This window comes from Clostridium sp. CM74B_53, assembly GCF_036318045.1.
Taxonomy (GTDB): domain Bacteria; phylum Bacillota; class Clostridia; order Lachnospirales; family Lachnospiraceae; genus Pilosibacter.
Window position 1 is genome coordinate 1 of sequence record NZ_JAWQDE010000014.1, and the last position, 57,671, is coordinate 57,671.

The 57,671-nt window shown below is 44.5% G+C and carries 50 protein-coding genes (1 of these 50 running past the window's edge); 4 read left to right on the forward strand and 46 right to left on the reverse strand.

Going from position 1 to position 57,671, the window contains the following annotated elements:
* The first annotated feature begins 454 nt into the window (after positions 1–454).
* Positions 455–838: a metal-dependent transcriptional regulator gene (locus V2546_RS11760; protein WP_118298823.1), complete on the forward strand. Its 384-nt coding sequence runs from the start codon at positions 455–457 to the stop codon at positions 836–838.
* Positions 839–1,008: 170 nt separating this feature from the next.
* Here the strand turns inward: V2546_RS11760 and V2546_RS11765 are convergent, their stop codons facing one another.
* From V2546_RS11765 to V2546_RS11860, 21 genes are all read right to left on the reverse strand, one after another.
* Positions 1,009–1,260 (reverse strand): hypothetical protein, encoded by a 252-nt coding sequence (locus V2546_RS11765; protein ID WP_329752403.1) that lies wholly within the window; start codon positions 1,258–1,260, stop codon positions 1,009–1,011.
* A 305-nt stretch (positions 1,261–1,565) separates the two neighbouring features.
* Entirely contained in the window at positions 1,566–2,255 is a 690-nt protein-coding gene (locus V2546_RS11770) for a hypothetical protein (RefSeq protein WP_329752405.1), read from the reverse strand.
* A gap of 221 nt (positions 2,256–2,476) precedes the next feature.
* A complete protein-coding gene (locus V2546_RS11775; protein ID WP_329752406.1) occupies positions 2,477–3,247 on the reverse strand; it encodes a hypothetical protein in 771 nt (256 codons plus the stop codon).
* A 32-nt stretch (positions 3,248–3,279) separates the two neighbouring features.
* Complete coding sequence (locus tag V2546_RS11780; protein ID WP_329752407.1) at positions 3,280–4,236, reverse strand: M50 family metallopeptidase; 957 nt, start codon at positions 4,234–4,236, stop codon at positions 3,280–3,282.
* Positions 4,237–4,291: 55 nt separating this feature from the next.
* The gene (locus tag V2546_RS11785; RefSeq protein ID WP_329752409.1) at positions 4,292–4,990 is read right to left on the reverse strand and encodes a hypothetical protein; all 699 of its coding nucleotides are present in this window, start codon (positions 4,988–4,990) and stop codon (positions 4,292–4,294) included.
* Between the two features lie 74 nt (positions 4,991–5,064).
* Entirely contained in the window at positions 5,065–6,135 is a 1,071-nt protein-coding gene (locus V2546_RS11790; protein ID WP_329752410.1) for a transglutaminase domain-containing protein, read from the reverse strand.
* Between the two features lie 22 nt (positions 6,136–6,157).
* Positions 6,158–7,252: a hypothetical protein gene (locus V2546_RS11795; RefSeq protein ID WP_329752411.1), complete on the reverse strand. Its 1,095-nt coding sequence runs from the start codon at positions 7,250–7,252 to the stop codon at positions 6,158–6,160.
* A 495-nt stretch (positions 7,253–7,747) separates the two neighbouring features.
* The gene (locus V2546_RS11800) at positions 7,748–8,266 is read right to left on the reverse strand and encodes a hypothetical protein (protein ID WP_142410917.1); all 519 of its coding nucleotides are present in this window, start codon (positions 8,264–8,266) and stop codon (positions 7,748–7,750) included.
* A gap of 8 nt (positions 8,267–8,274) precedes the next feature.
* Positions 8,275–9,486: a C39 family peptidase gene (locus tag V2546_RS11805; RefSeq protein WP_142410916.1), complete on the reverse strand. Its 1,212-nt coding sequence runs from the start codon at positions 9,484–9,486 to the stop codon at positions 8,275–8,277.
* Between the two features lie 14 nt (positions 9,487–9,500).
* Positions 9,501–9,779 carry a hypothetical protein gene (locus V2546_RS11810; protein WP_142410915.1) on the reverse strand — a complete coding sequence of 93 codons (279 nt, stop codon included), beginning with the start codon at positions 9,777–9,779 and terminating at the stop codon, positions 9,501–9,503.
* 10 nt (positions 9,780–9,789) lie between these two features.
* Complete coding sequence (locus V2546_RS11815) at positions 9,790–10,068, reverse strand: hypothetical protein (protein ID WP_142410914.1); 279 nt, start codon at positions 10,066–10,068, stop codon at positions 9,790–9,792.
* A 13-nt stretch (positions 10,069–10,081) separates the two neighbouring features.
* Positions 10,082–13,420 (reverse strand): FtsK/SpoIIIE domain-containing protein, encoded by a 3,339-nt coding sequence (locus tag V2546_RS11820; protein ID WP_329752412.1) that lies wholly within the window; start codon positions 13,418–13,420, stop codon positions 10,082–10,084.
* 40 nt (positions 13,421–13,460) lie between these two features.
* Positions 13,461–16,073, reverse strand: coding sequence for an NPCBM/NEW2 domain-containing protein (locus V2546_RS11825; protein ID WP_329752413.1), 2,613 nt, complete (start codon positions 16,071–16,073; stop codon positions 13,461–13,463).
* A gap of 242 nt (positions 16,074–16,315) precedes the next feature.
* Complete coding sequence (locus tag V2546_RS11830) at positions 16,316–17,410, reverse strand: PP2C family serine/threonine-protein phosphatase (protein WP_142410911.1); 1,095 nt, start codon at positions 17,408–17,410, stop codon at positions 16,316–16,318.
* A 10-nt stretch (positions 17,411–17,420) separates the two neighbouring features.
* Positions 17,421–18,200 (reverse strand): VWA domain-containing protein, encoded by a 780-nt coding sequence (locus V2546_RS11835; protein ID WP_142410910.1) that lies wholly within the window; start codon positions 18,198–18,200, stop codon positions 17,421–17,423.
* Between the two features lie 409 nt (positions 18,201–18,609).
* Positions 18,610–19,443: a helix-turn-helix domain-containing protein gene (locus tag V2546_RS11840; RefSeq protein ID WP_329752414.1), complete on the reverse strand. Its 834-nt coding sequence runs from the start codon at positions 19,441–19,443 to the stop codon at positions 18,610–18,612.
* Between the two features lie 197 nt (positions 19,444–19,640).
* The gene (locus V2546_RS15750; protein ID WP_142410908.1) at positions 19,641–19,952 is read right to left on the reverse strand and encodes a LytTR family DNA-binding domain-containing protein; all 312 of its coding nucleotides are present in this window, start codon (positions 19,950–19,952) and stop codon (positions 19,641–19,643) included.
* Positions 19,953–20,014: 62 nt separating this feature from the next.
* On the reverse strand, positions 20,015–20,386 hold the full coding sequence (locus tag V2546_RS11845) for a hypothetical protein (RefSeq protein WP_329752415.1): 372 nt from the start codon (positions 20,384–20,386) through the stop codon (positions 20,015–20,017).
* A gap of 311 nt (positions 20,387–20,697) precedes the next feature.
* On the reverse strand, positions 20,698–21,567 hold the full coding sequence (locus V2546_RS11850; protein ID WP_329752416.1) for a hypothetical protein: 870 nt from the start codon (positions 21,565–21,567) through the stop codon (positions 20,698–20,700).
* On the reverse strand, positions 21,564–22,400 hold the full coding sequence (locus tag V2546_RS11855; RefSeq protein WP_329752417.1) for a GHKL domain-containing protein: 837 nt from the start codon (positions 22,398–22,400) through the stop codon (positions 21,564–21,566). Before V2546_RS11855 ends, V2546_RS11850 begins: the two co-directional genes overlap by 4 nt.
* The gene (locus V2546_RS11860; RefSeq protein WP_329752418.1) at positions 22,397–23,152 is read right to left on the reverse strand and encodes a LytTR family DNA-binding domain-containing protein; all 756 of its coding nucleotides are present in this window, start codon (positions 23,150–23,152) and stop codon (positions 22,397–22,399) included. Before V2546_RS11860 ends, V2546_RS11855 begins: the two co-directional genes overlap by 4 nt.
* A 340-nt stretch (positions 23,153–23,492) precedes the next feature.
* Here V2546_RS11860 and ilvB (V2546_RS11865) point away from each other — a divergent pair, with 340 nt between their 5' ends.
* A complete protein-coding gene (gene ilvB, locus V2546_RS11865; RefSeq protein ID WP_118529342.1) occupies positions 23,493–25,115 on the forward strand; it encodes a biosynthetic-type acetolactate synthase large subunit in 1,623 nt (540 codons plus the stop codon).
* A 12-nt stretch (positions 25,116–25,127) separates the two neighbouring features.
* Positions 25,128–25,601: an acetolactate synthase small subunit gene (gene ilvN / locus V2546_RS11870; RefSeq protein ID WP_118727895.1), complete on the forward strand. Its 474-nt coding sequence runs from the start codon at positions 25,128–25,130 to the stop codon at positions 25,599–25,601.
* A gap of 247 nt (positions 25,602–25,848) precedes the next feature.
* Here the strand turns inward: ilvN (V2546_RS11870) and V2546_RS11875 are convergent, their stop codons facing one another.
* From V2546_RS11875 to V2546_RS11930, 12 genes are all read right to left on the reverse strand, one after another.
* Positions 25,849–26,748, reverse strand: coding sequence for a ribokinase (locus V2546_RS11875; protein WP_329752419.1), 900 nt, complete (start codon positions 26,746–26,748; stop codon positions 25,849–25,851).
* 119 nt (positions 26,749–26,867) lie between these two features.
* The gene (ppdK, locus tag V2546_RS11880) at positions 26,868–29,507 is read right to left on the reverse strand and encodes a pyruvate, phosphate dikinase (RefSeq protein WP_142410901.1); all 2,640 of its coding nucleotides are present in this window, start codon (positions 29,505–29,507) and stop codon (positions 26,868–26,870) included.
* Between the two features lie 295 nt (positions 29,508–29,802).
* Complete coding sequence (locus V2546_RS11885) at positions 29,803–30,252, reverse strand: divergent PAP2 family protein (protein WP_118529338.1); 450 nt, start codon at positions 30,250–30,252, stop codon at positions 29,803–29,805.
* A gap of 190 nt (positions 30,253–30,442) precedes the next feature.
* Positions 30,443–31,888: a glycogen synthase GlgA gene (gene glgA / locus V2546_RS11890; protein ID WP_118529592.1), complete on the reverse strand. Its 1,446-nt coding sequence runs from the start codon at positions 31,886–31,888 to the stop codon at positions 30,443–30,445.
* Between the two features lie 237 nt (positions 31,889–32,125).
* Positions 32,126–32,935: a sporulation transcription factor Spo0A gene (gene spo0A / locus V2546_RS11895; protein WP_118298830.1), complete on the reverse strand. Its 810-nt coding sequence runs from the start codon at positions 32,933–32,935 to the stop codon at positions 32,126–32,128.
* A gap of 460 nt (positions 32,936–33,395) precedes the next feature.
* Positions 33,396–34,709: an ATP-binding protein gene (locus V2546_RS11900; RefSeq protein ID WP_118298850.1), complete on the reverse strand. Its 1,314-nt coding sequence runs from the start codon at positions 34,707–34,709 to the stop codon at positions 33,396–33,398.
* 144 nt (positions 34,710–34,853) lie between these two features.
* Complete coding sequence (gene ilvD, locus V2546_RS11905; RefSeq protein WP_118322369.1) at positions 34,854–36,500, reverse strand: dihydroxy-acid dehydratase; 1,647 nt, start codon at positions 36,498–36,500, stop codon at positions 34,854–34,856.
* Positions 36,501–36,754: 254 nt separating this feature from the next.
* Positions 36,755–37,768 (reverse strand): ketol-acid reductoisomerase, encoded by a 1,014-nt coding sequence (ilvC, locus tag V2546_RS11910; protein WP_215703114.1) that lies wholly within the window; start codon positions 37,766–37,768, stop codon positions 36,755–36,757.
* 13 nt (positions 37,769–37,781) lie between these two features.
* Complete coding sequence (ilvN, locus tag V2546_RS11915) at positions 37,782–38,318, reverse strand: acetolactate synthase small subunit (RefSeq protein WP_015555108.1); 537 nt, start codon at positions 38,316–38,318, stop codon at positions 37,782–37,784.
* A 7-nt stretch (positions 38,319–38,325) separates the two neighbouring features.
* Positions 38,326–39,990 (reverse strand): biosynthetic-type acetolactate synthase large subunit, encoded by a 1,665-nt coding sequence (ilvB, locus tag V2546_RS11920; protein ID WP_329752420.1) that lies wholly within the window; start codon positions 39,988–39,990, stop codon positions 38,326–38,328.
* 525 nt (positions 39,991–40,515) lie between these two features.
* Entirely contained in the window at positions 40,516–41,154 is a 639-nt protein-coding gene (locus V2546_RS11925; RefSeq protein ID WP_015555111.1) for a type I phosphoribosyltransferase, read from the reverse strand.
* A 156-nt stretch (positions 41,155–41,310) separates the two neighbouring features.
* Positions 41,311–42,186 carry a methionyl aminopeptidase gene (locus V2546_RS11930; RefSeq protein ID WP_329752421.1) on the reverse strand — a complete coding sequence of 292 codons (876 nt, stop codon included), beginning with the start codon at positions 42,184–42,186 and terminating at the stop codon, positions 41,311–41,313.
* A 336-nt stretch (positions 42,187–42,522) separates the two neighbouring features.
* Here V2546_RS11930 and pcp point away from each other — a divergent pair, with 336 nt between their 5' ends.
* On the forward strand, positions 42,523–43,164 hold the full coding sequence (gene pcp, locus V2546_RS11935; protein ID WP_329752422.1) for a pyroglutamyl-peptidase I: 642 nt from the start codon (positions 42,523–42,525) through the stop codon (positions 43,162–43,164).
* 288 nt (positions 43,165–43,452) lie between these two features.
* Here pcp and clpB read toward each other — a convergent pair whose 3' ends face one another.
* From clpB to V2546_RS12000, 13 genes are all read right to left on the reverse strand, one after another.
* The gene (gene clpB, locus V2546_RS11940; protein ID WP_329752423.1) at positions 43,453–46,053 is read right to left on the reverse strand and encodes an ATP-dependent chaperone ClpB; all 2,601 of its coding nucleotides are present in this window, start codon (positions 46,051–46,053) and stop codon (positions 43,453–43,455) included.
* Between the two features lie 153 nt (positions 46,054–46,206).
* Complete coding sequence (locus tag V2546_RS11945) at positions 46,207–46,653, reverse strand: Hsp20/alpha crystallin family protein (RefSeq protein ID WP_015555115.1); 447 nt, start codon at positions 46,651–46,653, stop codon at positions 46,207–46,209.
* A 242-nt stretch (positions 46,654–46,895) separates the two neighbouring features.
* Positions 46,896–48,026, reverse strand: a complete 1,131-nt coding sequence (locus tag V2546_RS11950; protein WP_177968699.1) for a type II toxin-antitoxin system HipA family toxin — start codon at positions 48,024–48,026, stop codon at positions 46,896–46,898.
* Positions 48,013–48,291: a helix-turn-helix domain-containing protein gene (locus tag V2546_RS11955; RefSeq protein WP_117515492.1), complete on the reverse strand. Its 279-nt coding sequence runs from the start codon at positions 48,289–48,291 to the stop codon at positions 48,013–48,015. Before V2546_RS11955 ends, V2546_RS11950 begins: the two co-directional genes overlap by 14 nt.
* A gap of 309 nt (positions 48,292–48,600) precedes the next feature.
* The gene (locus V2546_RS11960) at positions 48,601–49,332 is read right to left on the reverse strand and encodes a GntR family transcriptional regulator (RefSeq protein ID WP_118606986.1); all 732 of its coding nucleotides are present in this window, start codon (positions 49,330–49,332) and stop codon (positions 48,601–48,603) included.
* A 112-nt stretch (positions 49,333–49,444) separates the two neighbouring features.
* The gene (locus V2546_RS11965; RefSeq protein ID WP_329752424.1) at positions 49,445–50,290 is read right to left on the reverse strand and encodes a fructoselysine 6-kinase; all 846 of its coding nucleotides are present in this window, start codon (positions 50,288–50,290) and stop codon (positions 49,445–49,447) included.
* The gene (locus tag V2546_RS11970) at positions 50,290–51,261 is read right to left on the reverse strand and encodes a phosphoheptose isomerase family protein (protein WP_117515486.1); all 972 of its coding nucleotides are present in this window, start codon (positions 51,259–51,261) and stop codon (positions 50,290–50,292) included. The genes V2546_RS11965 and V2546_RS11970 overlap by 1 nt, the downstream gene beginning before the upstream one ends.
* 50 nt (positions 51,262–51,311) lie before the next feature.
* Positions 51,312–52,286 carry an ABC transporter ATP-binding protein gene (locus V2546_RS11975; RefSeq protein WP_177968701.1) on the reverse strand — a complete coding sequence of 325 codons (975 nt, stop codon included), beginning with the start codon at positions 52,284–52,286 and terminating at the stop codon, positions 51,312–51,314.
* Positions 52,286–53,293 (reverse strand): ABC transporter ATP-binding protein, encoded by a 1,008-nt coding sequence (locus V2546_RS11980; RefSeq protein ID WP_117515484.1) that lies wholly within the window; start codon positions 53,291–53,293, stop codon positions 52,286–52,288. Before V2546_RS11980 ends, V2546_RS11975 begins: the two co-directional genes overlap by 1 nt.
* 59 nt (positions 53,294–53,352) lie before the next feature.
* Positions 53,353–55,005: an ABC transporter substrate-binding protein gene (locus tag V2546_RS11985; protein ID WP_329752425.1), complete on the reverse strand. Its 1,653-nt coding sequence runs from the start codon at positions 55,003–55,005 to the stop codon at positions 53,353–53,355.
* Positions 55,006–55,041: 36 nt separating this feature from the next.
* Complete coding sequence (locus tag V2546_RS11990; RefSeq protein WP_015555137.1) at positions 55,042–55,893, reverse strand: ABC transporter permease; 852 nt, start codon at positions 55,891–55,893, stop codon at positions 55,042–55,044.
* A gap of 14 nt (positions 55,894–55,907) precedes the next feature.
* The gene (locus V2546_RS11995) at positions 55,908–56,861 is read right to left on the reverse strand and encodes an ABC transporter permease (protein WP_117515481.1); all 954 of its coding nucleotides are present in this window, start codon (positions 56,859–56,861) and stop codon (positions 55,908–55,910) included.
* A 20-nt stretch (positions 56,862–56,881) separates the two neighbouring features.
* Positions 56,882–57,671 carry the 3' portion of a M20 family metallopeptidase gene (locus V2546_RS12000; RefSeq protein ID WP_329752426.1) on the reverse strand. It continues 341 nt past the right edge of the window, so the window shows 790 of its 1,131 coding nt (coding positions 342–1,131); its start codon lies off the right edge, out of view; the stop codon is at positions 56,882–56,884.

Below are 57,671 nucleotides of genomic sequence, written 5' to 3' on the forward strand. Positions count from 1 at the left end.
CCAGGAGATAAATGGCTATATGGGTTGGTATTGCAAAGATAGAATTAAATCAACACTCGGAGGACTTAGTCCTCTAGATTATAGAAGGAGTATAGGCATAGCGGTCTAAAAAAATGTCCGCATGCCCTTTGGAGAAGTGGAATTTAAATTTTCATTTTAGGATTTTCAAAAACAAGTGGAATTAACTTTGACTCAGTCCATATCTTGTGTTATAGTAGAAGGACGAATTATAACTGTTCAACAGGTCTGCACTCGTTACAGTACACGGGCACTCCATGCCCGTGAAAAGGCAACCTTGCACACACGTTATGCTGACTGTGATAAGACATGAACAGGAAGATAAAGAATCCTGTAAACTTCGTTTAACTGACTGACACCTGCAGACGCAGCTCTGTTTAATCCGGAGATTTCCGGCACAAAGCTGCATGATGTTCCAATATATGGGGGTAATTATTTGAAAATCCAGGAATCCGCTGAAAACTATCTTGAGACAATTTTAATGTTAAGTGAAAAACAGCCGTATGTGCGTTCTATCGATATCGCGACCGAGCTCGGCTTCTCGAAACCAAGCGTCAGTGTCGCAATGAAAAATCTCCGGGTCAACAATCTGATCCTGGTAAATGACGAGGGACACATTACACTGACCGACGAAGGCCGCCGGATCGCCGAGACGATCTATGAGCGCCACACGGCCCTCTCCAAATGGCTGATGGACCTCGGAGTCAGCGAAAAGACAGCTCTCGAGGACGCGTGCCGTATCGAGCACGATATCAGTGCTGAGAGCTTTGCGGCGATCAAGGAACATATTAAGAAATATTCTTCTGAAGCGAAGAATTGAGTAATGTAAAACTTCTCTCGAAAGTTCCATTTTCATTATGAACGTCCTTAAAAATGTCTGAAATGCAATTCAACAAAAAAGCGCAGCGATCACAGACTCCAATAAGTCCATGATCCTGCGCTTTTTATTGCCGCGCGCGATTTCCCGCACACTTTTCTTTTTATTGCTCCTCAGTCCTTATAAGCGAATCCCACAAAGGACAGCTCGCATCCGCCTGCCACGCGGCGGAAAATATTTACAACCGTACTCATCACATCGATAAACACATTGTCCTTCGTCTCAACTCTGACCCGGCTGCAGTCATCAATGATCTCGGCATCCCGGATATCCGGAAGTTCCAGGACTTCCCGCATGATCTCCGATGCCTCCTGCTCCGAAATCTTCTTTGAAAGCTGATAAAATCTTCCCATGATCTGCTCCATTTCCCTCCCGCAGGAGTTGCGTTAAAAGCGGCCGTTCCCATCGGAAGTTTTTCATGTGATCCGGGTGGATCGCGAGCCGTTTGTTAGGTGCTGCTAACTATTTTTATCATACACCTTTTTGCAGAAAATGGAAGATTCTTATTGAGAACTTTTCTCATTTAAGTAAATTATCATTTATGACATGCAATTTTTTTACACGCACACTATGGCGACATTTTACCGATATTTCGCATTTCAGATCCGTAGAATATCTGAACACAGGGCTTTTCCTGCCATGACTTTTCCAGAATCTTTATAGTGCAGTACTATTTCACCCACACACCACTTGCATTGACCTTATATCCATCCGGAGTTGTCGTATTCGTCAGCATATATCCGTCAGAGCCCATATAGTACCAGAGTCCGCTCACCGGCGACTGGAACCAGGCATTTGTGAGGTAGCCGCCGGACTTTTTGTCCACCCACCAGCCTTTGGAATTGCTCTTCCACTGGTAGAGAGTACCTTTGCTGTAGAGGTACATATTGGAGAGCACACCTGACGCGCAGACATTATTGATCACAAATCTCTGTCTCCATGTCTTTCCGTCGGAATCCTTCGCCTGGATTTCAAAGACACCGGCCTGTCCTGTATAGGAGGACTTTCCTTCCGACTTTCTCGCGTTCCAGTCCAGTGTATACTGGAGAGTACCGCCTTTCTTTACCGTTCCGAGAGACGCGCTGAAATCCCGGATCGGATTTCCCATCCCATCATATGCCCTTACCGTATAAGTCGCACTCGCTGCCGCCTCCGTAAACGTCACGACGGTTCCTCTCTTCACGATCGGCGCGTCCTCCGTCTCTTTCTTTCCCGATGTATTTGTCACAGTCACATTCGTCGTCCCCACATAGGAACTGTCCGCACTCTCAACTCTCCAGGTAAATCCGGCAAACGCCGTGATCTGGAATGCTGCCGCGAAGATGCATGCGAAGATAGCTGTTTTGATCGATTTTTGCATAGCAATCCACCTCACTTAAATTTAGCACTCATCTCATTATAGCTTATCTCCGAACGAAATGCAACTTGACGAGCCTTACGCTTCTCTTATAAAAAAGTGGCAAAATGGGGGCGGAAAGAAATGACATGAGAAAATATTCTTTGAATCTTGAAACCACTTTCGTCTTATGCTATAAGGCCATTAGGCTAAAAGATAGAAGCTATCCATGTCGATTACCCTCATCATTTTTCCCGTCTACGCGGTCTCGTCCTGACAGCCCCTATAGCCATCCCTAGCGGCCACCAACAAAAAACCAACCCAAAGAAGTCGCCAGAGTGATATTCTAACCAGGCAATTCTACGCCACACTTTCAGTCTCCACCAGTCTTCAGGAACTTCCTCCGTTCTCAGGGCCTTGCCGCCCACATCGGGTACAATTTCCCCTACAAATCGTTCAAAGGTCGCCTGTGTTTTTAATGCTTTTTGAAACCAGGTTTCATTCGGGTAGGTGAGTATCTCCACCGATATATTCGGATAAGCAAACTCATAATCTATGTAGTCCGATGTATGTGCTTCACCATAGTGCTTATATATATAATTCTCACATGTTCTAATTACCTTGCCAGACACAAACACTACCGTCATCAACAGGAATATCAGCAGCCCTAAACGTGTCCTTTTATCCAAGCCGGCACTTCTCAACTGTTTTTTCGTTCTCTTAATAAAAATCACACCAGCAACAACACTCACCACATACGCCGGACGGCGCAAAGTAATCAACATTGAGTATGTTTTCTTCCCAAATATGCCTACCAGTCTGTATGGATCGAACGCCAGCTCCAACGAAAAAACAAATGAAAGCATGACCAATAATAATGTCGGAATGCTAATCAAAATTAGAACGTTCAAATAGAATCGCTTTACCTTTTTAATGCCAATTTTGTCATACAATAACCAAAACAATGCATCTACCAACAAATTGTAGAGATCACCTATTTTATACAAAATATTCATGATTTTTATAATTCCCCTTTGTATTTTTCTATTTAAGAAGGTATGGAACATAATATTTTCCACTCAAGCAGTAGAAACAGTAAAGGAATGACTCTCAAAAACATAACCAGACAGAAAATAAAAAAGCAGACATATCCTGACCAGCCTGTACGCAAAAGACGCTGCCGCCTTTTCTTATCGAACAGACTCTTTTGAGCAACTTTACCAATACTGCTTATTCCACAAAGTACACTTAATGCCTTCTCACCATCAAGCCCTGGAATTGGCACTATATTACCAATTATAAGAATAATGTTGAAAAACGCAATGTTAACCAGCTCATAAGCCCAATCATAATGTCTGCCGATCAGAATCAGACAAATCCCTGTAATCAAAAGATTTACTTCAATCCCAGCCAGTCCGAACTGCATCTGCTCACTTTTTCGTGAATTTATCTTATCATCGACAGATATATACGCCCCCGTCGGAATTATGCTCCAAAACGTGATTCCTATATGGTCGATTTTCTGGCCAGCTGAAATAGCTGCCAGTAAGTGTCCCGCTTCATGTAAAATGACCGAACACATACTAAGGAAAATGAGAAGCGGCATGCTGCACTCATCTCCAACATGCACATTTTTTATTCCCGGCTGACATACCCCTAATACAAAGATACTGACAGATACAATTGGAAGAAACATGTTTAATACCTTAAAAATGCTTCTATGTTTAAATTTTTTATTAAGGTTTAGCAGAATGAAGAGCGTCTCTCGCCCGACTCGCATAAATCTGGGTGTTTCAATTAAGCCGTACTTTTTCAAATCAGCAAGTATCTGTGGGTCATTGTACGGCGGTTTAAATGGCTCCGTTCCATCTGCATCTAAGAGTTCATAGAGCAGCCCTCTTTCAAGTTCAAATTTTCCATAAGCATTTTCCATATAGGGGCGTATACGTTGGTTCTTGTCTATGAAGCCCCGCAAACGTGTCCCTTTTTTTAGGACCGGATACATTGTCTATCTTCCCTCCGCATGTTCGCTTTCATTCTCTCATGACATTTTCTTGTCATCAGTCTTTAAACTCCAACGCCCCTTTCAGCCCGTTTGATCCATAATTAATATACTGCTCATCTTCTTCGTGACCATCAATAACTGCCAGCGACTTTTCGAGAAGTGCTCTATAATAATCTTTCGAATCCTTGGAGACTTTTCCCACTGCTAATCGATGCAGGCATTGGTAAGCATCGAACATCGGACTAATCAAGGCATCTATATAGAACCATAAACGCTTTTTATCATATTCTATCGACGTCTTAAGAAAATACGAATATTCCATGACGACTTCGCCTTTTTCCATGTCCATTTTTATACTTGGAAGCTCTCTTTTCGCATTGAATTCAGTTATGTACAGCGCAACTAATGCCAACGAATTGCACTGAATTCGAAATGGGAAAGTCGACCTGCAGACCAGCCTTGAATCTCTCAGGTTAATTTGCATCCGAAATGGCATGTTATCTTCCCCGAGCATAACTTCGATCACTCTCTGAGTGTCTGCGTCATAGATATATTTCAATCCGTGTTCTAATAAAGTTTCCTGAACACACATAAAGAGTTTTTCTTCTTCTGGATCAAGTTCTTTTTCTCTTCTCTCAAGTTCAGCGAGTGCGGCTTCCATCTGTGCAATTATATCGAGAGAACCGGATATATCAAGTTCGTCTTCATCACCAGATTTAATACCGTCAAAATCCGTCCTATTGTTTTTGTCCATTTCACGATCATCTCCATATCTATCGTTATTCTTAATGCATTGACGCCCTGTATAAGTACTATGAAGCAGCAACTCTAATTTCCGAAATAAATATCAATTTCGATGTTTATTCCGTCATGGAAGCAGCTGCAGAAATCATCTAAGATTTTTATGTCGAAAAAACGGTTCTTATATTGTTCCATTCTGGTTTTTAAAGGCTTTTTACAGTTGTTTAAATAGATATTTGTGAAGCCTGAGTCTGAATCCACCAACAAAAATCCGCCTAATATCCGTATCAAGCTCAACAGATCTATCCATAGCCGGTTGTTTCTATAGATCATTAAAGGCTCTTCCAATAATATGCTCACTCCATTGAGCACAATGGTTTTCTCATCCGCCCGGATAGATGCTTTATATCGTGGATATGTTTTCTGCCATGCCAACTCCATTGATGTGTCATTATACGCTTCGTGGTTCCACAAATGTGTCGCAACGAAAGACTTTTCCTCCAAAAGAGACATGCTATTAGGGAGAAACATGGAACTTATGGAATATCCGAAATCGACATGAACCCACGCCCCATGAATTTTTACAGCATTCCACACATGGGGTTTCCAACTATGTATCTCATGTGCTTTACCATATATCAAAAGAGTTTTGATACCCATCTGAGAGAGTGTCAGGGTTGCGATTGCGCTAACTGTCTGATACAGCTTAGCGCTATTTTTTGACAATATATTGGCCAGATATCTGCCAATCTTATTTGGGCTTTTAAGCTGAAAACTTTCTTTTATAAACTCATCGAATTTCTTTATCTTTTCATATGGATCTTCGCTATTCAGGATTTCCTGATTCAAAATCTCAGCAATCTCTGAGCCCAGATAAATCAAGTCTTCAACGTCAGCATTAAAGATAGATGTAATACCTACATTATACCCCTTTCCCAATTCTGTAGATATATCAGTTGAATATTCTTCAAGCTGCGTGCCAGCAAAACAATAACTAAAATCGCTATCGATTTCTCGAATCTCACGTCTAATTTTTTCAACTCCATAATTATATTGTATGGAAATGACGCTTTTTCTCCAAAAACAGTATTTGGATAAACTCATCGCTTTTTTTAATTCTTCTGGAGTCGACACGCAGATTTCCACTATATGATTCATCTTTGATCACTCCCCGCCGCGTTTATGCCTTCCAAAAAGGTATAATTTCAGTCATGTCGCATCTATAGATCCACTCATTAAAACATTTTTTATATTTGTTTGCGATATCAGGATATTTCTTTCCTATCTGTGCCCATAAAATTTCTTCCGGTGTTTCAGGATGCAGCTGTGTCATGATCTGCATATACTGATTCCGATTCTCTTCAAGATAATACGCTGAGCCATTCTGCACATTCAAAGCTTTTATAAAATGTACATTCGCCATCTTTTCCAACATCTGTTCCGTGTTGGTATCATATCCCGTTTTGGCAATAGCACGCAGAAAATCCCAGGATAAATTTTCGAATGTAAATTCATATTTCATAAAGTAGGTACATAAGAGCTGACGTCCATTTTCAGTCTCACTCAAATCGCGTACCACCCGTTGGAATAAAGGACTCGACATATAATTTAGCTCTCTGGCAGCCGCTTCTACTGGAAGTTCCAAGAGCCATTCGCTGCTTTTTTCGCTTTCAGGGTACTGTTCAAGTGCGTTTTTTTTATTCTTCAAAAAGTCCACTTTAAACAGACCGTTATCAAGATTCAGAAGGCAGTAAAAGGCGTCTCCCTGGCACATGACAGCAGCATTATTGCCGAGATAACGCATCGCATAAACCATCAAACGGCAACAACCTTCATTATTTCCTATATGAAAGAGTGCCGGATTGATGATAGTTGAATCGTGAAGCAACGGCGACTCATACCTTGGACGCTCTGAGATATGTGTTACGATATAATCGTATACCGCTGCCGCTTGAAAAAAACGGCTTGAACCTCTTCTTGCCTCAAAAGTGATTCTGTCCATTACTTTATCCAGGTCAGCGGTTGTGGTTAACATCTTGTAGGTGAGCTGAATTTCATCCCCCTCTACTGAAAATCCATTTAAGAAATAGAACTCTGGGTGATCATTGCGCAATGCCTCTATCGATGCGGTGATATTTTCATCAAGCTCAGGGTCGGTAAAATTTATTTTGAATTTATCTTCACGTTCAATAGCAAGTTTGTTGATAGTTTCATAGTAAAATTGGGCTGTGTCTGAAAGACTATCGCGGTAAAATGTCGATAAGCTTTTTCTCATTGTAGTTTCTCCTTATCCCATTGGTAATCCCTTATTCTTCGCAAGTCTCTTTTTCCAACGTATCATCAATTTCCATTAAAAATAATTCTGCATGATCATTTTTCGTTGTATAGCAATGATATTTTCTTTTAATACCCCAATATGTTTGCTGATAATACCTATGCTGATGCGTGCCTTACACGAATCACAGATAAGCACCATACATATCGTCTTGAGATGAACGGTATAAATATGCGTGAAACAGAATGAGGTCATTTAACGGTACTTCGTACCGTTAAAAATGGAATAGCCGTTCCGCAGTAGCGGAACTGGCATTCCATTTGAGCGTAATTTGCAAACCCAGATTCTGCGGAATATGCCCTCTATACCCAATGACTCAACTTGCGAACAAAATTAGCCATAATTCCAGAGCATTATCAGATATTCATAAATCTCTTAAAATGTTGTAATGAAACGCCTTCAGAAAAGAGCAACTACACTATCATCAAAAACATATCACTTTTTGATTACATTTTTTGCCCATTTGAAAAATGACTGCCCTAATTCGAATAGAAACGGTTGTATATTCTTTAGTTCAACTTTTTTTAACATTTTAATATATTGGACAACGGTTTTTCTATCATTTGTTGATAGTTTCTCTTTAAAGGCAAGCTCTCTAATCTTCATATACAAAGTCTGATATTCTCGTTCTATATTCTGCGTTTTCTCTGCATCACTATTCGTGATATCGATTGTAAAATAATCAGTCCCATCATAAACAGAAAAAGGCATTTCTTCAGCCGTTTTGTATTCCACTACTTCTTTCTTTGCAGAATCAATGAGAATCCTAGCAGTTGGAACAGTATATTTCAATCCATCACAGGAAATTGAAAAAAGCAGAAAACAATCAACTATTGTGCCATCTCTAAAATCCACCACAGGATGAGAAATGGAGATGCCATCAGGAACATACTCCTCAATTCCTTCTGACAGCAGAACCTTATATATTTGATCGTATGACATTTCTTCGCCCATAAATCCTCCTATCGGATAATTGATGTAACATTCATTGGCCTGCCCGACAGTGCGTTTCCGACCTGGAAAGTAGTGTAGAATTTTGAATTATCCACGCCCCCCGTACCGGAATCACACACATAAAATCCCAACACATTTCCATAGCGATCTTTTTTTACGCTCGTGACTGTTATGGCATGGAGATCTCTGTGATTTGACCATCCATTATAGAGCATTCCTGCATATACTGAGATTATTACACCTCGTCCATTGGATATAGCATCAGCAATGTTATCTACTGAAGCTTCACTAAGTTCACTATTTATCCCAAAGTGTTGAAGAATTTGCTGCCGCGTTTTGGCGGATGTTCCCCCATTATCTTCGGGGAAAGAATTTGTAGTGCACAACGTACCTCTGCCAGACCCAGCAGAAGTCATCGATGCATATTCAACCACTTCGCTTTCTGTAGCTGGATATCCTGCAAGGCGAAGAACATTGACACATGAAACCAACCCACATGTTCCCCAAAAACCATTTACTTTCCCTTGTTTTGAGTCGAGCTTCCCACCTGTTTCAACAGGAGTATTAAATACCATGCTTCCATCAGATTCAATTGCCCAAGTCTGTTTTGTAGAACTTAGTCCAAATGTGTGATTAAAACTTCCCTCACCATGTTCAGAAGATGATTGTCCTGTCGACGTTGTATTGTCACTTCCAGATTGACCAGCAATGAAACCAGTTCCTACAACTGAAGTGCCACCAGATGTTATCGAGGAGGATTTTCTAACCAATTCAGCATATTGAGTAAGCACATGTGAACTTTTTTGAAGAGCACTGATGTATTCATGCCGTGATGCCTCCATTTCCCTCTTATATGATGAAGAAGCAGCTAGAAAGTCATCATTTATCCTTTCAATTGCTACACAAACATCCGATATTCCATCATACTCAGCCTGACAGGTAGCTACAGCTTGATAGTAATAATAAGGAACATCCCCATCTTCGCTATCTCTATCGCCTTCTTCAGCCCTGGCTAATCTCTCTTGAGCAAACATCAACTTTTCATATGCTTGGGTCTGACGTTCCTTCCAAATATCAAGAACATCTAATATATATTGATTCGTATTCCGAATTAAATCTTCGTTATCAGCGATAACGGAATCAATCTGTGATGTAGTATTTTTTAGATCATCATCCAGTGCAAATAACTTAGATGCATTTGCAATTATTTGTCCAATCATATTCTTTCACACCATCAAGTAATGCTCTTCTCGGATTCTTGCAGCAAATGTGCATACTCAATCAGCTTTTCCATAACAACTTTCAAATCTGGAACCGCTTCATTTACTTTGGCTTGAGAACTTGAAACATAGCCTTGAATTACTGCATAACCCTCATCTTGGAAAGTGTTTCCCAACGTCTTAAGCTGATCGGATAACTCTTTGTTCAGAAAAGAAATCTTTTTAATACACTCATTGATGCCTTTCGTTAATTCTATTATTGATCTTGACGAAGCTTCAATCTGTTCACTCATTCTAATCACCTCACATCAAAGTACGAGCCTGTTTCAATGGTTTAGCTGCTTTCTTGAGCATCTCTGCTGTTCCCTCAACAGCAGGCAGACCGACCAGTAAATCTTCTGCCAGCTGTTCTATACGCTGCAAAGCTTTTCGGGATACTCTGTCTTTCATTCCAGATTCTGCACTTGAAAGCCTACTCTTCAGGTTGTTGCAAGCAGTCTTCATCTCAGCACAGTAGGCCTCAACTTCCAAGGCAAACTTCTCTATCTCATCGGGATCTCTGATTATCATACCCTCACTCATGTTAATTTCTCCTTCATCCAAACAAATATGGTCTAAAAATGTGAGTTGTAGAGCCGCCATCATAATACACGGCCGAAATATTATCCAAATCGGCGATGTAATGAATCCGCTCCATGTAATTACTCCAATCGTCACGACTCATTGCAAAAGCAATCTTATGTTCAAAGCATTCAAGCTTTACAAAGCGAGACTGCCTAAGCATCTTTACCGAAGAGTAGGTGACAAGGCTGTGGATACCAAATCTCGGCCCCTTTGAAATCAACTCACAGATATCGTCTCTAGCATCATAAACAATACTATCAGAAGATTCTTCTCTGTCAATTTCTGAATCAGTTTTGCTGATTCCCGGCTCATCAAAATCGGCAAGCAGAGAGTCAATCTCGTTCATCAAATCATTGACCGCATTGTGATTTATGGTTGTATTTTCAGTCCGAATATTCAGCTTATTAGGGAACATGCTCAAATCGGCACCGATAGATTCAATGCCCAACCACACCATGAGCGTTTTAGGATGATTGCCATTTCTGCCGCTTTCAAGAAGTCCATTAGTATACGCACATACTTCTTCTAAGTCCGTTATAATGTGAACGTGTTCATCAGAGAGTAATTCCAACTCGGTTTTAAATTGTGTGTAAAGCTCATCTTTTTTATCAGCAATAATAACAATTTCAGATTCCAAAATCCGAGAAAAGCAGCTGATTGTATAAATAATAACGCTTGCCCTCATTTCGGTATCGGCTCCGATAACCATAACATTTGAGTCTAGACGCTCCTGTAATGAAAAGCAAAAACAGGGGTTCAGATTTGTTGGAGTACCAATATATATCGGAATATTTGATGGTGTTGGCCCTCCATTAACTTTCTCATACTTTTCAATAACCAATTCATCACAGTACTTGCGTCCCTTTCCGTCAATAACCAATACATCTGGTTTTAAATATGCACTACCAAGAATCCTCTTGGCTAATTCTATGCTTTTGACTCTCTCATTCCTTGTAACATAAACAGTACGGTATCTATCAATGACAATCTGTGTTTCACCCACAGCATCTTTGATTCCTCGTTTAAAAATTACATCCCCCTTATCCATGCGATTGATTTTATTCTTCAATGCATCATCATAGAAGCTGTTGTCAATCGAAAGGGTTTCCCGAATCTCAGACATATCATTGGCCATTGCAATTCTAGTCCGAATCTGTTTCTTTCCTTTTTCTGTCAATCCCCTAAGACCATCGCCTATTGCCTGATCGCTAAATACACAGGAAAGACCAAACTTACGGTATTCAGAAAGCATATTTTCCAGTATAAGAACGTACTCCTGTTCATTTTGAATCGCCTGTGTCATTTGATGGAACTCATCTATAATCAGAATGATTCGTGGAAGTGACCGAACACCAAATTTGCGCTTGTATTCGGTAATATTGCTCACACCGACCTGCTTAAATAATTCCATCCTACGCTGGCATTCTTCGTTGACCTTTGACAACAAACTAAATGTAAATTCTGTACCGCGTTCCAATCCTATAAGCTTAACATGAGGTGGCATATTGGAGAGGTATTCTGCAAATTCAACCTTATTGTAATCCACGAGCCACAGTTCAACGTCATCCGGATGATAATTCAGAATAATGGATGTAATGAGCATATGCAAAGTAGTAGATTTTCCTGATCCAGTTGATCCTGATATCAGGGCATGGGCCGTTAATGCGCCACCCAATTCAAGTTCAACAATCCTCTTTCTTGAGTCGACCGCAAATGGAATGGCTAACGCCTGTGTGGATTCTCTGTAGCCATTGAACGAGGTAGTTGAGAAGAAATTAGCAAAACTGTTATCTACTTTAAATCCCTCATTATACGTTGCTTTCACTTCATCAATAAATTTTTCGCAAAACGAACATACGCCATCAAAATGGAAATCATATATTTTACCCTCAAGAGGAATAGTATGACCATTTACTGACGCATTGATTCTGATGAATGTATTTTGAACGGCATTTGGCAGTTCGGACAAATTTCCTTTTTTCGTAAAGATCATACTAATGCCACATTTCGTAGCGTTGTTGATTAGAACATCCAAAGCCTCTTCAGCGGCACGATCCATCTTTTCAGGGAAATCGTTTATAACGACAAGATGCTGAACAATCACAGGTTCGTTGCTTAAATTGTAATCGTAAGCTGAACCTACGCCTGCAAGACGAGAGCAGGTCACATCAACAAACTTTTCAAGTTCTTTGAGTCGTCTGGTAATATCTTCTCTAGATGCATATACCTTTTTGCAAATATCCCATGTAATTATTTCTTCAAGTTTTTGTAGTTGCCCCAAATTTGAACCTCGATCATCAGGATCAATGTATGTAAGGGTAAATGAGTAGGGGGGCATAAACCTAATCCATTTCAAAATGATACTCTGAATTCCCTCCATAACTTCAGTCTTACAACGATCATCATAGTTAATAAGCAGCTGCAATGGTTTTGCCATATCCACAGTCATGGGCACACAAAATCCTCTGCCAGAGCTGAATGCAACAGGCATTTTTTCCTGAATCATCTGATCTACCGGAGAAGGAATGCTAAAAGGAACAGAAATGGCTCCTATCATAATCTGGCCAGGGTACAATAAGCTCGGTTCATAACAGTCCCAGGTTTCATCGAATGCACCTAATTGTTCTAATGTATCGGCAAGATCGGTATCATAATGCACCAAGGTAGGATCACTAATAGCTGTCAATAGTTTATTTTGCAAAGCATTTCCAGCTTGGTTATACGCCTGATCATTTTGAGATATCAAGATGCTCTTTTTCTGATCTGCTACTGCTTTTTCGCGGGCATACTCTGTGTTCGCTGCTGTTTTTTCTTGAGCAAGATATCTGGAACTTTTCTGCAGCTCTCCACAAAGGTACATTCTTCCTGCTTCAATATAATCAAAATAGTCATTTACCATATCCATCATTGATAAATAGCCGTCAATGCCGGTCAGCCGCTTAATCACACTACTAAATGAACCATCATTAATCTTGACTGCAAGCTCATCTATCTCCTGGAAATCAGGCAATTTAGGTGTGAGGCTTGTTGGACGATATTTCTTCTTATACTTTTTCGAGATTTTTGCCTCCGCTTCAGCCAAAGCTTTCAATGCATCTTGGACATTTCTTTGAGCGGATTGATCTTTTGCTAAAGCAAAAGAGATTCTTTGGGTTTTCCTTGAATCCAATTCGGTAAGTTTAGCTTTATATTTTTTTTCTATTTCAGCTTTGTTACTATTATAGATAGAATCTACATCTTTATCTTCTTGTAATATTGAATCAAAATATTTTGAAATCTTAACCGCCCGAATAAATAATGACTCGTTCATGAAAACACACTCCGTTATACCATTTTATCGGCAATCAAAACTACTTTAGAGAAATATTACCAAGTTCACCCGCTCCGTTGCCAGCAGTAAAAACAATTTTAAGCTTTTGACACCCATTGATACCAACGTCAAAAGTTATGGGTAAATCTCCCCCCGTAAGAGCTGGTGATGAATAGACAAGAACTTCATCTGCATATAGTTCAAAACTGTTATTTTTATTTGTATCTCTATTTGTCTGACAAATAGTCCACAAACCTGAGATTGACGAATACCTGCCATTTAAATAGTACACGATTTCGGAACCAGAACTTCCAAACATATAGTGTGAATAGTTTTCTCCTGTATTGGTTGTACCCGTACTATTTCCCTTCAACGATACACCATTATTCATGAGATAATCCAAGTCTGTAAGCCATGTTCCACCTACTCCTATTTGCGCAACAGACCTATTTATAGGAGAAGAATCTTCTCCCGGATATATTCTAATATTTCCGAGTTCACCTGCTCCATTACCGTTTGTAAACACGATTCTTAATTTTTCACAATTATTTATATCAGCTTCGAATTCAACTGGTAAATCTCCTCCTGTAAGACTTGGTGAGCTATAAACCAAGTTGTTATCAGCATAAATCTCAAAGCTATTATTTTTATTTGTATCTTTATATGTCTGACAAATAGTCCACAATCCCGTAAGCCTTGAATAACCACCGTTAAGATAATAAACAATCTCACTGCCAGAGCTTCCAGACATATAATGCGAATATGTATCTCCTGTGTTTGTTGCTCCAATATTACTACCGCTCACACTAACCTCTGAATTGGTTAAATAATCCAAATCCGTCAACCAGCAAGGAAGATTAGTAACTTCATACACCGTTCCATTAGGAGTTCGATTTGTATTTGTAGATAAACGAATATTAGCTAGTTCTGCACAACCAATACCTTCCTTAAATAGAATGGTCAGCAAGTTACACCCGCTAATATCAACCGAGACATCAACAGGGATGTCCCCTCCTGTAATTGATAGTGATGAATATACGAGCACCTCGTCCGCATAAATCTCAAAGCTGTTATTATCAATAGTATTTCTGTTAGTATAACAAATGGACCATAAGGCAGTTAAAGTATCATAATCACCGTTCAACTGGTAAACTATTTCACTATAAGGTGAGGTTGAAAACATATAATGAGAATACTCTATTCCAGTATTTGACTGTCCTGTGCTATCAGGCTTAATTGTAACGGATCCTTTTTTAACATAATCAAGATCTGTCAACCACGCATCTTCGACGTAAGTCTCTTGAAGAGCATAATTATTGGTATTTTGTTCTGAATTGTCTTTATCTGAAGTATCATTATTTGTGATTCTATAAGAATATCCACTCACTCCAGACAAATTATCATCATTGTTCTTATTACCAGAAGAAGTGTTGATACATGATTTAATAATCAACATAAAAACAATGACGACAATAACAATAGGAATCCCCCCATATTTTTTCTTTGAAGGTTGGCTTCCTGAAACACTTGAAGATGGTGTGTACTTATAGCTACTTGGCATAAACTGCTGTGCTTGTCCCCCCGCAGTCGCTGGTTGAAAACCAGAACCAGAGTTGGAGCCAGATTGACTGAAGCTATTAAATACCGATTGAGAGATGAAACGCATCTTCTCATTTACCTTACACCATGGGCATTCTTTTGCACCATAGTAGTAGATGTGTTGAGTGTCTTTAAGACATGTTTTGAGGTTATCTTCCAACTGTTCAAGAGCGTTATACCACTCTTCAGCTGAAGGACGTAGGGAAGGAGTGCTACGACCAGCCACAAAAGCACGCCTAAACAACCTCTGAATATTATTCGGCAACGAACTTAACTCTGGTGCATAACGCGGAATATCCATGTTGCTTGAACGGCTGTCCGAGAAAAAAGCACATTTGCCATTCTGCATATTATCAATTGGCTGAAATTTCGATGAAGACCCGCTAATTACTTTGCATGAAAATGGATGCGCACCATTCATCAACAATGCGAAAATAAGCACCGCCAGCGCAAAGCGGTCAGATTCCGGCGTGAACGTCGGCAAAGGAGCAGAAGGAAAGTGAATACCCTGAAGCTCTGGTGCAACGAACTCGGGCATACCTACTCCGCAACGATATGTCCTGTTTGAATCGGAAATGTGATACGAATCCGTGTCGACAAGAGTTACCATACCATCCTTGGGATTTACCAAGATGTTTTCGGGGTTCAAGTCACCAACCACCTGATGAATCTCATGGACATTATGTACAGCAGCAGAAAGGTTCTTTGCAATAGCAATAAATAAAGACCAGGGTTTTCCTTTTCGCTTGTCATAGACATAAATATTTCGCAGCTTTTCTTTGCCGTTGATTTTAGGCATAACATACCCAATGAATTGTCCATTTTCATAAAGGACATCTATTGGCCAAGCGTATTGTTCCATAACACTTGGCTTGTTAGATACCATTATAGACAATTTACGTTCACGCTCTGTAGTACGCTTGTCTGGCTTATATACTTTCGCAACATAGCTATATGCGCCAATAACATCATATACATCACCTTCCCCGCCGCCTGCAAATGGTGCATTCTGAGTTTGATATAACTTGCCGGAAAGTCCTTTATATTCAGCCATTGATTACTCCTTCATAATTATTCTTGTATCTCTTTTAGCTGTCTTAGCGCCTCCTCGTTTGCAAGTATCAGCCGACTACAAGAACGCTCCATGGAACTTAAAAGTTTTTCCATTTGATCTATCACTGCAATCTTATACTTTTTAGACATATCATCTTGCCACGAAGCTGATGCTTCAGACCATAGATTCTCTACATTTCTCTTTACATCGTTTATCTGCATATCAGCATGCCCTATTCTATATTACGATTTTCCAAACAGCTTACCCCAGAATCCCTTCTTTTTATGCGCATCTCTGTCGGCAGCAGTACCTTTCTTGTCCAAAGAAACTATCGAAGGACTGGATTTTCCTGTAGGCTCACCTTTTTCTTTCTCTTCTGAAGAAACAGCTCCTACAGATTTTTGGTTGTATCCCTCTACTTGTTCTTCATCAGATTGCACTTCCATATCCTGGTTTAATCCATCCGCATCTTTAGTGGAAGATTTGTGTTCATACAATCTGTCGTGATGCTCTTTCGCCAGCGTTTTCCAGTCTGGCTCCATGTAGAATTCATCCGGCTTTTTTTCGGGTGTAACGTCCGTGTTGATAATTCCTACTATGGTCTTGTCATCAGTAATCTGTTTGCTATATGAGCCCTTGAAGAAATCGGTTATTTCAGCTTGGACGTTCTCAAAATCAGCAGGAGTCGAGACTTTCAAAATACTGATATCCATGAAAGGTCGCACATAGTTTACATAGATAGGCTGAGCCGTTTTTGCCAACAGCCAAGGGTAAGCAACATCGAAGATACCATCCGTCATCATTATCAAAGAACAAACATCTTCTTTTGCGACACCGAAAGACCAATTCTCCGGACCGGCGCGAAGCGGACTGGTCTCATTAAAAGCTTCCCCCTTTTGTGCTTTTGTTAGAACAGAATAATCCCCGTATGATGACAATGCAACAATTCCACCGTCGCCGACATGCCCATAAACAGCATTTGTCCCATTATAGATAACTGTCGTCAATGTCGTATCGTAATCACATAATTCATCCCTGTTCTCTTCAGACAAAGCCACAATTGTCTTTAATGCTTTATGATAAGCAGTTCTAAGTAAAGACATAAGACTCTCTTCATGCCATTTATCTGGATGATTTTCGCTCACAAAGGACAGGACAGTTTTAACTGCTGTTGTCGAGCCAACCTCAGACTTTTTTGCGCTTCCAAGTCCATCAGCTATTGCAGCAACCACCCAGCCATTTTTAAGGACAACCACATCGCTCGCATCTTGGCATACACCATCTTTCTTTGCTTGGTGTGCTGTTCCTATTATTGACATTTTATAATAACCAAGCATGGTATTCTCCTTAAAAAGCGATGTTAATCGTATGTAAATCACTAGGTGCCTCTATGGCCATGGTTCTACCACCATTTGGATCACTATTCCTTACTGTTGCAAGACTACTGGAAACAAACTTGAAGAGAGCCGGGAAATTGAGATTCTCTAGTTCAAAAATTCTTTCTGTATTGAAAATACTAGCCATTGTGCGTCGGTCAAAGTTTGCTACCCCAACACAATAACCAAGAACTCTTTCTTCGTCTTCCATTTTCCTGAGTCTTTGTGCCGCCGCAACATATGAGTCATTAGGACCGCCATCTGTAATGCAAAAAATCCAAGGACGGTAATAAGGAGTTCCTATCTCGTTATATCTGGCTTTCTGCGCTGTAATCATATCCAATGCCTTATCAATGGCGGCACCCATTGGTGTTCCACCGTTGGCTGTCAATGTCGGCGGCACCATCTCACTTACGGCAGTGAACTTCTGTTGAACCTGGACATCAGGTCCAAAAGAAACAAGTGCAACATCAATGCACGCCTTTGTATGCTCATCAAAAGATGAGTCATTCACTGTCTGTTCTTTGAAAGTTCTAAGACCAGCATTCAGTTTTCCAATCGCATCATTTGCAGTCATAGAAGCAGAAGTGTCAAGCAAGAAAACACAAGCGACATGACGCTCAGTAATCCACTGAATTCCGCCTCTTCCCACATCCTCAATAACTGGATTATCATTTGTTGTCGTATTGTTTACTGATCTCTGTACATTGTTTCCCTTCTTCTGACCGAACGCTCTTTGAAAGATTGTCATAATAAGTCCTCTCCATTCTTTAAAGTTATATCTTTTTAATCTGCAACTTTTCCTGTCCCCTCACATACAGGACATCGCACCACCGCTTTTCCCTGACACATATAACAAATTTTTCCATTTGACATATGACCATTTCCTCTCCGATCTCCATTACATACCGGGCATGGTGAATACCCACTTCCATTGCAATGACGACAAGTATGATAACCTACTGACATATTACTATTCCTCTTTTCTTTTGAATGTATTAAGCCAAATCATGTGGTAAAATACATTTACCAATCATCTTTCTCTCTTATTTTCTATATCTATAGAGTAATATTAATGCCTTTTTCTTTCAATATAGATTTATTCAAATTAAAATCTATATTGAATTTTACCGTAAAGCTTGTTACAATAAGCAGTTAATCTATAGAGTACGTTTCAATGTTTCAATCACACTCAAGAGCTGATACTTAATCAGAAACGCTGCATCATAATATTCCTGTTCATACTTTACACAATTAACTAATGGCAAGACGTATTTTTCTGTTTCTTCAATATACTCCCTCATTTTTTCGAGTGTGAACCCCATCGCCATAGTCGAAACATTATTACAACGATCTAAGAGTTTTAATATCGATGCACTTTTATTCTTTCCGATTTTTTCATAGTAAATTCTTTTCGATTCCTCTTCTGTCACCCCTTCTTCAATCCTAAATGAAACAAGATCTATTATTTTTTTTATTGACTCATTTACATTAAGATCTTTTAGTGAAACCGTTTCATTATCCTCTATTACGTCATGCAGAAGAATTGCCGCTATCAAATTATCACTGTCAATTCTTAATGCAAATGCATGGCAAGCCATCATAAGAGGATGTGTAATATACGGAACTTTTTCTCCTCTATTGCTCTTTCGAGTAGCGCCTGCGTGGTATTTAAGCATGAGTTTTATTGCCTTTTGCGTCTCGCACATATTTTTCGCCTGTGAATACATACGTACTCTTCGAAGCATATTTTCAGGAGAGAACATCATATCATGAAGATCCCATTCTCTTACAGTATCATTTTCCTCTAATAAATAAGAAATTTTAGTATTTAATATCGCAGCTAATTTTTGTAATTTATTTATATCTGGAAGAAACTCTTCTCTTTCCCAAGAACTTATCGCTTGAAACGATACTCCCATCTTTTCAGCCAAATTCTGTTGTGTAAGCCTCAACTCTCTTCTTCGCTTTGCAACTTGTGAACCAATACTCACAGCCCATTCCTCCAAAAGTACTTTCTTATGTATCTTTACAAACACATTATAGACTCTACTCCAAAAAATACCAGCATCTTCAAATTGAATATGTTTATCTTGTACTCAAGTCAAACTGGAATATATAATTTCAAAATTTCTGATTTCACGTATGGATCTTTCATCTCTTCTTTAAAATCCACAATGTCCATAATTTTTCACATCATCACTTCATCTAAATATCCAGAATACCGCTTCTTCGTCTCCACATATCTACTCTTACTGATTAAAATTTCCTCTCCATTTTCCAACATAAAACTTTTATTCTCAATTCTCCGAATGTATTTCATATTAACCAAAAAGCTCTGATGACAGCGTACAAACGAGTCTACCATTTTCTTTTCAAGGTCAGATATCTTCTCATAACATACATACTCACTTCCCAACGTATGGATAATCGTCCTATGTGCGTTACTTTCCAGATACCTAATCTCATCTAGATAGAATACCTGTTTGTGATTCTGGCACATGATCGTTACTCGTTTTTCCTCATCCTGTTTTAGTCTCTCTTTTGCTATTTCGAGAAGCTGTTTCAGGATTCTCGGATCAACTGGCTTTTTAAATAGCCAAGTAAATTTACAGGCTTTAAAAAAATACGTTGGGAATATATTGTCGTATCTCCAGTCATATAAATGATCTGAAGTTCTGGATATTCTTGATTTAATTCGTATGCGCAGTCGATTCCTTCCTGCCTTTCTTTTGTCTTTGAAATTGCCGAATTGAATTCATGGCAGATATCCATGATCAATATATCCGGTTGTTTTCCATCCTGAAATTCTTCCTTCAAATGTCTGATATCCTGATAAATATCAATACTTTCTATATTCGAATCTTTCGCATTTTTTAGTATATCTTCAATAGCATTTAACACTTCCAACTGATCATCACATACTGCAATCCTCATTTGTTTATCCCCTTATACAATCCGTACTTGTATTTTTTTATCTTCTCCTTTCCGCTATTTAGCTTACTCATTTACAGAATTACATAACTTTCTCTTAATTACGAATTATACAATATGCGCCCTTCCAGTTTTCACTGTCGTCAAAATCATACCGGTTTTCGACAAAAATAGTTCTAATACCAGTAATAAAATAGTAGTCTAACGAATCCTGCCGGACTTATCGGCATAAACAAAAAGAGGAGAAACATCCTCTCCCGAAGACATTTCTCCCACATTCCAATTCTCCTATATTCTCCTGTTACTTTCCCTTCCTACGCCTTCCCGATCCTCTCCTCCATCTCCCCCAGCATATCCTCCGCGGCCATCCATTCGCCCATCTCCATCATTCCCATGACGACCATCATCTGGTTGTTAAAATCGTGTTCGAGTTTTCGCTGATCGGTCTCGAAATCTTCCATGAGTTTTAAGTGACTTTTTTCGATCTCAAACTGGTCATTCAGCGCTTTTAACAGTTTCTCATTTTCCTGACGTCTTTCTGTCTCCTGAGCGATGAGCGGAAGGAACATGTAGATCATAATGATCAGGATAAAAAGGAACTGCTGACCAATGGAGACCGCATACTGTTTTTTCGTAATATAATCCATGTAGGGATACATTCCAGCGAGAACGCTGACTGCGATCAGCGCTGTGACTATCTGGCTTTTTTCGCGGAACAGAGATCGTCTCCACTTTATGAGGAAAACCAGTCCCATGAGGATCAGACTTAAAAGTATGGTCTCGCATGTCATGGCACGTACATAATCGTAGACCCCCCAAAATGAGCCTGTGACCAGCCAGCCATTATTTACAAATATTGCATTGCAGATAAGCTCCGCAACCGTCGTACATCCGATCGCGATTACCACCATCAATATGATTCTTTTCAGGGAATCGCCAAAGCACAGAAAGATGCCACTCAGATAGATCCCCATCAGTACCCAGCTCGTCATTCCGATCACTTCCTGATCACTCAGCGAATTCATATATTCTTTCGCGCTGCATGAAAGAATATTGAAAATGATCTGCAGGATCAGCACCTTTGTAATTGTCCCCCGCCATTTCAGTGTCTGCATCAGAAAAAAGGTCGTGGGCATCAGGCCAAGTGCGCAAATCAGTATGCGCAAAACCGCATCCGTGTTCATGCCGTTCTCCCCCTCTCCTCTTCCGCACCGGTTCCCGCCGCGTCCAGGATCACCGTGCTCTTATATATCTTTTTCTCCCTGTCGATCTTCACATTGCAGTTTCCGCCATACATCTTTGCGATCTCCCGAAGGATCCTGCTGCCATATCCGCGCCCGCCGCCTTTTTCCATTCCGAGATACTTCTCAGCAAACGGATTTTCCACTGCAATCACGAGATAGTCTGCCTTCACATGGATATCGGCCCGGATCCATCTCGCACTTTCCGGAAGATATTCCACCGCCTCCATGGCATTGTTCATGAGATTCGAAAGAATGCTGCACTGGTGGATCCTTGAAATTCCCGGAAGCTCACCCACATGCGCATCGACGGATAACCGGATCTTCACCTTTTGGCATCTGATCTCGTACTCCTCAAGAAGTACATTTAGGATCATGTTGGAACAGTACTGGCCTGTCCGGTTCTTCTCGATCTCCTTCTGAAGCTTTGCCGCCGCAGATCCCCGGTCTTCTGTGTGAAGATCGTTTTCAGCCTCTTTCACGATCCGCAGAAGATCTTCCCGCCTCTTGTTCAGGCGCTCCGCCTGCACTTCGGCGCTCTCCTCTTCCATTTTCTTTCTGTTCAGTTCATGTTTCAGCCGCTCTTTTTTCTGATCCAGCACCTTATTTTTACTGTTCCGGTAACTGTTTATAACCAGCACTGCTTCCGTAAAAAAGCTGATGGCGACCACCGGAATACCTATCTGATTCCAGGCTGACGGGATGCCCTGAAAGAGCATATGGTTCATTATAAGAAGCGTAAACTGGCAGATGGTAAACAATATAAGAACAATCATGATACCGCGTCCTCCAGATACTGAAAATACCTCGTCCGCGCTTCCATGTACCGCTTTTTGCTGATGGGGATCTCCTCCCCGTTTTCCAGCTTAAACCGGTCATGCTCCACCCGCCGGATATACTTCATATTTACAAGAAAGCTCTGGTGACACCGTACAAAGGTTTCACCCATCCGCTCCTCCATATCTGAAATCTTATCATGGCACACCTGCACATTTTCGTATGTATGGATCATGGTCCGGTGAGCGCTGCTCTCCAGATACCAGATCTCATTGAGATAAAAGATCTGCTGCTGGTTCCGGCACATGATCGTAACCCGCTTTTCATCTTCCTGGGCCCGTCGTTCTTTTGCGATCCTAAGAAGCTTTTCAAGGATATCCACGTTCACCGGCTTCGTGAGATATCCCACGAGATTGACCGGCTTCAGGAAAATATGCTGGGAATATCTCGTCGTATATCCGGTCAGGTAAATGATCTGCAGCTCCGGGAATTTCTGATTCAACTCATAGGCATAATCGATTCCCTCCTGCCGCTCTTCCGTCTCCGGAATTTTTGTATTATATTCATGGCAGATATCCATGATCAGGACATCCGGTCGTTTTCCATCTTCAAATTCATCCCTCATATGCCAGATATCCTGGTAAGTTTCGACACGTTCCACCTCCGGAATCTTTCTCAGCATATTTTCGACGACATCCAGCACTTCCGGCTGGTCATCGCATACCGCAATGTTCATTGCATGTTCCCCCATGTATTTCGTTTCTCCCGTTTTGGAGAGCTTTTCTGTAAGATCTTTTTCGTTCAGCGCAGCAATTATCAGACTCTGTCCTTTAATATTTTTGCTCCGTTTTTTCTGCTTTTTCTTTTTTTACCAGTCAATCATAACATACTTTCCTTTTCGCTTCAAGTTCGCAGGTTTCCCCATAAAATCCTGCAAAATGCCCTTTCTCCCGCCCTTTCACATTGACATCCCCTCTCAGTATGCGATATAATTCTTATTAACTATCTTCAAAGATTTTAAAGGGCAAAATCATCATTTTTTTGCCCCCAGACATCTTTTAAACGCTTACTTGAGGGGGTATATTAAGTTTATGAATGGTGCAGAAGCTATGGTAAAATGCCTCGAGGAAGAGGGGATCACCAGGATCTTCGGATATCCGGGAGTTGCGATTTCTCCTTTTTATGAGGCCTTATATAATGCCGGTACGATCGAGCACGTTCTCGTCCGCCAGGAACAGGCTGCCGGACACGCCGCAAGCGGCTACGCACGTATCTCCAGAAAGGCTGCTGTCTGTGTAACTTCTTCCGGTCCAGGTGCGACAAACCTGATCACAGCTCTCGCGACTGCCTACGCCGACAGTATTCCGCTGATCGCGATCACCGGTCAGGTAAATTCAAACCTTTTAGGCCGTGATGTGTTCCAGGAAGCCGATATGCGCGGCTCCACAGAATCCTTTGTAAAATACAGCTACCTTGTAAAAAGCGCCGATGATATTCCGCGTATCTTCAAGGAGGCTTTCTATATCGCTTCCACAGGAAGAAAAGGTCCGGTCCTCATCGACATCCCGTGTGATGTCCAGATGGACCTCTTAAAGAAATCCTTCGACTATACGTCCGAGGTCAATATCCGCGGATACAAGCCGAGCACAAAGGGAAACAACCCGCAGATGCATAAAGTAGTCGCAGCGATCAACAAGGCGAAAAAGCCGTTGATCTGTGCCGGCGGCGGCGTGATCCTCGGAAATGGTGAGGAATGTGTCCGCCAGTTCTGCGAGAAAAACAATATCCCGCTTGTCACAACGATGATGGGAATCGGTGTCATGCCGAAGAACCACCCGCTCTACTTCGGTATGCTCGGAAACAACGGAAAACCTTACGCAAACCGCGCGGTCGCAAACAGTGACCTTCTGATCATCGCGGGCGCAAGGATCGCAGACCGCGCCGTTCCGAAGCCGGAAAACCTGGAACAGCAGGTCAACATCATCCACATCGATATCGATACCGCTGAGATCGGCAAAAACCTTGGACCGACGATCCCACTGGTCGGCGATATCAAGAATATTTTCGACCGCCTCCTGCAGGAGAATATCTCCATCGACACGACACAGTGGATCGAGACACTCCACGATATCAAGAAGAGTACCGTTGACCACCGTGTTTTCAGTGACAAGCTCGTAAATCCGATGCTCTTAGTCCAGCATCTCTCCGAGAAAATGGATGATGACGCGATCTATGTTGCCGATGTCGGACAGAACCAGCTCTGGTCCGCCGACAACTATGTGATGAAAAACGGCCGTTTCCTCACGAGCGGCGGTATGGGAACTATGGGCTACTCGATCCCGGCTGGAATCGGAGCGAAGATGTGTACTCCGGACAAGCAGGTCGTCGTTGTCTGCGGTGACGGTTCCTTCCAGATGTCCATGTACGAGCTTGGAACCATCGCAGTAAACAAGGTCCCGATAAAGATCCTTGTCATGAGAAACCACTATCTCGGTCTCGTCCGTGAGCATCAGGAAAAGACTTACGAGGAACATTATTTCGGTGTCCAGCTCTACGATTATCCGAAATATGCCGAAATCGCCGCTGCCTACGATATGGAATATTTCCACTGCGACAGCAACGAAACTCTTGACGCGGAGCTCGACCGTTTCCTCGCCTGCGACAAAGCATGCCTCATGGTCTGCGAAGTCGACAGCCACAATAATACGAAATAAGGAGAACGCAAGATGAAAGGTATTTTTTCTGTACTTGTAGAAAATAAAGACGGTGTTCTCTCCCAGATATCCGGTCTCTTTGCGAGAAGAGGCTTCAACATCGACAGCCTTGCCGTAGGTGAGACCGAACGCCACGATATTTCCAGCATGACGATCGTCTCCACCGGCGACCAGCGCACGGTCGATCAGATCGAGAAACACTTAAACAAAAAGCTTGACGTGATCAAGGTGCGCCGCCTTGAAGAGAACCGCAGCGTCCTTCTCGAGATGATGCTCATCAAGGTCTCCTACTCTGCGGCAAACCGCAGTTCCCTGATCGAGCTCTGCAGTGTCATGGGTGCAAAGATCGTCCACGTCTCCCCGAAGAGCATGGTCATTGAGTTCCATGCCGCTCCGGATGTGATCACGGACTTTATCGAGCTTGTGAGAAGCTTCGGGATCCTGGAGCTCCAGAGGACTGGAACGATCTGTATGTCAAAAGACTGATTCCCCATTATCGCGACAGCCGTCAGGGTCTCGCGCAGACGCGGATTTTGGCTCGTTGTTCACGTAAATCAAAAAATGTCATGAACGGAAGCTTTTTACTCAATGCTTTCTTTCATGACATTTTTTATAGCTCTTCAGCTGATTGCTGCAAACAGTGATACCGCTATTTATAACTTTCTGACGATACCGGATATTTTCGATGCCAACATCCGAATGCAGCTGTCAATGACAGATCCGTAAGTCCCTTTTAGCTGCGCTCTGCCATAAATTTCTCCACTTCTTCATATGTAGGGATGCTCGGCGCCGCTCCACTCCTGCTGACCGCGATCGCGCTTGCCGCACTCGCCGTTTTTAGGATTTCCGGGATCTCTTTTCCTTTTGTGAGTCCCGAAAGGAAATATCCACAGAACGTATCCCCTGCCGCGGTCGTATCCACTGCTTTTACCTTATAGATTTCCTGTTTAAAGCACCGGGTTTCATCAAAATACCAGGAACCTTTTTCTCCCAACGTCAGGACAAAAGCTGCTTTCGGATATTTTTCCTTTAATTTTCCCATGATCGTTTCCGGCTCTTCACTCTCTGCACCGGAAATTTCTTTCCCCTCGATCTCGTTGAGAATAAAATAATCGATAAGATCCATCGGGATCGTCTTCAGATTCTCATTGATTGGTGATGGATTCAGGGCAATCTTTGCCCCGGCTTTCTTCGCCTGCTCCACGGCATATCCCACATTGGAGATCTCATTCTGGAGAAGGACGATATCTCCTTCACTGATTTCCCTTAGAGCATCGTCGATCATGCCCATTGAGACAACATCATTTGCTCCCCCGCAGATAATGATATTGTTCTGCCCGTTTTTGTCCACCTGGATCACGGCATGACCGCTTGCTCCTGAAAGAATCTTCGTTTTTCCTGTATGAACTCCGGAAATTCTAAGAATTTCCAGAAGCATTCCTCCGTCAGATCCCACAGCACCTGCATGGTGTACCTCCGCTCCGGAACGCGCAGCGGCGATCGACTGATTCAATCCCTTACCTCCGCAGGCCTCAGAATATGTATGCACTTTGATCGTCTCCCCCGGCTGGACAAAATGTTCCACACCGTAAATCCGATCGATGTTCAAAGAACCGATATTGATAATTTTCATAACATTCTCCCCGGGATCTCCCGAAAACTCTTTTGTCAAAAATCCCCCAGAATCGCTTCCGGGGGATTTTATCTTTTCATTTATAATGATACAGATTTTCGTTCTGCGTCAGTCAGGTCCTATTTGTAACCTTTCTCATGAAGAGCAGCCTGTGCAGCAGCAAGTCTTGCGATCGGTACACGGAACGGTGAGCAGCTTACGTAGTTTAAGCCAACCTTGTGGCAGAACTCTACGGAAGACGGATCTCCACCGTGCTCGCCACAGATACCGCACTTTAACTCCGGACGTGTTGCGCGTCCTTCTTTAACTGCGAGCTCTACGAGACGGCCAACACCAGTCTGGTCAAGTCTTGCGAACGGATCAGACTCGTAGATCTTTGCTTTGTAGTAAGAATCAAGGAACTTACCGGCATCATCACGGGAGAAGCCGAATGTCATCTGTGTCAGGTCGTTTGTACCGAAGGAGAAGAACTCTGCTTCCTCAGCGATCTGGCCTGCAGTAAGAGCTGCACGCGGGATCTCAATCATTGTACCGATGTGGTACTGCATATCGGAGCCTTTCTCTTTCTTAACCTGCTCAGCAACTTCAACAACGATATCTTTCACGAATTTGAGCTCTTTCTTCTCGCCAACGAGCGGGATCATGATCTCCGGAATGATATCATATCCATCTTCTTCTTTTACTTCGATCGCTGCTTCCATGATCGCACGTGTCTGCATCTTTGCAAGCTCCGGATAGGTAACTGCAAGACGGCATCCACGATGACCCATCATCGGGTTGAACTCATGAAGCTCATCGCATTTCTTCTTGATCTCGTCAACAGTCTTGCCCATATCTTTTGCAAGCTCTGCCATCTCTTCCTCTGTCTTAGGAGTGAACTCATGCAGCGGCGGATCTAAGTAGCGGACTGTCATTGGTCTGCCCTCGAGTGCCTTGTACATAGCCTTGAAATCGCTCTTCTGGTACGGAAGGAGTTTGCTTAATGCTTCCTCTCTTGCCTCTACAGTATCGGAAACGATCATTCTTCTTAAGTTGTGGATTCTCTCCGGATCAAAGAACATATGCTCAGTACGGCAAAGACCGATGCCCTCTGCACCAAGTTTTACAGCGTTCTTTGTATCAGCCGGTGTATCAGCGTTTGTGCGGACGCCAAGTTTTCTGAAGGAGTCAGCCCAATCCATGATTCTCTTGAAGTTTCCGCCTACGGATGCTTCCTGAGTCTTGATATCGCCGTTGTAGATCTTACCTGTTGTACCATCTAAGGAGATGTAGTCTCCCTCGTGGAAGGTATGTCCGCCGAGTGTGAATTCTTTCTTCTCCTCGTCGATCTTGATCTCGCCGCAACCGGATACACAGCAGGTACCCATACCACGGGCAACAACAGCTGCGTGGGATGTCATACCGCCGCGGACTGTTAAGATACCCTGTGCAGCGTGCATTCCCTCGATATCCTCCGGGGATGTCTCAAGACGAACCAGGATCACTCTCTCGCCCTTGCCGCCGATACCAGCTGCCTTCGCGTCATCTGCTGTGAAGCAAACTTTACCAGCTGCAGCACCCGGGGAAGCCGGAAGAGCCTGTCCGATCACTTCGCCTGCCTTTAATGCAGCCGGATCGAAGGTCGGATGTAATAACTGATCAAGGGATTTCGCTTCGATTCTGCAAACAGCTTCCTCAGGAGTGATCTGTCCCTCATCTACTAAATCGCATGCGATCTGGATTGCAGCCGGAGCTGTTCTCTTACCGTTACGTGTCTGTAAGAAGTAGAGCTTGCCTTCCTCGATCGTGAACTCCATATCCTGCATGTCGTGGAAATGGTTCTCAAGCTTCATAGCCAGTTCCATGAACTGTTTGTAGCACTCCGGAAGATCTTTCTCAAGCTGAGTGATCGGCTGCGGTGTACGAACACCGGCAACAACGTCCTCGCCCTGTGCATTGATCAGATACTCACCGAAGATGCCCTTTGCACCTGTGGATGGGTTACGGGTGAACGCAACGCCTGTACCGGAGGTATTTCCCTTATTACCGAATACCATGGTCTGTACGTTTACTGCGGTACCCCAGTCACCCGGAATATCATTCATACGACGGTAAACGATCGCACGCGGGTTGTCCCAGGAACGGAATACTGCTTTTACAGCGCCCATTAACTGTTCCTTCGGATCCTGCGGGAACTCTTCGCCGTTCATAGCCTCTTTGTATACAGCTTTGAACTTCTCAGCGAGTTCCTTTAAATCGTTAGCGTCTAACTCTGTATCATAGTGAACGCCTTTTGCTTCCTTCATCTCATCGATGATCTTCTCGAAGTAGGACTTCGGAACTTCCATAACAACGTCGGAATACATCTGGATGAATCTTCTGTAGGAGTCATATGCGAAACGCGGATTTCCTGTCTTCTTTGCGAAGCCCTCAACCGCTACATCGTTTAAACCAAGGTTTAAGATGGTGTCCATCATACCCGGCATGGATGCACGCGCACCGGAACGTACAGATACGAGCAACGGATCTTCTGTATCACCGAATTTCTTTCCATTTACGCCCTCGAGCCATGTAAGAGCTTCGAAGATCTGGTCCTGGATCTCTTTTGTGATCTGCTTTCCGCTGTTATAGTAATCTGTGCAGGCTTCTGTTGTTACTGTGAATCCCTGCGGAATCGGCATACCGAGATTTGTCATCTCAGCAAGGTTACAACCTTTGCCGCCGAGAAGATTTCTCATAGCTGCACTGCCTTCTTCAAACTTATAAACCCACTTTGCCATAAGTTGTTATTCCTCCTAGAATTAGATTTAGCTTAGACTTAAGATGTCTGTGGCTGCCCTCATTTCTTTGCTCCCCTTGCGGTACCCCCATGCCCCATCACACGATCTCTGGTTTTAGAGATTTCGCACAAAAAAATTGAGTGTCGGAAAAAAGGTCTGTACATATTATAAGGGATGTTGCCAAAATTTGCAACATCCCTTTGTAAATCTTTCGTGATTTTTTCACATATTTTCGTGTTTTTTCGCAATACTCTTTAGACATAATTGTGTATATTTTATATTCAATTTAGTACAATTAACCAATGAGCACTGCGATCAGGATCCCCAGGATCGCCCCGGCAACTACCTGCAGCGGCGTATGTCCCACGTATTCCTTTAATTTTTCCTGGAGAAATACTCCATCAAGGTTCAGAATATTCTCAAAAAATACACTATTCAGCAGCTTCGCCTGTTTTCCCGTCTCCCGTCTCACGCCCATCGCATCGTACATTACGATCATCGCAAGGACAAAGCTGACGGCAAACTCAAAACTTCCGACTCCGTATTTCATTCCGGAAGCTGTTGTGAGCGCGCAGACGGTAGCCGAATGGGAGCTCGGCATTCCGCCTGACCCGAAGATCCGTTCAGGATTAAAAGACCGGTTCAGGACCATATCGATCACGGTCTTTAAAAACTGCGCGACCGTCCACCCCAGCACAGCACTGATCAGCACCTGGTTTCCCAGAAGTTCATTCCATATCGTCATGTTTTCCTCTTTTCTGTAAGATCATTATCAGGCGGCTATTCAGACAAGTGAAAGCACGCTTCGCGGGTTTCCCCTTGTTATCGCGACAGTCGCCAGGGTCTCGCGCAAGCGCGGACTCTGGCTCGTTGTTCGCGTAAATGACATTCCCGCCCACATGGATGCGTGGGCGGGAATGGATTGTGTGAACAACTTAATATCCGATCAGCCAGTCGTATAATTCCTGATATTTCTTTGCGGAGCTATTCCATGAAAAATCTACAGCCATAGCCCGGTCAATGATCTTGTTCCACTCCCGCTTCTTATCGTAGAAGATATGTTTCGCGTAGCGGATGATGTTTAACATTTCGTGGGCATTGTAGTTTGCAAAGGAGAATCCCGTTCCTGTTCCCTCAAACTCGTTGTACGGCCACACCGTATCCTTTAAGCCGCCGGTCTCACGGACGATCGGCACCGTGCCGTACCGGAGCGCCATGAGCTGGCTCAGTCCGCACGGTTCAAATAAGGAAGGCATCAGGAAGGCATCGCAGGCCGCATAGATCTTGTGGGACAGCGGCTCGGAATAATAGATCTGCGCCGATACCCTGTCGTGATACTTCCAGTCATAATGGCGGAACATATTTTCATAGTTCTCATCGCCGGTTCCGAGGACCACTAACTGGACATCGTCTGTACAGATCTCGTCCATAACGCACTGGATCAGGTCAAGACCTTTCTGGCTCGTGAGTCTCGAGACGATACCGATCATAAATTTCTTATCATCTCTGGCAAGTCCGAGCTCTTCCTGGAGTGCGCGTTTATTTTTGACTTTTTCTTTTCGGAAGTTCTTCGCATTATAATTCTGAACGATATCCGGGTCCGTCTCCGGGTTGAATACATCGTAGTCGATTCCGTTTACGATACCGCGGAGATCATTGGCGCGGGCGCGCATGAGTCCGTCCAGTCCTTCCCCGTAGAACGGAGTCTTGATCTCCTCCGCGTAAGTATTGCTGACCGTCGTGATCGCATCCGCGTACACGAGACCGCCCTTTAACATATTTCCGTCTTTATAAGCTTCCAGCTTATCAGGAGTAAAGAAATAGTCCGGAAGACCGGAAAATCTCTGAATCGTCTTCACATCCCAAACGCCCTGGAATTTCAGGTTGTGGATCGTCATAACGGATTTGATCCCGCGGAAGAATTCGCCCTCGCCGAATCTGCCTTTCAGATATACCGGGATCAGTCCGGTCTGCCAGTCGTGGCAGTGGATCACATCCGGTCTCCAACCGATTACCGGGAGTGCGGATAAGGCCGCCTGGGAGAAGAATGAGAATTTTTCCAGATCGTAATACCAGTCTCCATACGGCTTATCTCCCCAGAAATAGCTCTCGTTGTCGATAAAATAGAAGGTGATCCCCTCATAAACATATTCAAGAATCCCGACATAACGGCTCTGTCCCAGATAGTCCATATAGAAATGATTTACATAAGTAAGGTTGCTCAAAAATTTATCTTTGATGCAGAGATATTTCGGGATCATGACCCGAACATCAAAATATTCTTTATCAAAACATTTCGGTAAGGAACCCACAACATCGGCAAGTCCGCCCGTCTTGATAAAAGGTACAGCTTCGGAAGCGACAAACAATATTTTTTTCATGATAACCCATCCTTCCACTTTTCTTGCGTTACCGTTCACCGATATGGACCCGGTAACGTGATCCCGTCGGTCTTTCCATCCCCTGTCGGCAGGATCCGCAGCCAGAACTGCATCATACGGGATCTTCCGTTCAAAAGATCCCTGCCAGTGAACAGCGCTCTGTGCCCCGCTATTAGATTCAGTATAACACATCCCTGTAAAATTAGAAAGTGGGTCTTTTTTGTTTTTTCAGATTTTTCAGATTCGTTTATAATCCAGTCGGATTTTGTCTGCAATCAATGCAATAAATTCTGAATTTGTCGGTTTGCCTTTGCCGCCGTTTACCGTATATCCGAAGAGGCTGTTCAGTGTGTCGAGCTCTCCTCTTCCCCAGGCCACTTCGATCGCATGGCGGATGGCGCGCTCCACGCGGCTCGGCGTCGTTTTATGGGTCTTCGCGATCGTCGGATATAAGATCTTCGTGACCGAAGACAACATCTCGGTATCCCGGACCGACATGATGATAGCATCTCTCAGGTACTGATATCCCTTAATATGTGCCGGGATCCCGATCTCATGCAGCATCTGGGTCACATCCGTCTCCAGATTCTGTTCCATGTAGTTCTCCTTGTCGAGATAAGGCTGTACCCGTTTCATTTCCGTATGTACATTGCCCGCCGCTTTCGCCCGTCCGCGGCAGACTCTGCGGATCTTGTCCAGGATCACGTCGCGGTTGAACGGTTTCATGATATAATAATTCGCTCCGAGGCGGAACGCATCCTCTGTCACATCCTGACTGCTGGCCGCCGTCACCATGATAAACGAAGGGTGGTTCTTCATCTGCGTGTTATTCTTTATCTTTTCCATGACAGAAATTCCGTCAAGTCTCGGCATGATCACATCCATGAGGACAATATCCGGATTTGTTCGGACGATCATATTGTATGCGTCCTCGCCATTATCTGCTTTTCCAACCACATGGATCCCGTCCTCTTTCTCCAGGATCTCGCCAAGTAAATTCAAAGTCTGTCTGTTGTCATCCGCGATCGCAATTGATAATTCTGCCATAATGTTCCTCCTGTTACACTCTGCGTTCTTTTTCTTTCATTTCCCCTGATCCTTTCGGATAGCCGCCGCGATCTTTCACGTTTTGATCTTCTCCGGTAGGAATGTAGAGATTATACGATTTTCTTTCTGTCGAATTCAAGGTTAAACAGGTGTGATTTCGGGTTTTTGCTCGTCATTTTCTGACTATATTCTATTATTTTGTAAATATCTAAATATTTTTCAGCATTCTCTTAGCGGATCTTAGCGAATTTTCGAGTCGAAACAGTTATACAAAAGAATGTGCCTCGGCACATTCTCGCGCCGAGCGCGGTCGCTTGCGACAATCTTCATCTTCGCGCGAGTGTGCATCTTAGGCACGTAGCGCCTTTTTGTTTAACAGGAAGTTCCTTCGGAATTTCCTGTTAAACAAAAAAGGCCCCGGCATGTCTCCATACCAGGGCTTCGTACTCTGTGAGTATTCTTATTTGATCGTGAGCAGGTAATTCGCAAACTGCTGGGCAGTACGGCCGGAAAGTCCGCCGCCGCGCATCTCGAAACGGTTCGCCTCGTAGCAGATCTCCTCGTCCGTCATGATATCCGGAGTGATGCCTGCACGTCTCGCAAGTGCGATCGCCATCTCGTTGAAGCCTTCCTTGTTCGGCTTCGCATAGTAGATGGAAAGTCCAAAACGGTTGACCAGGGAGAGTTTTTCTTCCATAGTGTCGGAACGGTGCAGATCTTCGCTGTGCTCCATATCCTCTCTGTCCTTCCATGTCTCCTTGATCAGATGACGGCGGTTTGATGTCGCATAGATCAGGACATTGTCCGGCTTCGTCTCAACGCCGCCTTCGATAACGGCCTTTAAGAACTTGTACTCGATCTCAAATTCTTCGAAAGAAAGATCATCCATGTAGATGATGAACTTGTAATTGCGGTTCTTGATCTGGGCGATGATCGTCGAGAGATCCTTAAACTGGTGCTTGTAGATCTCGATCATGCGCAGGCCCTGCGGATAGAACTGGTTGACGATCGCCTTGATGCTCGTGGATTTACCGGTACCGCTGTCGCCGAACAACAGGACGTTGTTCGCCGCTTTTCCGTCGCAGAACGCCTGGGTATTCTCCACAAGTTTCTTCTTCTGAAGCTCATATCCGATGAGGTCGTCCAGCATCACGGCATCCATGTTGTTGATCGGGAGGAAGCGGACGGAGCCGTCTCCATTCTCAGCAATGCGGAACGCCTTGTTGAGACCGAACATGCCGACACCGAAGTCCTTGTAGAATTCCGTCACATATTTGAAGAAATCAGCTCCGGACTCAGCCGTCTCAAGCTGTTCACTTAAATTTCTCACCTTTTCGCTGACATTTTTATTGTACATCAGCTCTTTTTTGCGGATCGCCTTATAGTGAGTCAGCTGGGTGAAGCAGTCGATGGAAAGTTCTTTTTCCATCCAGGAGAAATCATAGTCGAACAGCTTTTTAAACATCTCAAAGTCATGAGTCACAAAGTTGTTGACCGTTCCGTCCTGAGCCCCCATCTTTTCACAGACGAGGCTGAACGGATTCTCGTTCGTGATCAGCAGGAAAGTCAGGTAATTATGCCATAAATTTTTATCAAATGCATAGTCTGTCGCAACCGTCAGAAGATTTTTTACCTGATGGAATACGCGTCCGCGCAGTGCGTCTTTGGACTCTGTCTGATTTTTTAATTTTTCGCAGATATCCGCAAGCTGCCAGAGGATCGAGTCTTCCGGCAGGCTGCCGTATACGAGCAGGTTTGATACGATCTCATTCATATGGTTTCCTCTCTTGATGCAAAGGACGGCGCAGCTTCTCAACAAGCCCGCCGCCCTTTTTCATTTTCTTCAATTTCGATGTACATCTTCTTGTCTGCTTTCGCGGTCAGGAAGCTTCGGGCGTCCGCCCTATGAATCCTTCGCCTACTCTACGATCGCACCTTTATCTGCGGAGGATACGTTCTTTGCGTAGCGTTTTAAGTATCCGGTCAGCTTCTTCGGCTCACGGATCTTCATGGTCTTCTTTCTCTCTTCCATCTCTTCATCAGAAACGAGAAGCTTTAAGCTGTAGTTTGGGATGTCGATCGCGATCTTGTCACCGTCCTTGATGTAAGCGATCGGGCCGCCTGCAGCTGCCTCCGGAGAGATATGTCCGATTGCTGCACCACAGGATGCGCCGGAGAAACGGCCATCTGTCAGGAGAGCAACGGTCGTATCGAGTTTCATGCCAACGATCGCGGATGTCGGGGAGAGCATCTCTCTCATTCCCGGACCGCCTGCCGGTCCCTCGTAACGGATGACAACGATGTCGCCCGGAACGATCTTTCCTGCGTAGATCGCAGCGATCGCCTCTTCCTCGGAGTCAAAGCACTTTGCAGTACCTGTGTTGACTAACATCTCCGGTTTTACAGCGGAACGTTTTACGATCGCGCCGTTCGGAGCAAGGTTTCCGAAAAGAACGGCAAGTCCGCCTGTCTTTGTGTACGGATTGTCGATCGGACGGATAACTTCCGGATTGCGGTTTACTGCATGTGCAACGTTCTCAGCAACCGTCTTTCCTGTTACAGTCTTGCACTGTCCCTGGATCATTCCTGCATCGAGAAGCTCTTTTAATACTGCGGAGATTCCGCCTGCTTCCATCAGATCCTGCATGTGGTGATGTCCGGCCGGTGCAAGATGGCACAGGTTCGGAGTATGCTCACTGATGTCGTTGATCATATGAAGGTCAAGAGCGATATCAGCCTCGTGAGCGATCGCAAGAAGATGAAGTGCGGAGTTTGTGGAGCAGCCGAGAGCCATATCGGTTGTCAGCGCGTTCTCGAATGCTGCCGGTGTTACGATATCACGCGGACGGATATCATCGGCAAGCAGCTTCATAACCTGCATACCAGCTGTCTTTGCAAGGCGGATACGCTCTGCGTATACAGCCGGGATCGTACCATTGCCCGGAAGACCGAGGCCAAGAACCTCTGTCAGGCAGTTCATGGAGTTTGCGGTGAACATACCGGAGCAGGAACCGCAGCCCGGGCAGGAGCTTCCTTCGATCTCAGCAAGCTCTTCATCGTTGATCAGGTTTGCTTTTCTCGCGCCAACTGCCTCGAATACAGTATTTAAGTCTCTCTGGTTGATGGAGAGCATCGGGCCGCCGGATACAAAGATACACGGAAGGTTCAGACGCATAGCTGCCATTAACATACCCGGAACGATCTTATCGCAGTTCGGGATAAATACGAGAGCGTCAAAGCAGTGTGCTTTTACCATGCATTCGATGGTATCAGCAATCAGTTCACGGGAGCTCAAAGAGAAATGCATTCCGTCATGTCCCATGGCGATACCATCACAGACACCGATCGTATCGAACTCCATCGGGGTTCCGCCTGCAGCGAGAACACCGTCCTTTACGGCACGTGCGATGTTCTGTAAGTGCATATGACCCGGAGCGATCTCGTTGAAAGAGTTTACGACGCCGACGAACGGGCGGCGCATCTGCTCATCGTTGTATCCGTCTGCCTTTAACAGGGAACGGTGCGGCGCATGTTCTACGCCTGCTTTTACTTTATCTGAATTCATTGTTTTTCTCCTTATGAAATCCAGAGCCAGGCGGTGATGCCTGGCCCTGAAGAATTTTTTTAGGGTTTCGCTGCCCCGCAGTGCCACACTCGCGGACTTGCGTTTTCCGCTAGTCCGCAGTGGCACACTCACGGACTTGCGTCCGTTCGTGCGCGGGCATTCGCCCTATAAAGCCGTCGGCAAAGATTCACTTATGTGCAAGCACAACGTGAATCTTTCCCCGCCGCCTTTGCACTGCTCATTTTCCTACGCGACTATTTAGCCTCGTCAAGATCCTGTGTCTGCTTCCAGCCCATTTTTGCTCTTAACTCGCGGCCTGTCTTAGCTGCAAGTGTCTCAGCGTGTGCTGCTCTTGCTGCGTTGAAGGTTGTTCTGCCAACCTGGTTCTCAAGGATCCAGTTCTTAGCGAATGTACCATCCTGGATCTCTGTTAATACCTGCTTCATAGCCTTCTTAGCTTCGTCGCCGATGATTCTCTTACCGCTTACATAGTCACCATACTCAGCAGTATCGGAGATGGAGTATCTCATTCCCTCGAAACCAGCGTTGAAGATCAGGTCTACGATCAGTTTCATCTCGTGGATGCACTCGAAGTATGCGTTCTCCGGCTTGTAACCAGCTTCTACAAGTGTGTTGAAACCAGCTTCCATTAATGCGCAAACGCCGCCGCAGAGAACTGCCTGCTCACCGAAGAGGTCTGTCTCTGTCTCTTCCTTGAATGTTGTCTCGAGGATACCGCCTCTTGCTCCGCCGATGCCTGCAGCGTATGCTTTTGCGATCTCCATGGAGTTTCCAGCCGGGTCCTGCTCAACAGCTACGAGGCACGGAACGCCCTTGCCGCCAACATACTGGGAACGAACGGTGTGTCCCGGTCCCTTCGGAGCGATCATGATAACGTTTACATCTGCCGGCGGAACGATCTGTTTGAAGTGGATGTTGAAGCCGTGAGCGAATGCAAGTGTCTTGCCTGCTGTCAGGTTATCTTTGATGTCTTTCTTGTAGAGAGCTGCCTGCTTCTCATCGTTTACAAGGATCATGATGATGTCTGCTGCCTTAACAGCGTCTGCTGTGAGCATAACTGTGAAGCCATCCTCTTTTGCCTTTGCAGCAGATTTGGAGCCCTCGTAAAGACCTACTACTACGTCAACGCCGGAATCTCTTAAGTTCAGAGCATGTGCATGACCCTGAGAACCGTAGCCGATAACAGCTACTTTCTTTCCGTCAAGAAGTGATAAGTTACAATCTCTCTCATAATACATGGTTGCCATAGTTTTCTTCTCCTTATTCTTCATTGTGATCGACACATAATGTGTTGTCTATTCCTAAACCGATCGCGATCTCTCCCGACCGGCTAAGTTCTAATATACCAAAATCTCTGACTTTTTCAATAAAAGATTCAACTTTTTTGCTGTCTCCGGTAATCTCGGCTGTCAGATGCTCTTCACCGAAGTCTACGACTTTTCCGCCGTACTCGTTGATCAGATCCAGTACCTGATGCTTACTGGAACCTCTGTGGGTCCCTGTCAGGTGCATTTTAATGTACATGTGCTGGGCAAAAACGGTGTTCTCCGGCTCCAAAAGGGTTACCGCGCGGACATCGATCAGTTTTTCCAGCTGACGGACCACCTGATCCTTCATATATTCATCTCCTGTGGAGACGATGGTGATCCTTGTATAATTCGGATCATCAAGCGTTCCTGCAGAGATATTATCGATATTATAGCAGCGCTTTGCGTAAAGACCGGCGATGCGGTTTAAAACGCCGAAGCGGTTGTTTACGATCATGGCGACCGCAAACTTTTCAACTTTGTTTTCCATGGTCACCTTATCCTTCCACAATCATGTCTTTGATGGATCGTCCCGGCGGAATCATCGGCAGGACTTTCTCATCCATATCAATGTGACAGTCGATCAGAACCGGTCCCTGGGATTTGTCAGCTACATCAAGGGCTTTCTTTAGATCCTCCATCGTGTAGACCGCGTATCCGTCAGCACCGAAGGCTTTCGCCAGAGCCGGGAAGTCCGTCTTTCTGTCCAGGATCGTCTGGGAATAGTGACAGTCGTAGAAAATTGTCTGCCACTGTCTTACCATTCCGAGAACATCGTTGTCAAAGAGGACGATGGTGATCGGAAGCTCCTGGCTTACCGCCGTTGCCATCTCGTTTAAGTTCATTCCGAAGCTTCCGTCTCCGGTGAAGAGAACGGTTCTTCTGCCTCTCGCTGCGATGCATCCGCCGATGGCTGCACCGAGACCGTATCCCATGGTTCCGAGACCGCCGGAAGTGAGAAGCGTATGCGGCTTTTCAAACGGGTAGAACTGCATGGTCCACATCTGGTGCTGTCCGACGTCGGTAGCGACCACTGTGTCCTCGGTACAATGTCTGTGAACTTCCTCAATAATGGCTTCCGGTCCGTAAGGTTTCGATGCCGGGAGGATCATCTCGTTCTTATAGCCCTCAAGCTCACTCACCCACTCCGGATGCCGTTCTTCCGGGAGCGCTTCCAGAATCTTCGTAAGGATCTCCTTCACATCGCCCCAGAGGCTCACATCAGGACTGACATTCTTTCCGATCTCCGCGCGGTCGATATCGATATGGACCGTCATACATTTCTTTGTGTACTCGTTTAAGTCACCTGTCGCGCGGTCGGAGAATCTAACACCGACTGCCAGAAGCAGATCACATTCGGACTGGGCCTTGATGGACGGATATTTTCCGTGCATGCCGCACATTCCAAGATTCAGCGGATAGGAGGCCGGAACGGAGGTGATTCCCATCATCGAAAGACCGATCGCCGCGTCGACCCGTTTTGAGAGCTCCAGGACTTCTTTCTGGGCTCCTGCTGCCACGACACCGCCGCCTGCGTAGATAAACGGCTTTTTCGCCTTTTTGATCATCTCAACAACTTCACCAATGTCTCCGCACTCGGACTTTCTCGGCTTCTTTACAACACTTGGGACTTTTAAGTCCTCCACATACTCGTATTCCGCAGACTGGACGTTCTTCGGAATATCAATGAGAACCGGTCCCTTACGTCCGGAATTCGCGATCTCGAAGGCTTCAATAATCGTCTTCTGAAGATCCTTGATGTCCCGGACCATGAAGTTGTGTTTTACTACCGGCTGTGTAATTCCGACGATATCCACCTCCTGGAAAGAATCCTTTCCGAGACTGTTTACCGCGACGTTTCCTGTGATCGCGACCATCGGTACGGAATCGAGGTAGGCATTCGCGATCCCTGTCACCAGATTTGTAGCACCGGGACCGCTTGTCGCCAGGACCACGCCGGTCTTTCCGCTTGCTCTCGCATATCCGTCAGCGGCATGGGCAGCTCCCTGCTCATGAGCCGCTAAGACATGTCCGATACGGTCAGACGCAAGATAGAGTTCGTTATAAATATCAAGCACTGCGCCCCCCGGATATCCGAAGACCACTCTCACGCCCTGATGGATCAGCTCTTCCACCAGGATCCGCGCTCCGTTCATTTTCATAGCTGTTTTTCCCCTCATCTTATTTCTTTCGGAATGTCCGTTTCTGTCAGACATTCCCACCTTTTCTTTCTCCGGTACGGACAAATGTCCGTATCAAAATTCAGGTATAAAAAAGCCTTACAGCGTTACACTGTAAGGCTTTGCTTTTCTTCGTAACTTGTTCTTTCAAGTTTCTATCAGGCAATCCCGGATTCAGTATAACGCAAATAAGCATTCCCGTTCACGACGATAATGCTGACGATAATTCGAATCACGACTGCGAGTAGAATAAGATTCGTCATATCTTTGCGTCTCCTTTCCAGTTGCCCTTCAGCAATGTTACTATGTTTTATTATAAGCACTTTGTCAGAAATTGCAAGTAGTTTCTTTTTATATCTTGTATGAACCAGAGTTATGTAACATTGCTGGCTCGTCAGTGCCTTTTTATTTAACTGGGAATTCATCGGAGTTCCCTGTTAAAAGAAAAAGCTCTGCAGGCACCGGGATTTCCCCGGCCTGCAGAGCTGCTCCTATTTCAAATTATTTTTACAGTTTTGAATATCCATACGGATTGATCAGCGCATCCAGTTTCTTTCCTTCCTTACATAACGGGCAGTTTCTGTAGTCGCTGTACTGGTAATCCGGAACATCTTTTAATCCGAATACCGACTTGATCGGAATTCCGTTGACATTCTCAAGTGCGCTGAATACTGCGGAGATCCCCTGAATAATTCCTCCATAGTACTGGACACCCTCGATCGCCTTGTTGATCGTCAGACCTGTTGTCACGGTCGCGGTGAGGATCAGCACATTCTTTCCATTGATCATTGCGCGGTAATTGTCCTTAAACACGATCTGGCTGTTGCTGTTGAACTCCGGTTTGATAACGTAGATCGTCTTATGGGCGTTCTTCGACATGAAACCGCCTTTTGTCAGCTCCTGCGCAAGAAGCGTTCCGATCACCTCGGTCCCTTCCATGCATACGATTGTATCGACGATCATATCGTACAGATACATATGTACGAGTGCCTGGGCAATTCCTCCCGCCTCACTCAGACGGCTCTTTACCGTCGTCAGGTCAAAATAGTAATTCGTGTGGGCATGATTCGTTGCAAAATGTCCCTTTACGATTTTTAACGGGGTATCTGTACCGGTCGTCTGAATTTTGTCATACTTTAACTCCATACACGATCCTCCTTATTCAAATCTCACGTTTACTGTTATTTGACTATATTATACTGAATTTTCAGATACTATTCAAGGAATTTTCCTGTTTTTCATCAGGTTTTTCGTCACTGTTTACGCCTTGCGCAAACAGTAACGGTTTTTCTCCCTGTTTTTCTACCACGCAAGGACCTCATGTCCGGTCTCTGTCACGAGTACCATGATCTCCCTCTGGGCAGACGGAAGCCTGTCATCGGTATAGATCGTCCAGCCGTTGCTGTCATCCACAAAGATATCTGGACGGCCCATATTGATCATCGGCTCGATGGTGAAGATCATCCCCGGTGCCATAAGCATCTCCTCGCCCCGTTTTGTCACATAGCTTACAAACGGGTCTTCATGGAACTCAAGACCGACACCGTGGCCGCCGACTTCCTCGACAATGGTGTATCCGTTCTTCTTCGCGTAGTCATGGACTGCCTGTCCCATATCTCCTAAGAATCCCCACGGTTTTACCTGTTCGAGACCCTTTTCCACAGCTTCGTTCGTGACACGGACAAGTTTTTCCTTTTCCGGATCCACGTTGCCGATCAGGAACATTCTGGACGAATCAGAGAAATATCCGTGAAGGATCGTGGAGACATCCACGTTAATGATATCGCCGTCTTTTAAGACAACATCCTTGGACGGAATTCCGTGGCATACCTGATCATTGATGGAGGTGCACACGCTCTTTGGGAATCCCTCATAATTTAACGGTGCAGGAATCCCGCCATGTTTTGTCGTAAAGTCGTATACCCACTGATCGATCTCCTCCGTGGTAATTCCCGCTCTGATGTGCTCCGCCACATAGTCAAGGACTGCTACATTCAGTTTTCCGCTCTCACGAATCCCCTCGATCTGTGCCGGTGTCTTGATGATCTTGTGGGACGGAACCTCGTGGCCTGCAAAACGAGCACGACTGATCTTCTGGTCAAATGCCATATGGCACTCACAATATGGCTTCCCGCTTCCACACCAGCATGGATCATTTTTTCCGATTCTGCGAAACATAATTTTTCCTCTTTTCTATCTGTTTTTGCATTTCTGCATCGCACAGGATTTTCAACAAAAAATGTGCCTGGCACATTCTCGCGCCTCACGCAGTCGTGTGCGGCAATCTATATCTTCGCGTGATTGCACATTAGAAAATTCCTGTCCGTGTACAGGAATTGCGTTTGCGAATTCTTTTATTTTCCTGTATAATATCCTTATCTATCATAACGTCGGAGACTCTGTTTGTCAAATAAGTCTCCTGAGAAAATATGCCGTTAATATCACGGCGTGGATTTTCCGGACTGAAAATCCCCCGCGTTGCAGAGGCGGCTTTAAAGAAAGTGAGGAATTTACATGAACGTACTGATCACCGGGTTCGACCCCTTCGGCGGAGAGCCGATCAATCCGGCATGGGAAGCCGTAAAAGCCATGAAAGACGAGATCGCGGGCGCAACGATCACAAAGCTGCAGATCCCGACCGTCGTCAATAAATCCATTGCGAAGGTCCATGAAAAGATGCTGGAGCTCCGCCCGGATATCATCATCAGCATCGGTCAGGCCGGCGGACGGTTCGGTGTGACTCCGGAGCGTGTTGCGATTAATGTAACAGATGCAAGAATCCCGGATAACGAAGGAAACCAGCCCATCGATGAACCGATCTTTGCAGACGGAGATGCTGCCTATTTCTCCAATCTTCCGGTGAAGGCGATGGTTCAGGAGATCAGGAACGCCGGTTATCCTTCTACCCTCTCCAACACCGCAGGAACCTATATCTGCAACCATGTCATGTATGGAATTTTATACTATATCCAAAAGGAATTTCCAAATGTACGCGGTGGCTTTATCCACGTTCCGTATGCCGTTTCCCAGGTTGTCAATAAACCGGCAACCCCGTCTATGGCCATTGCGGATATTACGGCTGCATTGGAAGCGGCTGTGAAGGCCGCTGTTGAATATGAGCAGGATATCAAAGTGGTCGGAGGAGAGACGCACTAAAAGTCACTTCTGTCGCACAAAAAAACTTCATCTCCGGAATTTTTTCAGGCTGTGATATCAGTCTGAATGTTTCCAGAGATGAAGTTTTTCTGTAACTGTTCAGTAGGTCTGCGCACTTGCTGCGCTGACCGTAAGAAAACATAGGCTGGAGGGCAAAAATCCCATCAGCGAAGCTGATCTGGAATGGATTTTTGCGTGTAACTATGAAGGTACTGAATAGTTACGTTTTTCTTTTATCCGGGTTCCGGACTGCCTTTCGAGGCACCCGCCCGGAATCCGGTTTTCTGATTATTCTTTTGTTCCTCTCTCCGCAGACGCATTGAGTTTTCCATCGACCACGTCGATCCTGATCGTATCTCCGGTATGGACACCATCCGACAGGATCAGGCGGGCTGCCAGAGTCTCCACATTCTTCTGCAGATATCTCTTGAGCGGTCTTGCGCCATATACCGGATCATAACCGTTGTCCACGATAAACTGCTTTGCAGAATCGGAAAGTGCAACCACAAGCTCTTTATCCGCCAGACGCTTGTTGATATCGGCAACAAGCAGATCGATGATGCTTCCGATGTTGTTCTTTGTGAGCGGCTTGAAGAGGATCGTCTCATCAAGACGATTTAAGAACTCCGGACGGAAGTGAGCTCGCAGATCGTTCATGACCTCAGCCTTTGCCTCCGGCTTGATATCACCGTTCTCGTCGATACCGTCAAGCAGGTACTGGGAACCGATATTGGAGGTCAGGATAATGATCGTATTCTTGAAGTCCACGGTCTTGCCCATGGAATCTGTAATACGTCCGTCATCGAGGACCTGAAGCAGAACATTGAATACATCCGGATGTGCCTTCTCGATCTCATCAAACAAAACGACACAATACGGTTTTCTGCGGACTGCCTCTGTGAGCTGACCGCCCTCATCGTATCCGACATATCCTGGCGGCGCTCCGATCAGACGGGATACGGAGTATTTCTCCATGTATTCACTCATATCGATCCGGACCATGTTGTTCTCATCATCGAACAGACTTGCCGCAAGTGTCTTTGCAAGCTCTGTCTTGCCGACACCGGTAGGTCCGAGGAACAGGAAGGAACCGATCGGCTTTGTCGGATCCTTGATCCCGGCCTTGGAACGGATGATCGCGTCTGTAACCTTCTCAACTGCCTCATCCTGACCGACAACACGTTTGTGGAGCTCATCGTCCAGATGAAGAGTCTTATTTCTCTCGCTCTCCGTGAGCTTTGCAACCGGGATACCGGTCCAACGGGAGATGATCCTTGCGATCTCATCTTCGGTAACGCTCTCATGGACAAGACTCAGATCTGCGTTCTTTACCTTCTCCTCCTCTTCCTTCAGCTCTTTTTCAAGCTGCGGAAGCTTACCATACTGGAGCTCTGCTGCCTTATTCAGATCATATTTCTGCTGTGCATCCTGGATCTGACGATGGACTGCCTCGATCTCCTCACGGATGGAGGAAAGCTTATCAACCGTTGCCTTCTCATTCTGCCACTGGGCCTTCTGAGTCGCAAACTGGTCATGAAGCTCCGCAAGCTCCTTCTGAAGATCTGCAAGGCGTTCCTGACTTAAATGATCTGTCTCTTTCTTGAGAGCCGCCTCCTCGATCTCCAGCTGCATGATCTTTCTGGAGAGTTCATCCAGCTCCGTCGGCATGGAATCAAGCTCCGTCTTGATCATTGCGCACGCTTCATCCACCAGGTCAATGGCCTTATCCGGAAGGAAACGGTCGCTGATATAACGGTTAGAAAGAGTTGCCGCCGCTACAAGCGCGGAATCGGTGATCTTTACGCCGTGATAAACCTCATAACGGTCCTTCAGTCCACGAAGGATCGAAATCGTATCCTCAACCGTCGGCTCATCAACCATAACCGGCTGGAAACGACGTTCCAGAGCCGGATCCTTCTCAATATATTTCCGGTACTCGTCCAGAGTTGTCGCACCAATACAGTGCAGCTCACCACGGGCAAGCATCGGCTTTAACATATTGCCGGCATCCATAGATCCTTCCGTCTTTCCAGCTCCGACGATGGTGTGAAGCTCATCGATGAACAAAATGATCTGTCCCTCGCTCTTTCTCACCTCATCGAGAACGGCTTTTAAACGTTCCTCAAACTCACCACGGTATTTCGCACCCGCAACAAGGGCACCCATATCCAGTGAGAATAATTTCTTATCTTTTAAGCCCTCCGGTACATCACCTCGGACGATACGCTGTGCAAGACCTTCTACAACGGCGGTTTTACCAACACCAGGTTCACCGATGAGGACCGGGTTGTTTTTCGTTTTTCTGGAAAGGATCCGGATCACATTCCGGATCTCGGCGTCACGGCCGATCACCGGGTCCATCTTCTGGTCTCTTGCCTTCTCTACAAGGTCAGAACCATATTTATTTAAGGTATCGTAGGTTGCCTCCGGATTATCACTGGTAACTCTCTGGTTGCCGCGGACCGTGGACAGAGCCTGTAAGAATTTATTCCGGTCGATCCCATAAGTACGGAACAGTTCCTTTATTGCCCTGTTCGGTTCTTTTAACAGGCATAAGAACAGATGCTCGACGGAAACATATTCGTCTCCCATCGCCTTTGCCTCGTCCTCGGCGTCAATCAGGACTTTATTGAGGTCCTGAGTGAGATAGACCTGTCCGCCTCCGGATACCTTCGGCAGCTTTTTAAGTGCTGCTTCCGCCTCATCTGTAAACTGCTCACCGGAGATTCCCATCTTTGTGATCAGCTTTAAGATCAGGCTGTCATCTAACTTTAACAGACTCACCAGGAGATGTTCCTGGTCGATCTGCTGATTTCCATATACATAAGCCAGCTTCTCGCAGTTTTGGACTGCTTCCACTGATTTCTGTGTAAATTTGCTGATATTCATGATCGCAAGCCTCCCTTCAATTCTGAAGTACTTGTTGTGTTTGTTGTCAGTAATACCGCCCAGCGAAATTTTCATCCGCCGGGCGGCTTAATCTTTCAGATACGTGGCAGCTTCGCACACGTTTCTGTATCGTTACCGCTCGGGACTGTCAGATCACCCTTCGATGGAAATGTGCTTCGGACCTTCAACCTTCTTCTCTTCCTCTTTCGGAATCGATACACTCAGGATACCGTTTTCGAATTTCGCCTTAATCTCCTCTTCCCGAATCTCCTCGCCAAGATAGAAGGTTCTGCTCAGAGCACCTGCATAACGTTCCTTGCGGATGTATTTGCCTTTCTTATCTTCCTCGTCCTTATCAAGACCTTTCTCGGCACTGACGGTCAGATAACCATCCTTCAGTTCAATCTGGATCTCATCTTTCTTAAATCCCGGAAGATCGATATCAAGCTCATACGTCTTTTCTGTCTCTCTGACATCTGTCTTCATCAGTCTGGATACATTCTTACCATACAGCGGATCCTTCTTTTCTGTAAAGAACTTCTCATCAAACGGGAACATATTATCAAATAAACTTTCTCCAAAAATACTCGGCATATACATAAATCATTCCTCCAATCAGAATTCCTGTTTTCTTGTTTGTCATCTATCTGAAAGAACTTCAGAAGATTTTACAATCTTGGGAACTCCTTGAGATCCTTTGATTTTTTCTCTCTTCCTTTGTTCTGCATGTAATATAACACATATTATTAGCACTGTCAAGAGGCGAGTGCTAATTTTTTTGTGAATTAATTGTGTATTTCATTGACACATTGTAACTTTTCAGGCTCATCGTAGAACGTATTCTATAGGTAGTCGCCAAGCATCTCTCCCACACACCTCTCGATCTCATCAATAATTTCCATACACCGGTTCTTCTTCATTCCAGCCGTAATGCCAACAGCTAATAATTCTTTTCTTCCCGGATCTTTTCCATTTCCGTCAACGGTCGTTGTGTGTTCCCCATAGTACGTATTACTATAAGTAAGATCGTATGCAGGGCTCAGTCTCCACTGATCTTTTTCTTCATCATACAAATAGGTGAAATTTTTTGAGTGGTCATCTCTGTTATGCGCAAAAACATTAAAACACATTCTTCGAAACATACTTTCCACATCCGCATAATGATCCTTCGTCAATATCTTCGTAAGTTTCATCAGACTGTGGTAATCAAGACTCGGCTGTTCAAAGTCCAGTTCGAGAAGCGCTGCAGCTGTCAGCATATGGACTCGCTTTATTCCATTTTGATCAGGGACTCTGTCAAACCGCCTGGTTCCAAAATAGCCTTTACAGATTCCAGATGGGAACAACTTTGTCTCACTCATCGTAATTTCACATTTCCGGGCACAGCATGAATAATCATACTCCATTTTTCCCGCATCTTTTCCATCTACATGGGCCGGAAATTTTATGATCCACTCTTCATTTCCAATCGAAGTCATGATCTTCGGCCTTGCTCCTCCGCTCGTTCCTCCAAGCCGGTACAATTCGTCAAGTTTGTCTGTATATTCTGTGTTCAATATTTTCTGACACTCCCGCGCCAGTTCATCCAGGTCAGGATTATCCCGCTGCTCTGGAAATTTTCTTTCCGGATAATACGTCAACGCACCCATTCCTGATTTTCCAACGATTGCCAGTCGGTCTAAAACCGTCAGTTTATCCGGATCCTGTTTATGCTCACGAAGCAGACGATTTAGCAGCAATCTTCCCCAATTATCCGGAAGACTGTCCGCAAACACGCCATAAAGGCCGCCAAAATAATCCTTTGTGGGCACAAACACCTGCTTTTTTAACGGCAGCGAGAACGGACTGATCGAAAATCCATGTTCCAGCCATTCATCGGTGTACTGAAATGCTGCTTTTCGATTTGCTGTCATGGCCAATGTCCCCACAAGTTTTTCATCATAATACACCTGCAGCGCATTATCTTGTTTCATTTATGACCTCCTTTATGTCTCTGTATGGTACCTGCGAAAAAATATTCCTGAGTTCATCCGCAATATCCAATGCCATTGCGATTTTCGTCAGAGACAACAAGGATATCTGACCGGTAGACTCGAATCTTTTAACAGAACCATAACTCACACCGCTCATCGACGCCAGCTTCTCCTGCGAGATTGAACGCCGTTTTCTAATATTGCGAACCCTCTGCGCCAACTTCAAATCCAGTTCTTCCGCTGTCTCCCATATAAAACCTTCCATAGTCTTTCCCACTTTCGATTTCGTTTTTCGTACATTTATTAGATAATATTTTATCTATTTTTACATGATTACATTCAAAATATATAATATATTATCTGTTATTATTTTACCATCAGTCAATATACAAATCAATAAAAATGTAACCCAACCCATTCTCACTATGACCTCTGCAATCTCCATTTGCCTGCAGACACATATCAATTGCTCGTACTATCTTTTAACAGCCCAAAGTCCCATCAAAATTTTCATTAAAAAAGACCACTGTTTCCACAAATCGCTCTGTGAAAACAGCGGTCTTTTTCTGAATGGTCAATGCTCCCCATTTGTCTCATATACATACAGAGAGAATCGATCCCCATTTATGATCTGAATTCCCGCATACAATGGCTCATTCTCCTGATCGTATGCTGTACTTCTAACGAACATCAGATAGTCGCCCTTTCGGACTTCGAGTAATTTTGCTTCCTCCTGTGTTGCTCTGCAAAGCTCGATCAGTTTTTCCGAGCTTGTAACCTGCATTTCTGCTTTCTCTTTTAAATAATCAAAAAGGGAATTATCCTCAAACTGAGCTTCTAACAGGAACGCATATTTTAACGGAAAATAGTTTTTTTCAATCACGACCGGTTCTGAATCCGCGAATCTCAGACGTGATATAAAGATCACTTTACTGCCCGTCTCAATTCCAAGCCTTGCCGCAATCTTTTCATCTGCATCCACAATCTTATTTTCCAGCATATGTGCCCCCGGCACGACTCCCATCTGCTCACACATCTCGCTGAAGCTCTGGAGACGTTTGATATTTCTGGAAAATTTTGGCTTTGTTACGAACGTTCCCTTTCCCTGTTTCCGAACAACAAGTCCTTTTTCCATGAGGGAACCGATTGCTTTTCTCACGGTGATCAGACTGACACCATACGTCTTTGCCATCTCTGATTCCGTCATGATCTTATCTCCCGGTTTATATCTTCCGCTTTTGATATCCTTTTCCACTGTATCCATAAGCTGAACATATAACGGAGTCATCGCATCCTGCTTTAACATTCATTTTCCCCCACCGTCTAAATTCTTTTCAATACTATTTTAATAACAGCTCAGACAAATAGCAAGGACAATTTTCTTTCCAGAGCAGGTTTCCCGTTCGATCCACAGATTTTTACAGGCAGTCACCAGGCTCCAGATCCTCAAACGGAACGCCATATCCAAAAGCGCCTCTCACCATACATGTCTTTGCTGCAAATTCGGCTCCTTTTTCCATTGCTGTCTCGATTCCATTTCCATCTAAAAGCGAGAGTAAAAAGGCAGTTGTAAAAGAATCTCCGGCTCCCAATGTATCGATTGCATCAACAGGCTTTGGGATCTGTCTGTAATACTTTTTTCCGTCAAAAGCGAGGGATCCGCGTTTTCCCATAGTTGCCACTGCAATTTTACAGCCTTCCGATACAAAGCGCTTACATGCTGCCTTTGCGGTCTCCTCATCAATTTCTCCGCAGGAGAAAAATGCGTAATCAACAACAGGCGCGATCTCTTTTAAATAATATTCCTCATTCCAGTGACCGGAAAAATCATAAGAAACCGGAATTCCAGTTTCTCTTACTTTTTTTAACTGTGAATCAAAGTGACCATTATTACTGGTATGAACAAGGGAAAATTCCCTGATATAGGAAATATCCTCTGGCTTTAGATCCAACGGATGCTCATTTACGATCCCTCCGCGGTTGCTCATGATAAACTGTCTGTCACCATTTTCAAGCCGGACTTTTGCGTATCCATTCTCGCCGGCATATTGCCTGCATCTGGAATGATCGACCCCGATCTCATCAAGAACAGAAATAATGTGTTCTGCCACTCTGTCCTTTCCAAAAACGCCGAGGTACGCAGACTGCGCCCCCAGCATTTTTGCATATACAGAAAAGTTCATGGCCTGACCACCCGGATACATGATCTTTGCAGGATAATACTGATCACATACATTATCTCCGATGCCAATTACCTTTATCATTAATACTCAACCTTCCACATATATCTTCTTTCATCCATTGAATGACCTGTTTTTTCTGCCAGCTGAGATACATAATACCGCTCAATCGGGATCATGACAACCGGATTGAAGAATTCTGCAACCGAAGGATCGATTTTTCCTCCATTCAGCTTTTCAAAATCAATGATAATAAAGTTCTCAGCATATGTATTCAGGAACTTCAGGCATCTCTCATCGAGCGCTCTTGTACGTCCCTCACTCATTAACAGGATCATCGGAAGCTTCTTATCGGTTGTCTCAAACGGTCCATGGAAGTACTCACCTGTGTGCAGGCATACCGCATGTTTCCACTGCATCTCCATAAAGTGACAGCAGCACATGGAATAAGCAACTCCATAGTTCGGACCGGATGCAAGGACATAGAAGACCGGCTCATGTTCGACTTTTTCAGCCCATGCCTGTGCAGCCGGAAGACAGTTTTTCTTTCCCTCTGAAACGATCTCATCAATATACTGATACGCATCCATTGCTTTGTCATATTTATCCCAGTTTTCAAACTGATGGAGAACTTCAAAGCCGATACGGAGCGCATTTGCCTGATTGGAGTCGCTGTAATCCTGATGATCTCCGTTTGAATATGTCACAACATACTGACCGACCTTTGCCATACCGGTCTGCATATTTCCCGTCATGGCAATTGTGATTGCTCCCGCTGCATTTGCTGTTTCGACAGCTTTTACAGTCTCCGGTGTAGCCTTAAGAGAACAGATGACTGCGATACATCTCTCATCTAATTCTTTCGGGGTCGCATGTACGAACTCATTGCTGGTATAGGTTGTCGCACTGAAATTTTTTGCTTCCGACTGGATCAGGTAGAGTCCCGGGAAAATAGCTGCCTTTGATCCACCGCAGGCAACAAAATACATATGCTTTAATCCGCCTCTCTGATCCATCTTTTCCTTAATTTCCGCAATGATCTGTTTTACTTCCATAGTTGATTTCCTCCTCTGCGCATTTTTCGCATGTTATATTTTTACAATGTTTACTGATACAGAAAGCAGGCAACGCTTCTCTTTGTTCCATCGTCTCCCGTGATCTCTGTTAATTCCGGACGACTTTGTCTGCATTGGTCTGTTGCCATCGGACATCTTGTACTGAACAGACATCCTGTCGGCGGATTTAACGGACTCGGCAATTCTCCCTGAAGAATCACCTCATCCCGCTTCGCGTGGATATCCGGAACCGGAATTGCTGACAGCAATGCTTTTGTATACGGGTGAAGAGGTTTCCCATAGAGCTCCCTCTTTCCTGCATATTCCATGATTCGCCCCAAATACATGACCGCCACCTTGTCGCAAAGATACTCCACTACGCTCAAGTCATGAGAAATGAAAATGTACGTTAAATTTCTTTCTTTATGAAGGTCCTTTAACAGATTCAGCACCTGTGATCGAACTGACACATCCAGCGCCGATACCGGCTCATCACAAATGACAAGTTCCGGATCGTTGATCAGGGCTCTTGCGATCACGACTCTCTGTCTCTGTCCGCCAGACATTTCATGCGGATATTTTTCAAGATATTTATCACTGAGACCGACCTCCCGCAGGATCTTCCTGACCTTTTCCAGTTTTTCTTCTTTCGTATATTTTCCCGCCACATCCAGCGGTGCCATAACGGATTGAACAATTTTTTTCTTTGGATTTAAGGACGCATACGGATCCTGAAAAATAATCTGAATTTTTTCCCTCAGCGGACGCATCTGGCGTTCGTTATAATTTGTAATATCTTCTCCATGGAACAGGATCTGTCCTCCAGTTATCTCATGAAGCTTTAAAATGGACTTTCCTAACGTTGATTTTCCACAGCCCGATTCGCCTACAAGGCCTACGATTTCTCCCTGATTGATCTTCAGGTTAATGGAATCCACCGCTTTTACTGTAATTTCCTTTCCATGTACTTTTTTTACCGGAAAATATTTTTTTACATCCCGGATTTCCAATAAAGGGGTCTCCATTATTCCACCTCCCTGCTATCCTGTATCTCGGGATCCATAAACCGGAAGCATCGTACAAAATGTCCTGCTTCTCCCTGCATTCCCGGGTCTTCTTTTTTGCACTGCTCCGTTGCATATGGACATCGCGTAGAAAATCTGCATCCGGCCGGCATCTCATCCAACCCCGGAACCGTTCCCTCGATCGTAAACAGATGATCTTCCTGACCACTTCCAAGCTTTGGAATTGATTTCAGCAATCCCACCGTGTATGGATGCATCGGATGATCAAAGATATCTTCTGCGGTTCCATATTCCACTGATTTTCCTGCATACATGACCATGACATGATCTGCCATTTCTGCCACCACACCCATATCATGTGTGATCAAAATCACCGATGTGTCTGACTCCTCCGCAAGCTTCTTTAAAATTCTGAGGATCTGGGCCTGAATCGTCACATCCAGGGCCGTTGTCGGTTCATCTGCGATCAAAAGCTTTGGCTGGCAGAGCAATGCCATTGCAATCATTACCCTCTGTCTCATGCCACCGGACATCTGATGTGGAAATTCCCTGATCCGCTGCTCCGGAGAAGGAATCCCCACTCTGGCAAGCATTTCAATACACTGTTTTAATGCTTCCTTTTTTGGTATCTCACGATGATGGGTCCTGATCATCTCTAACATCTGATCTCCGATCCTGTATACCGGATTCAGAGACGACATCGGTTCCTGAAAGATCATGGAGATCTCATTTCCCCGCACCTTTCTCATTCTGGCTTCTGATGCCTTTGACAGATCTTCCCCTTCAAACAGGATCTGGCTGTTTTCATCAATTTCGCAGACAGAAGGAGATACCAGACGCATAATCGAAGTGGCCGTGACGCTTTTTCCGCATCCTGACTCTCCAACAATCCCGATCACCTTTCCCCGGTCCAGTGAAAAAGTAACATTATCCACTGCTGTCAGCTTCTTTTTTCCTACTTTAAAGGAAACCTTCAGATTTTTAACTTCCAGCAAATGTTCATCCATCTGCTCCCCTCCTGTCATCATCCTTCTAAATTTGTGACAATCCTGTCACCGTTTTCTGATCATTCTTTTACAGACCATTTCCAGACAGCCTGGTTATTGACTCCGCCTTCAAATGCGTTATATCCCTGGAATCTCTCCGACTGAACTCCGAAAGTATATCCGTTATAGAGCATTACTAACGGCATCTCATCCCAAAGAAGCTGCTGATATTCGTTTACCAGTTCTTTTTTCTTTGCTTCGTCTGTTTCAGCAGCGATCTTATCCTGAAGCTCTGCGTATGCGGTATCTGTGATCTGGCAGTATGTCGCATTCTTATTGTCATAATATCCGGACATCCAGAGCGGATAGGACATTGCTGTTGAGCCGCAAATTCCAAGATCATAAGTGCCATCCTGAAGTCCTGAGAACATCGTTGCAAGCTCAACTGTCTGAACATCGATCGTAATTCCCGCCTCTGCAAGATTCTGCTGAATGATTGCTGCCATACTCTCTCTTGCGGAGGTTACTGCCATTTTAAGTGTTCTTGATGAATCCCATCCGGCCTCTGCGAGAAGCTCTTTCGCCTTATCTACATCTCTGGACCAGGTGAGTCCGCAATCATATTCCGATCCCGGGATCACACAGGTTGCCGGTACAATGCCTTTTCCCTGCAGATTCTGCTCGATCAGAAGATCCTTATCGATTGCATAGCTCATTGCCTGACGGATACGCTTATCTGATACATTCTGGTTATTGATCAGGAATACGCCTACGAAGGTCGGTTCACTTGATTCTGTCACCGTAAGTCCCATATCCTTTGCCGCAAGTGCATCATCAGTCGTTGGCTGCTGATAAAATCCATCCATCTCTCCTGCTGCAATGGATGTGATCGTATTCGTGGAAGCGATCACTTTCAGGATCAGTTTGCCAAACTGCGGTGCGCCAAGCTGATAATCCGCAAAGGATCCAAGTTCCAGCTGGCTTCCGGAAAGCTCGGAGATAAAGGTGCAGGGACCGGAACCGATCGGTGCTTTCCAGAACTCATCATCTTTCATTTTTTCAGGTGCGATATCACCAAGAAGATGTTCCGGAAGTACATAGAAATACTTGTTATGAAGGATCAGCCAATCCTCGACCGGAGTAACATTCTTAAAAGAAATCTTCAATGTATAGTCATCCACAGCCTCAACTCCGACTGATTTTTCAGCCGTTTCAAGACCATTCTCATCGGTTCCTGCCCATGTGTTGAACTCACTTCTGAGTCCGTAATCAAATTTCGGATTTGTGATCAGCTGTGCGGTAAATACCCAGTCCTTTGCGGTTACCGGCTGACCATCGTGCCATTTTGCGTTTTCATCTAAGTGAAAGATTGCAGCTTTTCCATCATCAGCAGATTCCCATGATTTAGCCGCTCTCGGTGATACCCCGGAACCTGCTTCCTCAATAAATGCAAGGCGGTCATACAGCTTGTCGCAGACCAGATTCTGATAGATCGATCCGGAGGTAGATCCGTAAGGATTAACGGTATCCCATGCAGTTGTCAAACCGTATGTAATGACCTTATCGGAATAATCTCCTGTCTTATCCGTCGCCGTTGACGCTGCTGTTGTTCCTTCCGCTGCAGATGCAGCCGCTGTCGTCTCATTTCCCGAGCTGCCTCCGCAGCCGGCGAGAAGTCCTGTTGCCATGGCTGCCGCAAGCATCCATGCTGCAATTTTTTTACTTGATCTCATAATGATCCTCCTTTAAATTTTTTGATATATACTGCCCTATTTTGTTTTTGGATCAAGGGCATCTCGTACACCTTCTCCGATAAAATTAAATCCTACAACAACGAGAATGATGCAGATTCCCGGTGGGAACCACACCCACGGACGTGCCGTCAATACAAGAAGATTCTGCGCTGCAAATATGATATTTCCCCAGGATGCCTGTGGTGTCTGGACACCCATTCCGAGAAAGCTTAACGAGGATTCTGTTAAAATTGCGCCTGCTACCCGGAATGAAATATTTGCCCATACCGGAGGGATCGCATTTGGCAGTACCTCTGAAAGCAGAATCTTTGGAGTACTCATCCCGATCGCTTTTGTTGCCTGAATATATTCACGTTCCCGGATCGATAAAACATTGCCGTAAATCAGCTTTGCTATTGCAGTCCAGCCCAGGACTCCGATCACCACCGTGACCGTAAGGATCGACGGTCCGAACACCGCAACGAGAACAAGAATCAGGACCATTGTCGGGAATGACATAAATGCATCTGCGACACGCATGATGACAGTTTCTGCAATTCCTCTGAAATAACCGGCGATCAGTCCTAACGGAATTCCGATCAAAACCGAAATGATCGTAGACATGATTCCGACAAACAGTGAGATTCTTCCTCCATATAAAAGCCTTGCGAACAGATCTCTTCCCACATCATCCGTGCCCAGAGGGTGACCGGAACATGGGGCTTTGTTGAATCCTACCGCCCGGTCAGTCGTATATGGGTCGAGCTTCATGAATATCGGGATCAGGATGACTGCCAAAACAAGAAAGCAGACAATGATAAGGCCTAAAACAGCTTTCCGGTTATGCATAAATTTTTTTACTGCCTGATTACTTAATATTTTTTTCATGCCCTGATGCCCTCCTATTTAAATTTAATTCGCGGATCCAACGCAGCATAGATCAGATCCAGAATCAGATTTACAACGAGAACAACGACACAGATCAAAACAGCGACTCCCATGATCACCGGATAATCACGACTTGTGATCGCAGTAATCATCAAGCTTCCGATCCCCGGCCAGGCAAATATCTGTTCTGTTACAACAGCTCCTCCGATCAGAAACGGGACAGAAAGGCTTAAGGTTGTAACGATCGGAATCAGTGAATTGCGAAATGCATGTTTGATCACAATGACGACATTTCTAAGTCCTTTTGATCTTGCTGTTTTTATGTACTCCTCATTCAAAACCTCAAGAACACTCGATTTTGTCTGTTTGATATAATTTCCGATTGGCTGGATTCCACACACGAACGCCGGAAGTGCCAAATGATAGAGAAGATCCTTCCAATCACCACCAGTTCCTGCCGAATACATGCCGCTCGTCGGAAACAATTTCATTTTTACAGCCAATACATAGATCAGAAGAAGACTTAAAAAGAAGTTTGGCACAGATGCTCCGATAAAAGCAACAAATGTACTGATATGATCCCATATCGAATTCGGTTTACAGGCTGAAACCACTCCAAGCGGAATTCCTATGATGATCGCACCAATAATACCGGTTCCAGTAAGCAGTAATGATGGGATGATACGCTGTCCGATCATCATGCTGACTGTCTGGGAGGTACGGTATGATGTTCCAAGATTTCCATGCAGCAGGTCTGCCAGCCACAGAAAATACCGGACAAGAACCGGCTTATCAAGTCCCAGTGAAGCTTTCAACGCCTCCAGATCGCTGAGTGACATTTCTCCGGATGAAGCCAAAATTGAAAGCGGTCCTCCGGGAGCAAGATTGATCAGCAAATACACCGTAAATGTAATTCCAAGAAACACCGGTATTGCATAAAAAAGTCTTTTTATAACATATTTTATCAATCAGATTCTCTCCCTTCGGCTTATTGTTTATTTAACATATCGTTTAGAATTGCCAGATGGAGCTTTACACATGGTTCAACGGATCCGATATATCCGTACTCTTTCTCACTATGATCATTCGCTCCATGCGGTCCCATTCCATCCATAACGATCGCATTGCCGCATCTTGAAAGATGGTTCGCGTCAGAGAGTCCTCCACGGTCTTTTTCCTCAAATGGAATCCCATGTTCTTCAGCAACTTTTCTGACCCGTTCGATATACTTTTTCGCTTCCTCTGTTTTTATAAACGGCGGAGTTTCCTTCTGCATTGTGATCGTTGTTTTTACTCCGGGAACAAACGGTTGTCCTTCTGTTATTTTATTTACATATTCTTTCAAGCGGATTCTTTCGCTGTCATCCCTGAATCTCATTTCAGCACTGATTTTTGCATGATCTGCAACTACATTTCTGGCTGTACCGCCATTTGCGATCCCGACATTTACCGTCGTATCTTTTTCTCTGTCCGCCAGACTCATTAATTCTACAATGTAATGTCCCATCTCAAGAACCGCAGACGCATTTTCTACTTCAAACATAAAGCCCGCATGGGCCGCCTGACCTTGAAACTCAATATCATACGTCAGGGAACCTTTTCTCGCAAAGCAATGGCGGGTTCCATTTTTTCCGGCAGATTCCATGACAAAAATGTGATCTGCTTTACATCCGATTCGATCTGTGATCTCTTTTGAGTAGATCGACCCGATCTCTTCATCCGGATTATAGACCATTGCGATATTCAGGCATTTCTTCTCAGTTTCCGGTAAATTTGCC

What these genes read in the sequence shown, in the direction of transcription:
- V2546_RS11775 (WP_329752406.1), bottom strand. Translation starts at nt 3,247, where the DNA reads ATGAATATTTTGTATAAAATAGGTGATCTCTACAATTTGTTGGTAGAT.
- V2546_RS11805 (WP_142410916.1), bottom strand. Translation starts at nt 9,486, where the DNA reads ATGATTGGACAAATAATTGCAAATGCATCTAAGTTATTTGCACTGGAT.
- clpB (WP_329752423.1), bottom strand. Translation starts at nt 46,053, where the DNA reads ATGAATATCAGCAAATTTACACAGAAATCAGTGGAAGCAGTCCAAAAC.
- V2546_RS11790 (WP_329752410.1), bottom strand. Translation starts at nt 6,135, where the DNA reads ATGAATCATATAGTGGAAATCTGCGTGTCGACTCCAGAAGAATTAAAA.
- V2546_RS11875 (WP_329752419.1), bottom strand. Translation starts at nt 26,748, where the DNA reads ATGAAAATTATCAATATCGGTTCTTTGAACATCGATCGGATTTACGGT.
- V2546_RS11785 (WP_329752409.1), bottom strand. Translation starts at nt 4,990, where the DNA reads ATGGACAAAAACAATAGGACGGATTTTGACGGTATTAAATCTGGTGAT.
- glgA (WP_118529592.1), bottom strand. Translation starts at nt 31,888, where the DNA reads ATGAAAAAAATATTGTTTGTCGCTTCCGAAGCTGTACCTTTTATCAAG.
- V2546_RS11990 (WP_015555137.1), bottom strand. Translation starts at nt 55,893, where the DNA reads ATGAAAAAAATATTAAGTAATCAGGCAGTAAAAAAATTTATGCATAAC.
- V2546_RS11950 (WP_177968699.1), bottom strand. Translation starts at nt 48,026, where the DNA reads ATGAAACAAGATAATGCGCTGCAGGTGTATTATGATGAAAAACTTGTG.
- ilvN (WP_015555108.1), bottom strand. Translation starts at nt 38,318, where the DNA reads ATGGAAAACAAAGTTGAAAAGTTTGCGGTCGCCATGATCGTAAACAAC.
- spo0A (WP_118298830.1), bottom strand. Translation starts at nt 32,935, where the DNA reads ATGGCAGAATTATCAATTGCGATCGCGGATGACAACAGACAGACTTTG.
- V2546_RS11930 (WP_329752421.1), bottom strand. Translation starts at nt 42,186, where the DNA reads ATGTTTCGCAGAATCGGAAAAAATGATCCATGCTGGTGTGGAAGCGGG.
- V2546_RS11765 (WP_329752403.1), bottom strand. Translation starts at nt 1,260, where the DNA reads ATGGAGCAGATCATGGGAAGATTTTATCAGCTTTCAAAGAAGATTTCG.
- V2546_RS11770 (WP_329752405.1), bottom strand. Translation starts at nt 2,255, where the DNA reads ATGCAAAAATCGATCAAAACAGCTATCTTCGCATGCATCTTCGCGGCA.
- V2546_RS11780 (WP_329752407.1), bottom strand. Translation starts at nt 4,236, where the DNA reads ATGTATCCGGTCCTAAAAAAAGGGACACGTTTGCGGGGCTTCATAGAC.
- V2546_RS11795 (WP_329752411.1), bottom strand. Translation starts at nt 7,252, where the DNA reads ATGAGAAAAAGCTTATCGACATTTTACCGCGATAGTCTTTCAGACACA.
- V2546_RS11985 (WP_329752425.1), bottom strand. Translation starts at nt 55,005, where the DNA reads ATGAGATCAAGTAAAAAAATTGCAGCATGGATGCTTGCGGCAGCCATG.
- V2546_RS11900 (WP_118298850.1), bottom strand. Translation starts at nt 34,709, where the DNA reads ATGAATGAGATCGTATCAAACCTGCTCGTATACGGCAGCCTGCCGGAA.
- ilvC (WP_215703114.1), bottom strand. Translation starts at nt 37,768, where the DNA reads ATGGCAACCATGTATTATGAGAGAGATTGTAACTTATCACTTCTTGAC.
- V2546_RS11850 (WP_329752416.1), bottom strand. Translation starts at nt 21,567, where the DNA reads ATGAACACGGATGCGGTTTTGCGCATACTGATTTGCGCACTTGGCCTG.
- V2546_RS11810 (WP_142410915.1), bottom strand. Translation starts at nt 9,779, where the DNA reads ATGAGTGAACAGATTGAAGCTTCGTCAAGATCAATAATAGAATTAACG.
- ilvD (WP_118322369.1), bottom strand. Translation starts at nt 36,500, where the DNA reads ATGAATTCAGATAAAGTAAAAGCAGGCGTAGAACATGCGCCGCACCGT.
- ilvN (WP_118727895.1), top strand. Translation starts at nt 25,128, where the DNA reads ATGAAAGGTATTTTTTCTGTACTTGTAGAAAATAAAGACGGTGTTCTC.
- V2546_RS11820 (WP_329752412.1), bottom strand. Translation starts at nt 13,420, where the DNA reads ATGAACGAGTCATTATTTATTCGGGCGGTTAAGATTTCAAAATATTTT.
- V2546_RS11960 (WP_118606986.1), bottom strand. Translation starts at nt 49,332, where the DNA reads ATGTTAAAGCAGGATGCGATGACTCCGTTATATGTTCAGCTTATGGAT.
- V2546_RS11970 (WP_117515486.1), bottom strand. Translation starts at nt 51,261, where the DNA reads ATGGAAGTAAAACAGATCATTGCGGAAATTAAGGAAAAGATGGATCAG.
- V2546_RS11800 (WP_142410917.1), bottom strand. Translation starts at nt 8,266, where the DNA reads ATGGGCGAAGAAATGTCATACGATCAAATATATAAGGTTCTGCTGTCA.
- V2546_RS11815 (WP_142410914.1), bottom strand. Translation starts at nt 10,068, where the DNA reads ATGAGTGAGGGTATGATAATCAGAGATCCCGATGAGATAGAGAAGTTT.
- V2546_RS11955 (WP_117515492.1), bottom strand. Translation starts at nt 48,291, where the DNA reads ATGGAAGGTTTTATATGGGAGACAGCGGAAGAACTGGATTTGAAGTTG.
- ilvB (WP_329752420.1), bottom strand. Translation starts at nt 39,990, where the DNA reads ATGAAAATGAACGGAGCGCGGATCCTGGTGGAAGAGCTGATCCATCAG.
- V2546_RS11980 (WP_117515484.1), bottom strand. Translation starts at nt 53,293, where the DNA reads ATGGATGAACATTTGCTGGAAGTTAAAAATCTGAAGGTTTCCTTTAAA.
- V2546_RS11860 (WP_329752418.1), bottom strand. Translation starts at nt 23,152, where the DNA reads ATGGGGGAACATGCAATGAACATTGCGGTATGCGATGACCAGCCGGAA.
- ppdK (WP_142410901.1), bottom strand. Translation starts at nt 29,507, where the DNA reads ATGGCAAAGTGGGTTTATAAGTTTGAAGAAGGCAGTGCAGCTATGAGA.
- V2546_RS11885 (WP_118529338.1), bottom strand. Translation starts at nt 30,252, where the DNA reads ATGACGATATGGAATGAACTTCTGGGAAACCAGGTGCTGATCAGTGCT.
- V2546_RS11855 (WP_329752417.1), bottom strand. Translation starts at nt 22,400, where the DNA reads ATGATTGTTCTTATATTGTTTACCATCTGCCAGTTTACGCTTCTTATA.
- V2546_RS11835 (WP_142410910.1), bottom strand. Translation starts at nt 18,200, where the DNA reads ATGACAATCTTTCAAAGAGCGTTCGGTCAGAAGAAGGGAAACAATGTA.
- pcp (WP_329752422.1), top strand. Translation starts at nt 42,523, where the DNA reads ATGAACGTACTGATCACCGGGTTCGACCCCTTCGGCGGAGAGCCGATC.
- V2546_RS11830 (WP_142410911.1), bottom strand. Translation starts at nt 17,410, where the DNA reads ATGCTTGGTTATTATAAAATGTCAATAATAGGAACAGCACACCAAGCA.
- V2546_RS11965 (WP_329752424.1), bottom strand. Translation starts at nt 50,290, where the DNA reads ATGATAAAGGTAATTGGCATCGGAGATAATGTATGTGATCAGTATTAT.
- V2546_RS11825 (WP_329752413.1), bottom strand. Translation starts at nt 16,073, where the DNA reads ATGGCTGAATATAAAGGACTTTCCGGCAAGTTATATCAAACTCAGAAT.
- V2546_RS15750 (WP_142410908.1), bottom strand. Translation starts at nt 19,952, where the DNA reads ATGTGCCAGAATCACAAACAGGTATTCTATCTAGATGAGATTAGGTAT.
- V2546_RS11945 (WP_015555115.1), bottom strand. Translation starts at nt 46,653, where the DNA reads ATGTATATGCCGAGTATTTTTGGAGAAAGTTTATTTGATAATATGTTC.
- V2546_RS11975 (WP_177968701.1), bottom strand. Translation starts at nt 52,286, where the DNA reads ATGGAGACCCCTTTATTGGAAATCCGGGATGTAAAAAAATATTTTCCG.
- V2546_RS11845 (WP_329752415.1), bottom strand. Translation starts at nt 20,386, where the DNA reads ATGAGGATTGCAGTATGTGATGATCAGTTGGAAGTGTTAAATGCTATT.
- V2546_RS11925 (WP_015555111.1), bottom strand. Translation starts at nt 41,154, where the DNA reads ATGGAGTTAAAGTATGACAAAATTCAGACGACCGGTACAGATACCCCG.
- ilvB (WP_118529342.1), top strand. Translation starts at nt 23,493, where the DNA reads ATGAATGGTGCAGAAGCTATGGTAAAATGCCTCGAGGAAGAGGGGATC.